At 62.8% G+C, this 57,671-nt stretch carries 43 protein-coding genes (2 of these 43 running past the window's edge); 25 read left to right on the top strand and 18 right to left on the bottom strand.

From position 1 onward, the window contains the following. On the bottom strand, positions 1-12 hold the 5' portion of the coding sequence (locus tag BXE_RS02805; protein WP_011486921.1) for a 2-hydroxyacid dehydrogenase. Its footprint begins 987 nt before the window's first position; only the first 12 of its 999 coding nucleotides appear in the window; it begins with the start codon at positions 10-12; the stop codon falls past the left edge of the window. A 437-nt stretch (positions 13-449) separates the two neighbouring features. On the opposite strand from BXE_RS02805, the gene aspT (BXE_RS02810) reads away from it, so the two are divergent. The 3 genes from aspT (BXE_RS02810) to BXE_RS02820 all read left to right on the top strand — a co-directional run bounded on the left by aspT (BXE_RS02810) (position 450) and on the right by BXE_RS02820 (position 5,722). After that, complete coding sequence (gene aspT / locus BXE_RS02810; RefSeq protein ID WP_011486922.1) at positions 450-2,132, top strand: aspartate-alanine antiporter; 1,683 nt, start codon at positions 450-452, stop codon at positions 2,130-2,132. A 153-nt stretch (positions 2,133-2,285) separates the two neighbouring features. After that, positions 2,286-3,968, top strand: coding sequence for an aspartate-alanine antiporter (aspT, locus tag BXE_RS02815; protein WP_011486923.1), 1,683 nt, complete (start codon positions 2,286-2,288; stop codon positions 3,966-3,968). A gap of 89 nt (positions 3,969-4,057) precedes the next feature. Then, positions 4,058-5,722: a bifunctional aspartate transaminase/aspartate 4-decarboxylase gene (locus BXE_RS02820; protein ID WP_011486924.1), complete on the top strand. Its 1,665-nt coding sequence runs from the start codon at positions 4,058-4,060 to the stop codon at positions 5,720-5,722. A 500-nt stretch (positions 5,723-6,222) separates the two neighbouring features. Here BXE_RS02820 and BXE_RS43190 read toward each other — a convergent pair whose 3' ends face one another. Continuing rightward, entirely contained in the window at positions 6,223-6,672 is a 450-nt protein-coding gene (locus tag BXE_RS43190; RefSeq protein WP_011486925.1) for a hypothetical protein, read from the bottom strand. An 848-nt stretch (positions 6,673-7,520) separates the two neighbouring features. Here BXE_RS43190 and BXE_RS02835 point away from each other — a divergent pair. After that, positions 7,521-7,973 carry a hypothetical protein gene (locus BXE_RS02835; RefSeq protein ID WP_038456940.1) on the top strand — a complete coding sequence of 151 codons (453 nt, stop codon included), beginning with the start codon at positions 7,521-7,523 and terminating at the stop codon, positions 7,971-7,973. A gap of 615 nt (positions 7,974-8,588) precedes the next feature. Here BXE_RS02835 and BXE_RS02840 read toward each other — a convergent pair. Then, a complete protein-coding gene (locus BXE_RS02840) occupies positions 8,589-9,800 on the bottom strand; it encodes an MFS transporter (RefSeq protein WP_011486928.1) in 1,212 nt (403 codons plus the stop codon). 390 nt (positions 9,801-10,190) lie between these two features. Here BXE_RS02840 and xdhA point away from each other — a divergent pair, with 390 nt between their 5' ends. The 3 genes from xdhA to xdhC are packed head-to-tail and all read left to right on the top strand — an operon-like array spanning position 10,191 to position 14,756. Then, on the top strand, positions 10,191-11,714 hold the full coding sequence (gene xdhA / locus BXE_RS02845) for a xanthine dehydrogenase small subunit (protein ID WP_011486930.1): 1,524 nt from the start codon (positions 10,191-10,193) through the stop codon (positions 11,712-11,714). Positions 11,715-11,743: 29 nt separating this feature from the next. Then, entirely contained in the window at positions 11,744-14,110 is a 2,367-nt protein-coding gene (gene xdhB / locus BXE_RS02850) for a xanthine dehydrogenase molybdopterin binding subunit (protein ID WP_011486931.1), read from the top strand. Between the two features lie 43 nt (positions 14,111-14,153). Continuing rightward, complete coding sequence (xdhC, locus tag BXE_RS02855) at positions 14,154-14,756, top strand: xanthine dehydrogenase accessory protein XdhC (protein WP_011486932.1); 603 nt, start codon at positions 14,154-14,156, stop codon at positions 14,754-14,756. A gap of 81 nt (positions 14,757-14,837) precedes the next feature. On the opposite strand, the gene BXE_RS02860 is transcribed toward xdhC, so the two are convergent. The 3 genes from BXE_RS02860 to BXE_RS02870 form a co-directional block, all read right to left on the bottom strand. Next, positions 14,838-15,818: a LysR substrate-binding domain-containing protein gene (locus BXE_RS02860; protein WP_011486933.1), complete on the bottom strand. Its 981-nt coding sequence runs from the start codon at positions 15,816-15,818 to the stop codon at positions 14,838-14,840. Between the two features lie 245 nt (positions 15,819-16,063). Then, positions 16,064-16,714, bottom strand: coding sequence for a 2-hydroxychromene-2-carboxylate isomerase (locus BXE_RS02865; RefSeq protein WP_011486934.1), 651 nt, complete (start codon positions 16,712-16,714; stop codon positions 16,064-16,066). Positions 16,715-16,817: 103 nt separating this feature from the next. Further along, positions 16,818-18,302, bottom strand: a complete 1,485-nt coding sequence (locus tag BXE_RS02870; RefSeq protein WP_011486935.1) for a TAXI family TRAP transporter solute-binding subunit — start codon at positions 18,300-18,302, stop codon at positions 16,818-16,820. Between the two features lie 543 nt (positions 18,303-18,845). On the opposite strand from BXE_RS02870, the gene BXE_RS02875 reads away from it, so the two are divergent. Both BXE_RS02875 and BXE_RS02880 read left to right on the top strand, forming a co-directional pair. Continuing rightward, entirely contained in the window at positions 18,846-19,199 is a 354-nt protein-coding gene (locus BXE_RS02875; protein ID WP_011486936.1) for a BON domain-containing protein, read from the top strand. Between the two features lie 250 nt (positions 19,200-19,449). Next, entirely contained in the window at positions 19,450-19,698 is a 249-nt protein-coding gene (locus tag BXE_RS02880; protein WP_007179077.1) for a hypothetical protein, read from the top strand. A gap of 65 nt (positions 19,699-19,763) precedes the next feature. Here BXE_RS02880 and BXE_RS02885 read toward each other — a convergent pair whose 3' ends face one another. After that, complete coding sequence (locus BXE_RS02885; RefSeq protein WP_011486937.1) at positions 19,764-20,552, bottom strand: sulfite exporter TauE/SafE family protein; 789 nt, start codon at positions 20,550-20,552, stop codon at positions 19,764-19,766. 205 nt (positions 20,553-20,757) lie between these two features. Beyond that, positions 20,758-21,423, bottom strand: a complete 666-nt coding sequence (locus tag BXE_RS02890; RefSeq protein WP_011486938.1) for a LysE family translocator — start codon at positions 21,421-21,423, stop codon at positions 20,758-20,760. Between the two features lie 114 nt (positions 21,424-21,537). Between BXE_RS02890 and BXE_RS02895 the strand changes: the two genes are divergently transcribed. After that, positions 21,538-21,924 (top strand): hypothetical protein, encoded by a 387-nt coding sequence (locus BXE_RS02895; RefSeq protein ID WP_011486939.1) that lies wholly within the window; start codon positions 21,538-21,540, stop codon positions 21,922-21,924. Here the strand turns inward: BXE_RS02895 and BXE_RS46360 are convergent. Both BXE_RS46360 and BXE_RS02900 read right to left on the bottom strand, forming a co-directional pair. Beyond that, positions 21,921-22,061: a hypothetical protein gene (locus BXE_RS46360; protein WP_167540869.1), complete on the bottom strand. Its 141-nt coding sequence runs from the start codon at positions 22,059-22,061 to the stop codon at positions 21,921-21,923. The genes BXE_RS02895 and BXE_RS46360 overlap by 4 nt on opposite strands. 175 nt (positions 22,062-22,236) lie before the next feature. Then, positions 22,237-24,216, bottom strand: a complete 1,980-nt coding sequence (locus tag BXE_RS02900) for a hypothetical protein (RefSeq protein ID WP_011486940.1) — start codon at positions 24,214-24,216, stop codon at positions 22,237-22,239. A gap of 816 nt (positions 24,217-25,032) precedes the next feature. Here BXE_RS02900 and BXE_RS02905 point away from each other — a divergent pair. Next, positions 25,033-26,118 carry a glycosyltransferase family 4 protein gene (locus tag BXE_RS02905; RefSeq protein WP_011486941.1) on the top strand — a complete coding sequence of 362 codons (1,086 nt, stop codon included), beginning with the start codon at positions 25,033-25,035 and terminating at the stop codon, positions 26,116-26,118. Positions 26,119-26,145: 27 nt separating this feature from the next. Here BXE_RS02905 and BXE_RS02910 read toward each other — a convergent pair whose 3' ends face one another. The 4 genes from BXE_RS02910 to BXE_RS02920 form a co-directional block, all read right to left on the bottom strand. After that, entirely contained in the window at positions 26,146-28,536 is a 2,391-nt protein-coding gene (locus BXE_RS02910; RefSeq protein ID WP_011486942.1) for a PIG-L family deacetylase, read from the bottom strand. 131 nt (positions 28,537-28,667) lie between these two features. Next, a complete protein-coding gene (locus BXE_RS02915; RefSeq protein WP_011486943.1) occupies positions 28,668-29,120 on the bottom strand; it encodes a GDP-mannose mannosyl hydrolase in 453 nt (150 codons plus the stop codon). 82 nt (positions 29,121-29,202) lie between these two features. Then, positions 29,203-29,352, bottom strand: coding sequence for a hypothetical protein (locus tag BXE_RS46365; protein ID WP_011486944.1), 150 nt, complete (start codon positions 29,350-29,352; stop codon positions 29,203-29,205). A 114-nt stretch (positions 29,353-29,466) separates the two neighbouring features. Then, positions 29,467-31,755 carry a hypothetical protein gene (locus BXE_RS02920; RefSeq protein WP_049782215.1) on the bottom strand — a complete coding sequence of 763 codons (2,289 nt, stop codon included), beginning with the start codon at positions 31,753-31,755 and terminating at the stop codon, positions 29,467-29,469. An 804-nt stretch (positions 31,756-32,559) separates the two neighbouring features. Between BXE_RS02920 and BXE_RS02925 the strand changes: the two genes are divergently transcribed. The 9 genes from BXE_RS02925 to BXE_RS02965 all read left to right on the top strand — a co-directional run bounded on the left by BXE_RS02925 (position 32,560) and on the right by BXE_RS02965 (position 44,960). Then, complete coding sequence (locus BXE_RS02925; protein ID WP_038456935.1) at positions 32,560-33,546, top strand: helix-turn-helix domain-containing protein; 987 nt, start codon at positions 32,560-32,562, stop codon at positions 33,544-33,546. Between the two features lie 88 nt (positions 33,547-33,634). Then, entirely contained in the window at positions 33,635-35,194 is a 1,560-nt protein-coding gene (locus BXE_RS02930) for a mannose-1-phosphate guanylyltransferase/mannose-6-phosphate isomerase (RefSeq protein WP_011486948.1), read from the top strand. 53 nt (positions 35,195-35,247) lie between these two features. Continuing rightward, entirely contained in the window at positions 35,248-36,633 is a 1,386-nt protein-coding gene (locus BXE_RS02935) for an undecaprenyl-phosphate glucose phosphotransferase (RefSeq protein ID WP_007179062.1), read from the top strand. 67 nt (positions 36,634-36,700) lie between these two features. Beyond that, the gene (locus tag BXE_RS02940) at positions 36,701-37,840 is read left to right on the top strand and encodes a polysaccharide biosynthesis/export family protein (RefSeq protein WP_007179061.1); all 1,140 of its coding nucleotides are present in this window, start codon (positions 36,701-36,703) and stop codon (positions 37,838-37,840) included. A 50-nt stretch (positions 37,841-37,890) separates the two neighbouring features. Next, positions 37,891-40,125, top strand: coding sequence for a polysaccharide biosynthesis tyrosine autokinase (locus BXE_RS02945; protein ID WP_011486949.1), 2,235 nt, complete (start codon positions 37,891-37,893; stop codon positions 40,123-40,125). An 84-nt stretch (positions 40,126-40,209) separates the two neighbouring features. Continuing rightward, entirely contained in the window at positions 40,210-41,328 is a 1,119-nt protein-coding gene (gene gmd / locus BXE_RS02950; protein ID WP_007179059.1) for a GDP-mannose 4,6-dehydratase, read from the top strand. Positions 41,329-41,334: 6 nt separating this feature from the next. Beyond that, entirely contained in the window at positions 41,335-42,294 is a 960-nt protein-coding gene (locus tag BXE_RS02955) for a GDP-L-fucose synthase family protein (protein WP_007179058.1), read from the top strand. A gap of 113 nt (positions 42,295-42,407) precedes the next feature. Beyond that, positions 42,408-43,550, top strand: coding sequence for a glycosyltransferase family 4 protein (locus BXE_RS02960; protein WP_007179057.1), 1,143 nt, complete (start codon positions 42,408-42,410; stop codon positions 43,548-43,550). A 57-nt stretch (positions 43,551-43,607) separates the two neighbouring features. Next, entirely contained in the window at positions 43,608-44,960 is a 1,353-nt protein-coding gene (locus BXE_RS02965; RefSeq protein ID WP_011486951.1) for a glycosyltransferase WbuB, read from the top strand. 31 nt (positions 44,961-44,991) lie between these two features. On the opposite strand, the gene BXE_RS02970 is transcribed toward BXE_RS02965, so the two are convergent. Then, positions 44,992-45,486, bottom strand: coding sequence for a hypothetical protein (locus tag BXE_RS02970; protein ID WP_007179055.1), 495 nt, complete (start codon positions 45,484-45,486; stop codon positions 44,992-44,994). A gap of 185 nt (positions 45,487-45,671) precedes the next feature. Here BXE_RS02970 and BXE_RS02975 point away from each other — a divergent pair, with 185 nt between their 5' ends. Both BXE_RS02975 and BXE_RS02980 read left to right on the top strand, forming a co-directional pair. Then, positions 45,672-46,292 (top strand): DapH/DapD/GlmU-related protein, encoded by a 621-nt coding sequence (locus tag BXE_RS02975; protein ID WP_011486952.1) that lies wholly within the window; start codon positions 45,672-45,674, stop codon positions 46,290-46,292. Between the two features lie 221 nt (positions 46,293-46,513). Then, positions 46,514-48,253 (top strand): FAD-dependent oxidoreductase, encoded by a 1,740-nt coding sequence (locus BXE_RS02980; protein ID WP_011486953.1) that lies wholly within the window; start codon positions 46,514-46,516, stop codon positions 48,251-48,253. A gap of 140 nt (positions 48,254-48,393) precedes the next feature. On the opposite strand, the gene BXE_RS02985 is transcribed toward BXE_RS02980, so the two are convergent. Beyond that, positions 48,394-49,608: a glycosyltransferase gene (locus tag BXE_RS02985; RefSeq protein WP_011486954.1), complete on the bottom strand. Its 1,215-nt coding sequence runs from the start codon at positions 49,606-49,608 to the stop codon at positions 48,394-48,396. Continuing rightward, on the bottom strand, positions 49,605-51,098 hold the full coding sequence (locus tag BXE_RS02990) for a hypothetical protein (protein WP_011486955.1): 1,494 nt from the start codon (positions 51,096-51,098) through the stop codon (positions 49,605-49,607). Before BXE_RS02990 ends, BXE_RS02985 begins: the two co-directional genes overlap by 4 nt. A 387-nt stretch (positions 51,099-51,485) precedes the next feature. Between BXE_RS02990 and BXE_RS02995 the strand changes: the two genes are divergently transcribed. Then, on the top strand, positions 51,486-52,637 hold the full coding sequence (locus BXE_RS02995) for an acyltransferase family protein (protein WP_007179050.1): 1,152 nt from the start codon (positions 51,486-51,488) through the stop codon (positions 52,635-52,637). 96 nt (positions 52,638-52,733) lie between these two features. On the opposite strand, the gene BXE_RS03000 is transcribed toward BXE_RS02995, so the two are convergent. Next, entirely contained in the window at positions 52,734-54,560 is a 1,827-nt protein-coding gene (locus tag BXE_RS03000; RefSeq protein WP_233518835.1) for a beta-glucosidase, read from the bottom strand. Between the two features lie 859 nt (positions 54,561-55,419). On the opposite strand from BXE_RS03000, the gene BXE_RS03005 reads away from it, so the two are divergent. Beyond that, a complete protein-coding gene (locus BXE_RS03005; RefSeq protein ID WP_011486958.1) occupies positions 55,420-56,871 on the top strand; it encodes a glycosyl hydrolase in 1,452 nt (483 codons plus the stop codon). A 329-nt stretch (positions 56,872-57,200) separates the two neighbouring features. Further along, positions 57,201-57,671: the start of a polysaccharide biosynthesis tyrosine autokinase gene (locus BXE_RS03010; RefSeq protein WP_011486959.1), read on the top strand. Its footprint extends 1,884 nt past the window's final position; 471 of the gene's 2,355 nt are visible here — the first part of the coding sequence; the start codon lies at positions 57,201-57,203; its stop codon lies off the right edge, out of view.

Genomic DNA, 57,671 nt, shown 5'->3' on the forward strand with positions numbered 1-57,671 from the left:
AATGATGCGCATGTGAGCTCCGGAGGTAATACATACGGGGCGCTAAAAGATCATTTTTCGCGAAGACGAATCGGCCGGGATTTGAAAATAATATTGACAGTCTGACCGAACTACCATATTTATTAAAAAAGCAGTCTCAACAAAGCATGTTTACGCATGCTGTAATAATTGGCCATCAGCAGACTATGTCTTTTTCAAGGCGTTAGGCAACTTCGCGAGGAAAAAGTGACTGTCGAGCTAGCGGAATACCGTTCCAGCATTGTCGCTGCAATGCGGCATACCACCTTGGACGCGACTCGCGTCATCCCATTGCCATTAATTATGTTTTCACTCAATTGCTATGCCGGTTGAGTAATCTGGGGCGTCATACTGGGTGAAAATGAATTGGCTGGAATTCCTTGAATGATTTTTCAGCCTCCTGCTAAAAACCCGTCAATCGGCGAGCCAACATGATCGGTGAATTGCTGAGATCTCAACCTGAGATCGCGCTGTTCGCAAGCCTTGCAATCGGATATTTCATTGGTTCGTTCCGCATTGGGCCCATCCAGCTGGGCGGCGTGTGCGGCACGCTGATCGTGGCGTTGCTGCTGGGTCAGACCGGCGCGCGTCTTGCCCCCGACCTGAAGAACATCGCCTTTGCGTTGTTCATCTTTGCGCTGGGCTTCACCGGCGGACCGCAATTCTTCGCCAACATCGGGCGCGGCTGGCGTTACGGTCTGCTGTCGGTGGTCGAGATCGTATCGGTGCTGGCGCTGATCATGATCGCGGTGGCCGCCATGCGGCTCGACGCCGGCACGGCCGCCGGCCTGCTGGCCGGCGCCGCGACCGAGTCGGCCGTGATCGGCACGGCTTCCGAAGCGATTTCGAAGCTCGGCTTCAGCGAGGCGGAAACGGCGCGCCTGCAGGCCAACATCGTGACCGCATACAGCGTGAGCTACCTGTTCGGCCTGATCACCATCGTGCTCTTCACGAGCCAGTTCGCGCCGCTGCTGCTGCGCATCAATCTGCGCGACGAAGCCGAGCGCGTGTGGCGCAAGCTCGGCGGCGACGGCGCATACGGCGAGGGTCAGCTCGCCGCCGCACCGGCGCTGGTGGGCCGCGCGTTCCACGTCGGCGCGGCGGCCGGCGCAACGATCCGCGCGTTCGAGCAGCAGTACGGCTTCAATCTGACGGTCGAGCGCGTGCGGCGCAACGGCGCGAACGTGCCGGCCGAGCCGCAACTCACGCTCGCATCCGGCGACGTCATTCTGGTGGGCGGGCGGCGTGAAGCGATCGTGGCGGCCGCGGCCGCTCTCGGCGAAGAAGTGGACGGTTCGGACTTCGGGCCGGTAATAGCCGAGAAGCTCGACGTGGTGCTGACGCGCCGCGACCTGCACGGTCTGACGGTCGCGCAGGTGCGCGAACAGGCGACGCCCGAAAACGGGCGCGGCGTCTACATTGCGGCGGTCACGCGGCTCGAGACCACGGTGCCGGCACTGCCCGGCACCGAACTCAATCGCGGCGACGTGCTGACGCTGGTGGGCGGCAAGGCCGACGTCGAGCGCGGCGCGAAGCGTCTGGGCTACGTGGTCGTGGCCACGCAGAAGACCGACTTCGTCTATCTCGGGCTCGGCGTGCTGGTCGGCATGGCGATCGGCCATCTCGGCGGGCGGATCGGCGGCGTCTCGGTCGCGCTCGGCACGGGCGGCGGCTGTCTGCTGTCGGGGCTGCTGTTCGGCTGGATCCGTTCGCGTTACCCGGTGGTCGGGTCGCTGCCTTCGGCGGCGGCGCAAATCCTCAAGGACTTCGGCCTTGCCACGTTCATCGCCGCGGTGGGTTTGTCGGCCGGACCGGACGCTATCAAGCTGGTGCGCGAGTACGGTCTGGCATTGCCGGTGGCCGGGATTCTGATGGTGCTCGTGCCGGGCCTGCTGTCGCTATGGATCGGCCGCATGTTTCTCAAGCTCGAGGCGCCCATGCTGCTCGGCGCGATTGCCGGCCAGCAATGCAGCACGCCCGCGATCAGCGCACTGGTGGGCGTGACCGGCAACTCGACTCCCGTGATCGGCTACACGATCACGTATGCACTCTCGAACATTCTGTTGCCGCTGATGGGGCCAGTGGTAGTCGGTCTCGCCGGGAAATTCCACTAGGCGGGCAGATGTGCTGGCCGTGGCGCGCCATGCCACGTCCGGCCGATGCGGCAAACGGCAAACGGCAAACGGTATGCGGCGCGACACGATTGCGCCGCGCATGCACAGGCAGCAACCCGTACTCAGTATCGCAAACTATCCAGCGAGGGCACGATGGACTGGCTACATCATATCTTTCAGAAATCACCCGAGATTGCGCTGTTTCTGTCGCTCGCGGCCGGCTACTTCATCGGCCAGATCAACTTCGGCAAATTCCAGCTGGGCGGTGTGGGCGGGTCGTTGCTGGCCGCGGTCGTGATCAGTCAGGCGGGCGTGACGATCGACAACGGTGTGAAGTCGGTCATGTTCGCCGTCTTCATCTACGCGGTCGGCTACGACTCCGGTCCGGGCTTCTTCAACTCACTGAACCGCAAGACGCTGCGTGAGATCGCGATGGCCGTCTTTCTGGCCGTCACCGCGCTGATCACCGTGGTCGTATGCGCGAAGCTGTTCCACCTGAACAAGGGGCTTGCCGCCGGACTCGCGGGCGGCGCGCTCACGCAGTCGGCGATCATCGGCACGGCGGGCGACGCGATCGCGCGTCTCGGCCTGCCCGCCGATCAGGTCAAGTCGCTGCAATCGGACGTGGCGATTGCCTACGCGGTGACTTACGTATTCGGCTCGTTGGGCGCGATCATCGTGTGCGTGAATATTCTGCCCAAGTTCATGGGGCAGGGTTTGCGCGAAGCCTCGGTCGAAGTGGAGCGCGAACTGACGGCGGGCGCGGCGGCCGCTGGCCCGGGGCAACTCTCCGCGTTGCCCGAGATGGTGGGCCGCGCGTACAAGATCGATGTCAGCGCCGGAAAAACGGTGAAGGCTGTGGAGACGCTGCATCAAGACCTGTTGACGATCGAGCGGATCAAGCGGGACGGCCAGCCGCTCGACCCGGCGCCCGGTCTGATCCTGAAACCCGGCGACGTGGTCCTCGTGGTCGGCCGCCGCGAGGCAGTGGTCGAATTCGGCGCGGCCGGAGGCGAGGTTGCCACCGTGGAGGACGTCGGCGCCGTCATGCAGACCCGCGAAGCCGTGTTCACGCGCAAGGGCATGAACCACACCACGATCGCCGCCGCGCGGGCCGTGGTGGATCGCGATATGCGGCACGGCGTCTATATCCAGAGTATCTCGCGCGCAGGCCAGCCGCTGCCGGTCCTGCCGGAAACCAAACTGGAGCACGGCGACGTCATCACCTTTTACGGCTCGCCGAAAGACACCAAGCGAGCCGCCGAGGCAGCCGGCTACGAACTGCCGTACAGCAACAAGACCGACTTCATTTACATGGGCGTCGGCATTGTGCTCGGCTTGTTGATCGGGCTGATCGTCGTCAACGTGGCCGGCATTCCGCTCACCCTTGGTTCGGGTGGCGGCTGCCTGCTGGCCGGGTTGCTGTTCGGCTGGATGCGCGGCAAGCATCCAATGTACGGCGCGATGCCGTCCGCGGCCTCGCAGTTGCTGAAGGACTTCGGCCTTGCGGCCTTCGTCGCGGTGGTCGGTTTGAACTCCGGCTTGCAGGCCGTGGTCACCGTCAAACAGAGCGGCATGACGATCTTCCTGCTCGGTGTGTTCGTCACGCTGTTTCCGCTATTGCTCACCATGCTGTTCGGCCGCTACGTGCTGAAGTACAACAACTCGGCCATTCTGGCCGGCGCGCTGTCCGGCTCGCGCAGTGCGAATCCGGCATTCGGCGGCGTGCTCGACAAGGCCGAAAGCGCTGTGCCGACCGTGCCGTTCGCGATCACGTATGCCATCGCGAACGTTGCGTTGACGCTGCTCGGTCCGCTCGTGGTCGGGCTGGTCTAGCGCACGTCTATCGATCTCTCTTACGCCGGCGTTAATCGGGCGATCATTCGCCGCGCCGGCGTCTTTCACTTGGCTCAGGAGAACGCATCATGGCAAAAGAGAAGGGCGACAAGAAACACGCGGATACGGCAGAGCAGGATTTCTCCGCGCTCAGCCCGTTCGAGTTGAAGGACGAACTGATCAAGGCCGCTGGCGGCAGCGCCGTGGAGCGGCCCGCCAATGCATCCATGCTCAACGCCGGGCGCGGCAATCCGAATTTTCTCGCGACGATTCCGCGTCACGGCTTCTGGCAACTCGGCCTCTTTGCGATGCGCGAATCGGAGCGCTCGTTCGCCTACATGCCGGAAGGCGTCGGCGGCTTTCCGAAGCGCGAAGGCCTGACCGAGCGTTTCGAGCTGTTCCTGCGCGAAAACCGGGGCGTGCCCGGGATCGATTTTCTGCGCGGTGCGGTGTCGTATGTGCGCGATCAGTTGGGACTGTCTGCGGGCGACTTTCTGTATGAGATGTGCGAGGGCATTCTCGCGTCGAACTATCCGGTGCCGGACCGGATGCTGAAGCTATCCGAGGTGATTGTCGGGCAGTACTTGCGGCGCGAGATGATCGGCAAGCATCCGTTCATCGGCGAGTTCGACATCTTTGCGGTGGAAGGTGGCACGGCCGCGATGACCTACATCTTCAACACGCTGCGCGAGAACCGGCTCATCAAGGCGGGCGATACGATCGCGCTCGGCATGCCGATTTTCACGCCGTACATCGAGATTCCGCGGCTGAACGACTATCAGTTGAACGTCGTCAATCTGAACGCTGACGTCGAGAATAACTGGCAGTACTCGAAAGCGGAACTCGACAAGCTGCGCGACCCGAAAGTAAAGGCGTTCTTTCTCGTGAATCCGAGCAACCCGCCCTCGGTGCGGATCAGCGATGAAAGCCTCGAACAGATCGCCGATATCGTGAAAGCGCGGCCCGACCTGATCCTGTTGACGGACGATGTGTATGGCACGTTTGCCGACGATTTCGTGTCGCTGTTTGCGCTTGCGCCGAAAAACACGATTCTCGTGTACTCGTACTCGAAGTATTTCGGTGCGACGGGCTGGCGGCTCGGCACGATCGCGACGCATCGGGACAACGTGCTCGACCGGTTGATTGCCGAATTGCCGAAAGATGTGAAGAAGGAATTGCATACGCGCTATGAGTCGATTACGACGGAGCCGGATAAGCTCAAGTTCATCGATCGTCTGGTGGCGGATAGCCGGACTGTCGCGTTGAACCACACGGCGGGGCTGTCGACGCCGCAGCAGGTGCAGATGGTGTTGTTCTCGCTGTTCTCGCTGATGGATACGCCCGATGCGTACAAGAATGCGTTGAAGCGGTTGATTCGTAGCCGCAAGCGGGCGCTGTATGAGGAGATCGGAATTTCGTTTGAAGACGACGACAAGAATCAGGTGGATTACTACACGATTCTTGATATGGAGTTTCTCGGCGAGCGTGCGTTTGGGCGTGAGTTCGTGGAGTGGCTTTTCAAGAATACGGAGCCTTCGGAGCTTTTGTTCCGGCTGGCCAGGGAGGCGCGGGTGGTGTTGTTGCCGGGGCGTGGGTTTGGTACTAAGCATCCGTCGGGGCGGGTGTCGTTGGCGAATCTTAATGAGTCGGATTATCGGCAGATTGGACGTGCGTTGCGTAAGCTGATCGAGGAGTATGTCGAACGGTTTAATGCGGCTACTGGGAAGACGCTTGATAAGGGGAAAGTGGAGTGAGGGTGGGGCTGGCGGCCGGGTGGTTTTTTTGGGGGGGTGGCCTTTTCTTGAATTGTTTTTTGGTTTATTAGCGTTGCCCCTGTGCGGGGCGGCACCTACTTTCTTTGCATGCCGCAAAGAAAGTAGGCAAAGAAAGCGGCTTTACACCGCCAGCTCATAAGCGGGGCCCTCGCGCAGTTTCGGTAGTGGTGCGTCTGGAATCTGTGTTCTCGTACATTCAGCCCTGGTGACAAGGCTGTCATACCTCCGGCGGCGCTGCGCGCGCCGATGGGCAATTCATAACAGGCCGTCTGCGGGGGGCTCTCGCGTATTGCCGGGCCTTGCCAATGATGCGCGGCAAGTCGGCAAAGGAGTGGATCAACACCGACATCATCCAATCTTCCAATTGGTGACGTTAAGCGGAGAATTGCGCGACCATTGATGTCCCGGCCCGCCTCGCGCGGCCTTTTCCGTTTCCTCACATACCGCTTGCGATGCTGGCTCGAATTTCAGCGCAACACTCACGGCTTGAGTAGCCGGTAAACAATGAGTGACTTGCGCAGCGCAAGCATCGACCACGCATTACCCGCCACCATGACGGAAATCAGCACCACCATGAAGGCCGTGCCTGTATCCGGACGCAGTGCCCTGAGCAGGAAAACGATTCCGAAAAGGATCGTGAACGCACAAATGGCGCCCCGCTGACCGGGCGAATCCACGCCGCAAATTTCGCCGGTTGCGTGATTGAGCCAACCCGCCAGCGTTTGCCAGTTCTCAGGATCACGCAATACCGCAGTCACGACCATGCCATTGTCCAGCCGGGGATTGCCACGCATCACGACGGCATATTGGCGCTTCCCCGCAATCGTGGCATTGAATGTAACGCCCTGCGTTGTGGAGTTGTACTTGTCTTTCACGACAACGATGCCGCCGATATTTTCAAGCGTGACTGTAACAGCGTGATATGTCATATGCGCAACGTGCCGGGGCGGGTGTGGAAACGCTCAAATATATGTGATGCGCCGCACGGAGGCGTGCCAAGGAAGGACTCGCAGCAGGGGGAACCGAGGGACCGCCTGAGCGCGCGATCCATTGCACCGCGTTGCGCGGGATGCAGATATCGGACCAATCTGATTTCCGCGAGACCGGACCACGTCAGCGTCACATCGTTACGGAGCAGAACGCATTGCAAACTGCTCGCCATGAAGCTGTACTCGTCCTGCTCCAGTTCGCACGGCTCCGGCATGCGAGACATGCGCCCATCGTCGTGTGTATTCATTGCAGCGTCTCTCACTGTCGCGTTTTACAACGGCAGCTCATAAGCGGGGCTCTCGCACAGTCGCGGTAGCGGTGCATCTGGAATCTGTGTTCTCGCACATTCGGCGCATGTGACAAGGCCGTCATGCTTCCGTCGCGGTAGTTCGTCTGCACATCAGCGAGGGTTTTTGCAGAAATTTCCTGGGTGGTGTAGTCCTCCGTTCGGGAGGATGTTTGCGAAATATCGGAATTCGTGGCCGCGGACGCGTTTTAGTCCATACGCATAACCACTCGCGGGATGATGTCGCTAAACTCGGTTTGTCGTGCGGTTCACGGCAAACAGGTTTCGCAGCCTGTGTTACGTAGAACCCGCATGCTTGCACAAGCAGGAGTGCGGCTGCCTTCGCACGTCTTTTTCTCATGGGCGGGCCTTGGCGGGGGAGCCTCAAGGCTCACCGGTTGTTGGTTCTACGTGCCGGTCTGCGAATCCCGTCATTGTGCCCGCTCACCAACGTTCAAGTGAGTGTCGGGCGATCCGGGTAAGTTTCAGGGAGATCGCGTCATGAGTAAATCCGCCAAGAATTCACGCACCACGTCGCGCCCGCCGGTTGAGGCGCTTCAATACGAGAAACTCGCTTTGTCTGCATTTGGGCTGGTTGAACGGCAACTGAGCCAACTGGAGAAGCTGATTACGCTTGCGGTCTCAATAGTTAGGAGTCCGGCGGTGACGCGTGAAGAACGGCATCGGCAGAGGAGATTGCTGGAGCTGCTGATCGACACGGGCGAGGATTACCAGAGGGAGGCCGAGATCGACAGTGAGTTGTATCAGGTCATTGCACTGGACGCGAAAGAAGTACCTCAAAGCCGGATCAAGGCGCGTCACGCGGCGAACCTTCTGGCCAAGGCGCTTCGGAAGCCATCAGACAATCGCGAACGAATCGGCGCAACCAGGGTAGTGCCGAGCAGGGCGATTCGCTTCAAAACGATGGCGCGACGTATAGCAACGGCGCACTGACACAGAGACACAGCACTTCAGACCAGCCTCGAAAAGAGATACAGAAGAGCGGTACAAACGGAAGGTACAAACGGAAGACGCAAACAACAGGCGCAAACAACAGGCGCAAACAATAGGCGCACCATATGCGTTGTTCGTATCTGAAGGGTACGGCGTTAAAACTTGGAACGCGGGCCGAATTCCTGTGCGGTGAGTGCCGTATGAAACGCATATGCGTTCAAGCGAAACGGGCCTTGAACAAGTGGAAGCTTATTCCGGCGTCTCGCCGAGGCAAAGCCGACGGCCTAACCGCATTTAAACGAAGTCTCTGGTTTTGAGCAGACCGTTCAGACGAGCGCGTAGCGCGAGGCGGGAAGTATGACGGCCTTGTCACATGCGCCGAATGTGCGAGAGTGCAGATTCCAGATGCACCACTACCGTGGCTGCGCGAGGGCCCCGCTTAAGAACTGGCGGTGTGAGCCGCTTTCTTTGCTTACTTTCTTTGCGGCCGCAAAGAAAGTGAGTGCCGCCCCGCACAGGGGCAACCCTAATAAACCAAAAACAATTCAAAAAAAGGCCAAAACCCGAAGCTCCCCGAAAAAAAGGCCCCACCCCAAACAGCCCCGAAAAAAAACCTCAAAGCGCCGCAGGCAAATTAGTAACCTTAGCATTCCGAAGATAAAGAAAAGTCGAGAGCCCCACAGCCACGGCAGCGGCAACCGCCGCAAAGAGAAACACCGACCCATACCCAAACTCACCTGCAATATACCCAGCCAACGGCCCGGTAATCCCAAGCGAGAGATCAAGAAAAACAGAATAAGCCGACAAAGCCGCCCCCCGACTAGCCGGCGGCACAAGCCCAACAGCCTCGACCCCAAGAGCGGGAAACACCAAAGCAAACCCAAACCCGGTCAAAGCCGCCCCAGCGAGAGCAACATGCGGCTCGGGCGCCAGCCACAACATCAGCAACCCTGCGCATTCAAACGAAAACGAAGCAATCGCGACCCGAAATCCCCCATACGTCTTGATCGTATTGGCGAACAACAACCGCGCCCCGATAAACAGCGTACCGAACACGGTCAACGAAAGCGCCGCATTCGGCCAATGCTTCGCCGCATAAAACAGCGTAATGAAAGTAGCAATCGACCCAAACCCGGCCGAGCCAAGCGCCAACCCGATCCCATGCGGCAACACGCGAGTAAACACACTCCGGTACGACATGCGCTCACCATGCACGACCGGCACTGGTGCAATCGGACGAGCCAGATAAAACCCGAGCGCGGCCAGCAGAATCACCAGAATCCCCAGCGCCGCAAACCCAACCGTATGCGCAATCGCCACGCCGAGCGGCGCACCGACCGCCAACGCGCCATACGTCGCGATGCCGTTCCACGAAATCACCCGCGCGTTGTTGCTTGTGCCCACCCGGCCGATGCCCCACAGAATCGCCCCCGTACCGCACAGGCTCTCGCCGAATCCCAACACGAGCCGGCTGCACACCAGCAACCCGAGGCTCAGCACGGACCAGCGGCCACACAGCACGGCCAGCAACAACAGCACTCCGCTCGCGCCACAACCCAGCAAGCCGATCGTAACGGTCCGTTTCGGCCCCAGCGTATCCGCGGAACGGCCGGCCAGCGGCCGCGATGCCAGCGTAGCCAGGTATTGCACGCTGATCGCCGCACCCGCCAGCACGGCGCTGTACCCCAGGTCGTCGTGGACGTAGCCCGGCAACACCGCCAGCGGAATGCCGATCGTCAGGTAGCAAAGAAAGGTGAAAAAGACGACCGGAATGATCTGGAGAGTGGTCGCAAATTCGCTGTGAGGTGTCGCTGAGTCGGTGGACATGGGGAAAACGAGACTTGAATTCGGCGGGAAGACGTGATTTTCACATGGAACCAATTCTCTTGCAGAACTTGCTTAATAAATCGACCCGCAAAGGGCCATTTCAGGAACCTTATAGTGGGCCGGTTTCGGCCCGTTCAGGCCTGTTTTCCCGGCATGAGCAGCAAAAGCGGTTCGCTACAGATTGTCTGCTGAGCAATATAAAAATCAAAAATAAGGCAAAAATTCAAATGCACCATAAGTCAACCGCCCCTCAAACCCATCTCGATATCTTTTTGCGGATATGTCCCTCATGCGATCGGAGCTATGGGTTGTGTTTATTGACGGTGATAGTTTTCAAACCATCCCTGCTGCACGTCCCCGCGGACACAGAACATTCGAGAGTAACGAGACATGACTGAGCCGATTCGCTTCTATCACCGCAACGCGATCCGCGAGATCAAGGACGCGCCCGTCACCCGCACGGTCCTGCAATATCTGCGCGAAGACGCGCATTGCACGGGCACCAAGGAAGGCTGCGCCGAAGGCGACTGCGGCGCATGCACGGTCGTGATCGGCGAGCGCAACGAGGCGGGCGGCGTCGACTTCAAGGCGGTGAATGCCTGCATCCAGTTCGTGCCGACGCTCGACGGCAAAGCGCTCTTCACCGTCGAAGACCTGCGCCAGCCGGACGGCTCGCTGCATCCGGTACAGGAAGCGATGGTCGAATGTCACGGCTCGCAGTGCGGTTTCTGCACGCCGGGCTTCGTCATGTCGATGTGGTCGCTCTACGAAAAGCACGGCCACGAGCACAGTTGCGCCAACAGGACGGTGCCGTCGCGTGAAGCGATCAGCAACGCGTTGACGGGCAATCTGTGCCGCTGCACGGGCTACCGTCCGATCGTCGACGCGGCGGTACGCATGTTCGAAGCGCCCGCGCCGAAAGCGCCGGTGAACGTCGAAGCGCTCGTCCGCGCGCTCGGCACGCTCGAACGCACGGACACATTCCACTATGAGCACGCGGGCCAGCAGTTCGACGCGCCGCGCACGGTCGAGGCGCTCGCCAGGATCAAGGAAGCCGAACCGGCCACGCGCATTCTTGCCGGCAGCACGGACATTGGCCTGTGGGTCACCAAGCAGATGCGCGAGCTCGGCAACATCGTCTATGTGGGGCAGATCGCCGGGTTGCAGAAGCTCGAAACCAATGGCGAATGGATCGAGATCGGCGCGGGTGTCAGCGTCGAAAAGGCTTATGCGGAGATCGCGAAGCAATATCCCGAACTGAACGAAATGTGGCAACGCTTCGCGTCCCTGCCGATTCGCAATGCCGGCACGCTCGGCGGCAACATCGCCAACGGCTCGCCGATCGGCGATTCGATGCCGGGTCTGATTGCACTCGGCGCGCGCGTGATCGTGCGCGGCGGCGAGATCGAGCGCGAAATGCCGCTCGAAGATCTGTACCTCGCGTATCAGAAGAAGGACATGGCGGAGCACGAGTTCGTCGTCGGGCTGAAAGTGCCGACGCGCAGCGGCGTGCGTCAGAACCTGCAATTCCGCACCTACAAACTTTCGAAGCGTTTCGATTCGGACATCTCGGCGGTGTGCGCCGCTTTCGCTTTTATCGCCGACGGCAACCTGATCCGCGAGCCGCGCATCGCATTCGGCGGCATGGCCGCTACGTCCAAACGGGCGACGCACGCGGAAGCCGTGCTGCGCGACGCCGAATGGCACGAAGCGACGGCGCAGGCGGCGATGCTCGCGCTCGGCAACGACTACGCGCCGTTGTCCGACATGCGCGCGACCAGCAACTATCGCCTCGAATCGGCGAAGAACACGCTGTACCGCTTCTGGCTCGAAACGCGGCCGGACAATCCGCTGCCGAAGAGCGCGCTGGACGTGCGCGCGGTCGCCGCGGCCTGCGCGCCGGCCGGCGTCTGAAAAGCCCAAAGGATACGGAGAACACAACAATGAATCAGCAAGCCGAACCGTTCCTGAAAAACCTTCAGGATCCCGACGACTTCACCCAGGTCCACATCTCGCGTCCGCACGAGTCCGCGCATCTGCACGTGAGCGGCCGCGCCACCTACACCGACGATATTCCGACGCTCGCCGGCACGCTGCACGCGGCGCTCGGCCTTTCGTCGAAAGCGCATGCGAAGATCGTCTCGATCTCGCTCGACAAGGTGCGCGCCACGCCGGGCGTGGTCGCGATCTTCACCGCCGACGATATCCCGGGCGTCAACGACGTCGGCCCGATCATCCACGGCGACGATCCGATTCTCGCCGACGGCCTCGTGCAATACATCGGGCAGCCGATCTTCATCGTGGTCGCGACGTCGCATGAAACCGCGCGTCTGGCTGCGCGCCGCGCGGAAATCGTCTACGAGGAACTGCCCGCGATTCTCACCGCGCAGCAGGCCCGCGCCGCGAACCAGCACGTGCTGCCGCCGATGAAACTCGCGCGCGGAGAAGCCGGCACGAAGATCGCCCGCGCCGCGCATCGCGAAGCCGGCGAGATGCTGCTCGGCGGCCAGGAGCAGTTCTACCTGGAAGGCCAGATTTCGTACGCGGTGCCGAAAGACGACGACGGCATGCACGTCTACTGCTCGACGCAGCATCCGACCGAGATGCAGCACCTGGTCGCGCATGCGTTGGGCGTGGCGTCGCACAACGTGCTGATCGAATGCCGCCGTATGGGCGGCGGCTTCGGCGGCAAGGAATCGCAATCGGGTCTGTTCGCGTGCTGCGCGGCGCTCGCCGCATGGAAGCTGCTGTGCCCGGTGAAACTGCGTCCGGACCGTGACGACGACATGATGGTCACGGGCAAGCGCCACGATTTCCACTACACGTATGAAGTCGGCTACGACGACAAGGGCGTGATCGACGGCGTGACGGTCGACATGACCTCGCGCTGCGGCTTTTCCGCCGACCTGTCCGGTCCGGTGATGACACGCGCGCTGTGCCACTTCGACAACGCGTACTGGCTCCCGGATGTCACGATCGACGGCTTCTGCGGCAAGACCAATACGCAGTCGAACACGGCGTTCCGCGGCTTCGGCGGTCCGCAAGGCGCGTTCGCGATCGAATACATCATGGACAACGTGGCGCGCTCGGTGGGCGAGGATTCGCTCGACGTGCGCCGCCGCAATCTGTACGGCAAGACCGAGCGCAACCAGACGCCGTACGGCCAGATCGTCGAAGACAACGTGATCCACGAGTTGATCGACGAACTCGAAGCGACCAGCGAATACCGCGCGCGGCGCGCGGCGATCAACGAGTTCAACGCGAACAACGCAATCCTGAAGAAGGGCATGGCGCTGACGCCGGTCAAGTTCGGTATCGCGTTCAACGTGACCCACTTCAATCAGGCCGGCGCGCTGGTGCATATCTACACCGACGGTTCGGTGCTGGTGAACCACGGCGGCACCGAAATGGGCCAGGGTTTGAACACCAAGGTCGCGCAGGTCGTCGCGCATGAACTGGGCATTGGCTTTAACCGCATTCGCGTGACGGCAACCGACACCAGCAAGATCGCCAATACGTCGGCGACGGCGGCCTCGACGGGCTCCGATCTGAACGGCAAGGCCGCGCAGGACGCTGCGCGCCAGTTGCGCGAACGTCTGTCCGCGTTTGCCGCTGAGCGCTTCGGCGCGGGACAGGTGAGCGCGTCGGAAGTGCGCTTCGCGCATGACCGGGTGGTGGTGGGCGATTCAGTCGTGCCGTTCGAGGAAGTGATCGCGAAGGCTTATCTGGCGCGTATCCAGCTCTGGTCGGACGGCTTCTATGCGACGCCCAAGCTCTACTGGGATCAATCGAAGCTGCAAGGCCGGCCGTTCTACTACTACTCGTACGGCGCGGCCGTGTCGGAAGTGGTGATCGACACGTTGACCGGCGAAATGCGCGTGCTTCGTGCGGACGCGTTGCACGACGTGGGCGCCTCGTTGAACCCGGCACTCGACGTCGGCCAGGTGGAAGGCGCCTTCATTCAGGGCATGGGCTGGCTCACGACCGAAGAACTGTGGTGGAACGCGGGCGGCAAGCTGATGACGCACGCGCCGTCCACCTACAAGATTCCGACCGTCAACGATACGCCGCCGGACTTCCGCGTGCGCCTCTTCAAGAACCGCAACGCCGAGGACAGCATCCATCGTTCGAAGGCGACCGGCGAGCCGCCGCTGCTGCTGCCGTTCTCGGTGTTCTTCGCCGTGCGCGATGCGGTGTCGGCAGTCGGCGGCCATAAGGTTAATCCGCCGCTGAACGCACCCGCGACCAGCGAGGAAATCCTCAAGGCGGTCGGCGCGGTGCGGGCTGCCACCGCGGCGCCGCGCCGTTAAGTGTGGCCGAAGCGCAGTAACGAACGAGCCGGGAAACCAGCGCATGGACAACACGCTCACTGGAATTGGAACGATCGCCATGAACGATTTTTCGTCCGTTCAGATTGGCCGGCGCGGCGCCGTGCAGATGCCGCGTCCGGCGCCCATGCATATCGTGTTGTTCGGCGCGGGACACGTCGGGCATGCGTTGATCAAGCTGCTTGGCAGCTTGCCGTGCGTCGTCCAGTGGGTGGACGAGCGCGATGAACTGTTCCCCGACGAAACACCCGCCAACGTGCAGATCGAGGCGACCGACACGCCGGATGCGATCGTCGACGCGGTGCCGCCCGGCGCATATTTTCTCGTGATGACGCATCACCACGCGCTCGATTTCTCGCTCGCCGCGCGCATCATGCGGCGGCGCGATTTCACCTACTTCGGCATGATCGGTTCGAAGACGAAGCGCGTGAAATTCGAGCGGCGTTTGCTCGATCGGGGCGTCGATCCGGACCGGCTCGTGGAGATGACGTGTCCGATCGGCGTGGCCGGTATCGTCGACAAGGCGCCTGCGGCGATCGCCGTCGCGGTTTGCGCGGAGTTGCTGCAGATCCGTACGCGGCAGATGGTGGCGCAGGCCGCCACGCAGAAGCTCTACGCGAGCGTTTGAAGAACAACGGCAGAAATTAGCCAGCCGGCACGAGGCGCTCAAGCGGCGCCCGCCGAACTGCAAACCTGAATGTCATCCCGCTCAACCCGTCGCGGCTGACCTTTCCTTTTGCGGCGCCCGCTTCGCGCGCCGCACCTTCTGCGCGACCAGTCCGTCCGACACCCTGGACATCAGTGCGCGCAGCCAGCCGACATCGCTCGGCCTATCCGGTTGCGGATGCCACAGCTGATAGCACTTGATGCGCGGAAACGGAATCGGCACCTCGACCACCGCGAGCGGCAGCATGTCCGCGTAGTGCATCGCGAAACGGCGTGTCGTCGTGAAGATCAGGTCGGATTGCAGCAGCGTCTGCGGCACCAGCCCGAAGTAGGGCAGCGTGGCGACGATACGGCGTTCGGCGCGAGCCCGCGCAAAGCCCATGTCGATGGCGCCGCTGCTCGCGCCGCTATACGGCGTTGGCGCGAGATGCGGCGCGGCGAGATACGCTTCGCGCGTAAGCGGCACGCGCGTCAACGGATGATCGGCGCGCATCATGCACACCACGGTATCGGAGAACAGGTCGCTGCGTTCGAAGCGCGGCTCGGGCTTCGGCCAGTTGCCGATCACCAGATCGAGTTCGCCGGCATCGAGCGCGGCGCAATGATCGAGCATCGGACTCAGCGAATCGATTTCGAGCCGCGCGTGCGGCGCCGCCTCGCGAAACTGCGCGATCACGGTAGGCATGAAGAAGTCGTTCAGATAATCCGGCGCGGCGACGCGAAAGGTGCGGCGCGAGCGGCCGGGATCGAAGTCGCCATGCGGCGTCGCGACGAAATCGACTTCGCGCAGCACGCGTTGCGCGGAGGCGAGCAGCGATTCTCCGTATTCGGTGGGCACCATGCCCGACTTGCCGCGCACGAGAATCGGGTCGTTCAGCGTCTCGCGCAGTTTGCGCAGCGCGGTGCTGATAGCCGGCTGGGTCTGATTCAGGCGCAGCGCGGTCTGCGTGACGCTGCGCTCGACCAGCAGCGTGCGCAGCACGCGCACGAGCCAGATATCGAGGGAGGCGGCGGTGTCGTCCATGATTTGAGCGAGGCGGGCAAACGGATCGGATCCGATGAAGCGCCGTGCGGCGCCGCCCGCGAGACGGCTCGGGAGAGCGGGGCGCCGGCGCGCACGGCGCAAAGGACATAACCTTAGGCCCGATTGCGGTGTAGCGGCATAGCGGGCACGGTATGGCCGGCATCAGCAGGACCATTTCGCCCTGACAAACGCGCCAGGGTGCCGCGCGGGACGCGCCTCACGCCTGCTTCAGGCTTCCGTGTCGCCTACGTCTGCGAATCCACGAGTCCGGACGGCAGCGTGCTGATCCGTTTGACTTCTTTCGATTCGAGCCAGTTCGGCGTGCGGGCGCAGTACAGCACCATAGGCAGCGCGTCTTCGCCCCAGAACAACTGATCGTTCAGACGGAAGGTCGGCACGCCGTAGACACCCAGGCCGATCGCGTCCGCCGTGTTGCGCTGCAGTTGCGCCTTCACTTCCGGATCCTTGATGAGTTCCGGGCCCTCGGGCAGGCCGACGCGCTCGCACAGTTCCGCAAAGGCCTCGTTCGTGGACGGATCGCGGCCTTCGCGCCAGATGAAGCGGAAAATCTCGCGCACGAAATTGACGTCGCCGTTCGCGGCGGTGGCGAGCAACAGGGGCTTCATGGAATCGAACGGATGAGCCGGCGGCATCCTGTACGGAATGCCGAGCTGTTCCGCGCGAAACAGCGCGTGCCGGTACATGAAGGTGCGCTTCGAGGGCACGCCGTAAGCCGGCCGCTGCCCCCAGTGACGATAGAGGTCGTTCAGCACGACCGGCGTGAACACGAAGTCGAAGCCCGGCCATTTGTCATGTTGCTCGAGCAACAGGTACGTGAACGGCGAGACAAAGTCGTAAAACCACAGCGGTTGTCTGGCGTCGATGCCAACGGTCATAAATGTCTCCCGGATTGCTGGTCCGAACGGCGCGTCTGCTAAACCGTCGAAATTGTAATGATCTTACGCGGTGCGGTCGCGGCTTGCACCCGTCAATAACCCGTCAATATGGTTTCGCGGCGCCGCCGTTGGGCGTTTCGCCGATTTCAGCCGCTTCGTTCGCGGCGGACGGCGCGGGCGGAGCGCCGGCTTCGCCGGGCCCGTTGCCCGTGCCTTGCGTTTCATTCCCGGCGCCGTCGCGCTGCGTCTCGCGCGGCTGCGTGAGACGCTGGCGCACGAAGCCGATGTGCTCGCGCAGCACGTAAAACTGATCGGCGTAGGCGAGCGGCATCTTCAGACCGTTGACGGATTCCTCGATAGCGTCGAGCCGTTCGAGCAGCGACGCGCGTTCGGTGGGCGAATGGTCGCTGAGCGCGCTGCGTTCGATCGCGATCAGCGCGCCGTACCAGCGATAGATGCGCGATTTCACCCGCCATGCATACAGCGACGGCACGAGACGCAAGGCCGGCACCAGCAGCACGATCAGCGGCACCACGACCACCAGCAGCCGGTCGGCGAGACTCGCGAGCCAGAACGGCAGGATCCGGTAGAGGAAGCTCTTGCCCGACTTGTAGTAGCGCGCGGCGTCGTCGCTGATCGGGAAATCGTGCGCGAGCGGCGCGGGGAATTCGCCGGCGCGCTGCAGGATGTTCGCCTTGCCGTGCACCTCGCGCGCGGCCTCGATCAACAGATCGGACAGCGCGGGATGCAGCGAGTCGCGCGCCACCAGCTCGGCGGTCGGCGCCACCATATGAATCGGCGCGGCCGGCAGATTCTTGCCGAGGTCGAACGCGCCCATGGGCATCGTGAGCTGGGTCAGATAGGGAAAGCGGCGCGTGTAGGCGTCGGCCTGCGAGAAATCGTAGAACTGCACGTTCGGCGTGCGGTAGAGCTTGCCCATCACAGCCGGTTGCGCCGAATCGCCGGCGAGGAACGCCGCGTCGACCTTGCCGGAGACGAGTGCGCTGGCGGCGTCGTCGCCCGAGAGCGGCAGCAGCCGGGTCGCGCCGCCCGGCACGATGCCGTTGGCCTTGAGGAGCGCGAGCGCCAGCTCGCGCGTGCCACTGCCTTCGGCGCCGACCGCGAGCCGCTCGCCCTTGAATTCGGAGAGCCGCGTGACGGTCGGGCCGTGATAGAAGATCGCGAGCGGCACATAGGCCACGCTGCCGAGCGACATGAGACCTCGGGCTGCCGGGCCGGGCGCGACGCCGTCCTGCACGAAGCCGACATCCACGTTCGACTTCGGATCGGACAGGCGCTTGAGATTCTGCAGCGAGCCTTCCGAGGACAGCACATTCAGCGTGATGCGGTTGCGCGCCAGAATCTCCTTGTACTTCTGCGCCGCGTTCCAGAAGGTGCTGCCTTCCGGGCCGGCGCTGATTGTCAGCGTGTTGGGCGGTGCCGGCTGGATCAGACGCACGGCGACCCAGATCGCAACGGCGGCGATCAGCAGGATCGGCCCGAACGAGACGGCGAGATCGCGCCAGGAGATCGCGACGAAACGGGCGACGAGACGGGGAGGGCTTCTGCGGCCGGTGGCAGGCTTCATCGGATGACGGTGGCGGCTACGGTCGAAAGTGAACAGGGACGGCGCGCTGCGGCGAATGGCGCACGAGCCGCGCGGCAGCGGGCGTCGCGCCGATGGTACCTGAGATTGCCCGCACGGCGGCACGCGCGGCGGCGGCACGCACCGACAAACCCGTAACAAATCGTGAACGCCGTGTGACAGCGGTGCGCCCGAACGCGATTCGTGCGTTCCGTTTGACTAAACCCTTTGCGCTTCTGGCCCGGCTAGATTAAATTGTGCATCGCTGCCGCGAACTGACGTTTCGTGCAGCGCGACCCGGCAAGACACACAAGAACTGGGCGCGCTCGCGGACTTCGCGGCTTGCTGGTCTGCCGGACCGCATTGCATGCCCGTCATCGCATGCGGCAACGGCAGCCGGCTTCTCCGCCTCTCGCACACCGTGTTGCAGCCATAGTCGGCCGTCGCTGGCCGCGCGTCTTGTCGCGCGTGTCCGCGTGGCTGCCGGAAGTCGTACGAAGCCGCTTGTATATGCGGTCCAATGTGAAGCTAAGGAGAAGAAAAGCTATGAAATCGGTCGGTTTTCTGAAAACGCTGGGCTCGGTCGTGGCAATGGTAGTGGCGTGCAATGTGTACGCTCAGGCAAGCGACGCAACGGCAACCGGCACGACCGCCGCGCCGGCTGCCAGCGCCAAAACGGTCAAGAAGGCGAACAGCCAGCTCGGTCGCAAGGTGCGTAGCGCGCTGGCCAAGGCGCAAGGTATCGACGTGTCCAGCATTGCCGTGCGCGCTCGCGGCGGCGCAGTGACGCTCACGGGTTCGGTGCCTGACCAAGGCCAGATCGACGCTGCCGGCCAGGTCGCCAAGGGCGTCGCGGGCGTGACGTCGGTGTCGAACAAGCTGACCGTCATGCAGCAGTAAGCCGGCTGCGGCATCTGGCGCGGGCGGCTGCACGCCGCCATGCGCCATCGTGATGCAGGTGTGCACCAGGGTTCCGGCAAAAAAACCGGAGCCTTTTTTATTTTAATTTGCCGATTTTTGAAGCGGCGATGATGAGTCCTGGCAGTCGCCGGCAGCACGGCGGCGGCGCCGCGGCGCGACCGTGCGCTGTGACACATTACTGACGCGTTGGGAAGCGTACTGTGATGCGTAGGGAACCGGAGTCAACGTCATGGAAACCTCGCTTTTGCGCTATACCGATCTGCCTATCAGCGATCGGGCGGCTTTCGAACTGGTGTGCGCGCGACACGGTTTTGCCCCGGCGCATTTCGATATCAGTGCCTGCGCGGATCCGGACGATGCCGCGCACGAGCGCCTCGTCACCGTGCGGCGCGGCGGCTGGGCGCAGTCTTATCACGACCGTCACGGACAATGGGTACGGCAGTTCGAGGCCGACCTCACCTGCCGGTTTTTCAAATAGCCGCCGCTATTCGCCGCTATTTGCCGGCCGGTTGCGCCGGCGCGCCGATATCCGTTCGCGGCGATTCAGGCCAGCACGAGGCGCACGCCGACCAGCGTGAGCGTGGCGGCGAGCAGGTTGCGCAGCAGCGCATCCGGCGCGCGTGAGGACAGATAGCTGCCGATCGCGATGCCCGGCAGCGACCCCACCAGCAGCGACAACAGCATCGACCAGTCGATCGAGCCCAGCAGCCAATGACCGGCGCCCGCCAGCAGCGTGAGCGGCACTGCGTGCGCGATGTCGGAACCCACGATGCGCGTGGTCGGCAGAAGCGGATAGAGCAACAGCAACACCGTCACGCCGATGGCGCCCGCACCGACCGACGTCAGCGACACCAGCACGCCGAGCACCGCGCCGGTCAGCATGGTCAGCGCGAGCGTGCGGCCCTGGCGCGGCGTGCGTTGCTTGCGGGCGCCGAGCGCCGCGAGCTGCGGGCGAAACACCAGCGCCACCGCCGTGATCAACAACGCCGCACCGAGCACGATCTGGATCAGGCGGCCGGCGCCCGGCGTGTCCATGCCGTAACGATGCAGCAGAATCAGCGTGAGGGTGGCGGCCGGCACGCTGCCGGCGGCGAGGCGCAGGGTGATCTGCCAGTCGACGGAGCCTTTCAGGCCGTGCACGAGCGTGCCGGTTGCCTTGGTGGCCGCCGCGTACAGCAGGTCGGTGCCGACGGCGGTGGCCGGATGCACGTTGAATAGCAGAACCAGGATCGGCGTCATCAGCGAGCCGCCGCCGACGCCCGTCAGTCCCACCAGAAAGCCGACGAACAGGCCGGAGACGGAGTACAGCAGATCGATGTGGGGAAGAGCCATTGAGCGGACCGCTGACGGTCGGGTGGGTTGGACGGAGCGGGCGGCAGGGCCCGTGCGCCTGCCTTCGACAGTCGATGGAGGGCGGCGGGCGGGCCGCCGCGGCGCGGCGAAAGCCGCTATTGTCGCAAAACTGCTGCGTTTGCGTGCGAAGCGCTGTGCCGCGCCGCCTGCGCGCGTGGCGCCCGAACCGCCTGGCGGCGCCCGCTCACAGCGCCCGGCGAATTTCCACGACGCCGAATGCCGCCAGCGTGAAGCCCACGATCCGGTCGATGGCGACGCGCAGTCTGCTGCCGATCGCATGGCGCGCGAGCGAGACCACGGTGACGAGGAAGCACCACCACGCGATCGAGCCGCAAAATACGCCGCCTACCGTGGTCAGCGCAATGCTCGATGAAAACGCGCCGCGCGGGGCGAGCGTCGTGAACAGCGCGGCGAACATGATGACCGTTTGCGGATTGGTCAGCGTGAGCAGCAAAGAACTCACATAGGCGCGCAGCGCGCCGGCGCGGCCCACCTGCGCGAGCTTGCCGTTGCCGTTCGTTGTGTCGCCTGTCGGGCTCGGGCCATTTGCCGCCTCGGCGGGCGCTTTCTGAAGCAGCGTGCGCACGCCCAGATACAACAGGAACAACCCGGCGAGCAGATGCAACGGCCGGTCATACGCGAGCATGAACTGCGAGATGCCGACGAGGCCGAGCGCCGCGATCAGACCATAAGCCGCGTCGCCGGTCGCAATGCCGAAGCCGATCGCGAGTCCGGCGCGCGGACCGCCGGTCAGCGTGCGGCGGATGCACAGCATGCCCATCGGACCGACCGGCGCGGCAATGGCGAGCCCGACGCCCGCAGCGGTGAAGAAGAGACTGGTGGTGGACATGGCTATCCCGGCTCGATTGTTCTGGTTCGTCCTGCGTTTCGTGTTTTGCCGGCATGCCTGTAGCCGGCGAGCCGTTCAGCATAGCGAGACCTTCGACAGCGAGCAAGTCCGCGCATGAGCATTGGCTCGATCGATTCGATCGGATCCGCGCGCGCCGTGTTGCCGGCGAGTCCCGGAGTATGTCTCGTGCTAAAGGGAAATACTATTTCGCGTAACTATTACGCGAATCAGGCGCAGCCGTATTTAAAGTCGGGCAATGGGATTCGTTTATTTGCGGAGCCGGATTTCAGCGATATTCTCCGTGAACGCATTCGCGGTCGCGAGATGTTTTCAGCCGCTTCGCAATGGACGGAGTGCGGGTTTATCTCCGCTGCAATGGCGATCATGATGCCGGCCACTGGAACGCTCTGGCCGAAGATACGGGATGTGGTGCTGCGGGATATGCCGTTCTGGATGAATACCCGCCGTGCCGCGGCGGGCCTGCTCATGCGGTCTTGCTAGTGCTTCTTTGCGGTTGCCGAGGTGCTCGGTGCGACGCGGATCGGCGGCGCGCCGGATGGCGAAGTGGCAGGAGCCGGCTTCTTCGCCTGCTTCGGTTTCTTCGCTTCGCGGTTACTGCGCATTTGACCTTTTGCCATGATGGACTCCCCAATTGGCGGTTATTGCTCCGCATAGGAGCAGTTCGCTAGTGTGCGCCTCTTTTGTCCGCGCGGGCAAACAATCTGGATGTTCGCGTTTGCTCGCAACGGTGGCCGCCCGCGTCGAAATGGCGGCGTAAATTGAACGCCGCGCATCGTACGTCGGGCGCGTGGCTTACATGCCGACGTATCCCACCGGCGTCGTCGCGTTGGCTCGCGTCACCGACGCGTTGTTCGACACCACATACACCGGCGATTCGGTCAGGTTGAGCTTCAGCACACCGTTGCTGTAATTCGCATTGGTCGCGTTGCCCATCATGTCGATCACCTTGACGGTGCCGTTCGTGCCGGGCCCGTCGACGTTAAGGCTGTACGCGACGCCATAGCTCGAACTGAAGCCCGCGCTCGCGCTCCACACGTCGTTGTTGTGCGCCCACAGAGCGGTAATCACCGCACCGTTGCCCACCTGCTGGAACGCATAGGCATAGATGCCGGTCGGCGTGCCGTTCACCGGGCCGAGCGTCGTGGTGCCGTCGAGCGTGTGCGTCATCGCGCTGATCGCCATCGCCACCGGCTTCGGACTGAGGTTGGTCGCGCCGAATGCGCCTTGCGGATCGCTCAGGTCGAAGAAGGTGCCGTAGCCGACTTCATCCGGATAGTCCGCACCGTAGAACACGTAGGTCTGATCCGCGCCTTCGCCGAGCGTGATGATGTGCATGCGCGCCGCAACCGCCGCTTGTGCGTACAGCACGTTGGCGCTCGGATAGTTCGGACCGTACGACGTGCCGAGGTCGTAGCTGATGCCCGCTTCCGTCGAGAACAGATGCATGCCGCTGCGGTAGTCGGCGGCCATTTCCGCGCGCAGGTTGCGCATCTGGCCGCGCAGCGAACCCGAGGCGGTGGACGGGTCGCTGTCATAGCGCTCGGGCGGATGCGACGGCGACGTGCCCGCGTCGTAGTAGCCGTGCGTGGCCACCGCGTCGATGTACTGGCCGAAGCCGAGCGACGCGAGGCGTTGCAGGTGCGAAGTGGTCAGGCTCGGGAAGGCGTCGGCCGGGCCCATCACCATCGCGTGCGGATCGGTCGAATGAATGCCCTGATAGACGGACTTGTACAACGCGACGAAGTTCGCGTCGGTGTCCGTCCACATCTGGTTCGGTTCCCACGTCACCTGATAGTAGTTCGCCGACTGGGTCGGGAAGTACGCGGCGCGAATCGCGTTCGATTCCGTGCCGACGCGGCTCATGTAGCTCTGGTAGTACGAAATATCGGAGGGCAGCGTGGTGTCGTCCTGGAAGGCGCCGGTGCTGCTCGCCCAGGCCGGAATGCCGTCGAGACGGATCAGCCGCATCACGTTGCCGCTCTTGTAGAACGGATCGAGATTGTCGGCCGACGGGTTGAACGTGTTCGGTCCGTTCGGTTCCATCGTGGAGAGCTGACGGTCGTCGATAGTCGACGAAATGCCGAGCGCGGCAAGCAGCGGACCGTTGTCGTTCGCGCCCTGCATGCCGAAGCGATGCTGCTCCTCGCGCGCATACGTGACGGCCGGCACGGCGCCGGACAGATTCGGCGTTACGCCGAAAGTCGCGATACCCACCGGACGCGTGCCGGCCTGCGGCAACTGTCCGCCGCTTTTGGCCAGCGTGCCCGTTGCCGCGAAATAGCCGGCGAGCGTCGAGGTGCAGTTGAACGTAATGGTGTGCGCGCCGCCCGGCACGGCGGCGGTGCCGCTCGCGGCAACGCGGCCGAGCGTGTCAGTGACGGCCCAGTTGAGCGTATCCGCAGCCGGCGCGTTGGTGTTGAAGGCGAGCTGGAAAGTGCTGCCGGACGCGAAGATGCGTGTGCCGTCCGCGCTGGGCGTATCCGCGGAGATCGTCGCGCTGCCCGAGCCTGCCGATGTGGTGGGCGAGGCGCAACTCATGGCCGCGGTGCCGCCCGTGGCGTTCAGCGCAACGGTGCCGGTGCTGGCGTTCCCTGCGGCGGACGTGCTGGCTGAACTGCTGGTGCCGCCCGTGCCGTTGGCCTGGTTGGCCGAGGCGCCGCCGGCGCTGTCACCACCGCCGCCGCCGCCGCATGCGGCGAGTGCGAGGGATAGTGTCGAAAGTAGGAGTAGTTGCGTTTTCATCAATCCGTAAGCAATGCGTTGGCTGATCATTCGTCCGGGTCCTCGCGCAAAGCGCGTCGGGAGGCGGAGCGAACATCGAGGTTCATTTGCAAGCCAGCCGATGACCAAGGCTTCGACACTGGCGTCCTGGGTGCGCCGCGTTGCAGCTGCGCGAAGGTGATGCCTTCCCGGGTTGTCGGCCCCGAACGCGTTTCTCCGCAGAGCAACGCTTGCCGTACGAAACCGGGCCGCTGACGCGAGCGGCTTTGGCGGAATCGGACGACCGGGGAAGGTACGACGAAAACGGCTAGCGTGTGAGGAACAGCGCGATTCAGATCGCAATGCTTGAGTTCATGGCGCTAGCCGATGAACTTTTTACTGTCCTGTAAGCTAGAAACGCTCAGTTTGGGAAGAATCGACCGCAACGATACGCATTAGTAGGCTTAAAAGAAGTAACGAGTCGTTACATATGAACATTAATGCAGTACTAATTGCTTTTATCTTATGAAAAGATCTGTCAGGTGAAACCTGTCTTTTTCCGCCACCATGAATTGGGGCCGTAATGAGTTGAAACGGATACCTAACTATCGGCCGACGCCAATCCACTGAGAAATGGGCGCTAGCGCTCATTGGCCAGCCGAAAAAGTCTTGGGCTTGGCGCAAAAGTGCTGGATGTTGGGTGTAAGGTTTCCTCGCGACATGGATATCGCGGCGGAACTGTCGCTGTTTTATGGAGACAATGACGCGTTCCGCAAAAAAGGAGCGCGCCGTACACGACGATGGATACCGACGTTATTGGGTCTGGAATAACGGGGGCGGCATCCCATCCGCTGCGCAAAAAAGACGCTTAAGGCTGAGAGATCAATCGTGAGGATTCTTCAACTGGTTCATGCACCGCGATTGTCCGGCGCAGAAGTACTCGTAAAAGGGTTGGCCATTCATCATCAGCGCGGCGGCCATGAGGTCTGCATGACGTCGCTGCTGCCACAGCAGGACGATTTCGCCGACATTCGCGCCGAACTTCAGGCTGCGGGCGTCACCTGTCTGTTCCCCGATGTTCGCTACGGCAGGGTAGGCAAGCTGCTGCATCTGTATCGCGTGGTGCGGCGTTTCCGGCCCGACTTCATCGTGGCGCATGCAACGCTTGCGGCGCTGTATGTACGTCTTCTGCCGGTCCATACGCCGATTGCCTGGGTCATGCATTCCGGCGTCAACGACTTCGAGAACGGCGCGCTCAAGCGGGCCGAGCGCCTGCTTTCGCGACGCGCGAGAGCGATCATCGGCGTGTCGCAGCAGAATATCGACGACTATCTGCGCGAGATCGGCCGGCATCCGTCCATGGTCGTGATTCCGAATGGCGTGGACGCACAGTTGTTCTCCGAAGCCAACGACGCCTGCGCGCCGGATGTCGAGGTGTACCCGAAGCAGATCGTTCAGCTCGGCCGGTATATCGAAGGCAAGAGCCAGCTCGACACGATCCGTGCGTTCGAGCGCGTGCTGCAGGCGGAGCCGGAGGCGCGCCTTCTCTTGTGCGGTGTCGTGGAAGATCTGGACTATCACAGGGCGGTGCTGTCGCTCGTCCGCGAACTCGGGTTGGAAAGCCGTGTGACCGTGGGCGGGCCGCGCTCCGATGTCGCCGCGATTCTGCGCGCCTCACGGGTCTTTGCCATGCCGTCGCGGTTCGAAGCGCAGAGCATCGGTTTTCTGGAGGCGCTTGCTTCGGGCATTCCTGTCGTGGCGAGCCGGATTCCTTCTTTCGGCTTTGCGAGCGCTTTTGCCGGCGTCAATCTCGTCGACACGACCGACCCGGAAGCCTACGGCGGCGCGCTGCTGAGCGCGCTCGGCACGCCGCGCGCGAACCGGCAACTGGCCGGCTATACGCTGCACGACACGGCGGATCGCTACATGACGATCGCGCGGAAGTTCGTTCAACCGCTGCGGGTTTCCGCCTGACGCGGGCTGGATCGGCCGGCCCGCGCGCTACTGCGTGAGCCGGTCGATGCGCACTGTCTCCGAGAACAGCCCCGGCAGCTTGCCGAGTTCCTGAGCTTCGCCCAGCGCGAGTCCGTTTCCTGACGGATAACGCGACAACGCCGGCGCGCCGCCGGTGAAATAGAAATCGCCGAGGGTGGCGTCGGTGCGTCGAAACAGCACGAGTGCCGCGCCTTGCTTGTCGCGCACGAATGCCGGAAAGACATCCGACCACGACAAGCCATGCAATGTCGCCGCCTGGGCCGGTGTATTGCCCGCGCCGCTCGTGTCGAGCGTGGCGACGTCGATCATCGCTTCTTCGCTCGATTCGCCGAGATGCGGCGTCAGCAGAATCAACGTGTTGCTGTCGCGGCCATGCACGGCGCCCATCGTTACTTTCACGAAGTCCGGGTCGAAACTCGCCGGCAAGACGTTGCGCTCGCCGACGCTCATGCGTGCCCCCTCGTTGGCGATGGGCGTGAGCGCGAGGCGTCCATTCGTGCTGCTCACCGCGACCAGCGCGGCGCGCGCGCCCACCGTTTCACGCACCAGCAGGTTGACGTTCTGCGGCAGGCTTCTGGCCTGTGCCCAAAGCGTCGGCGCTGATCCCGCCGGGCCTCCTGATCGTTGCGGCGACGCCATCCACAGATCGAGTCCGCTGTCGGCCCGTTTCTGCGCGATCAGCACGCTGGCCCGTCCCGTAGCGGTGAAGTCCGCGGCCACATACTGCTGCGTCAGCTCCGGCCTGAACGCATTGCTGGTTTGCAGCCACAGGCGCGGCGCCTCGAAGTGGTCGCCGGCACTGCGAAGCAGCCAGAACGCGGTGCCGCCCTCGCGTGCCGCGACGATCATCAGGTCAGCCTTGCCGTCGCCGTCGAAATCGCCGAGCAGGAAGCGCACGCTGTCGAAGCACAGTCTGTCGCCGGCGCAGCTCGGCGCGGTGGCCTGCGGATCGAACGGCACGACGTTGGCATACCACAGCGCGGGCGGCGACGCATTGGCGAGCGACGCGGCATACACGTTGAAGCCCGGGCCGTCGTGTTGCCGCTGAACGTACACCACCGATTGCTCGCCCGAGCCGGCGATGTCACCTGTCATCGCCGTGGCGAGCCTCAGATCGTTCGCCTGGGTGCGTTGCGTGGTGGCCCAACGGTAGCGCGTGGTGAGCGCGGTGCAGCCGCGCATGGTCAGCTTGCCGTCGTTTTCGCCGAGGCAATGGCGCATCGGCGTATAGACGAGGCCGAAGTCCCACGGCGTCCAGCGCTGCGCCATGTCCCATTGATCGCAGGTCTCGGCGACCAGATAGCCGTCGCGCTCGGCAATACATTGCGAAGTCGCGACGCTCACGAGCGCCGCGTTGCGTGCGTTGCCGGGATAGACGGTGAGCGGGTCCCACCGCCATTGCTGAGCCGGCGAACCCGTGCACGCGGCAAGTGCCGGCGCGCGTCCAGGACCCGCGGAGCTCAGGCAGCGGCTCGCCGCCGCGTTGAAGAGCTGAATTGGATGAGACACGAAATCCGGTACGCGGCGATCGGTGCGATCGGCAAACGCATAGCGGCGCGAAATCCAGTTACCGTCCCATTGAAACTCACCGAACACATGCGACGATTCGCTGCCGTCGATCGAAAAATAACTGGCGACGATGTCGCGCTTGCGCTGCACTTCGGCTGCGGGAAGATTGCCTGGCCAGCCGCCGGTCGGATAGGTGACGTGGTAGACGATCGGCACGCTCTTGCCGAGCGTCTGGGCGACGTGGCGGGTGATACGCGCGGCGTAGATATGATCGGGATGCTCGATAAACGGCACGGTGTCCGGATTGAGCGTATAGATCAGCGTGGCCTGCGCGAGTATCGCTTTCAAGGTGGCCGACAAGGCATCGCGATCGTACTTCACGCGCACGGAGCCGTCCGCGTTCATCGGATAAGTGGAGAGCGTTGCGTGTTGTTCCCACAGCAGGCCAAGCGGTTCGCGGCCGCCGCGCACGGCGCCGCCGGGCAGGCGCAGTTCGAGCAGGCGCACTTGCGGCCTCGCCTTGAGCACCATCTGGTGCACGAGCTTGCCGGCAATCGTCACATTGGATTCGAGCCACTCGTCAGGCACACCCGCCATGCGTGCGTAGGCGAGACGCGAAGCCCGCTCGCGGGTTTGAACATACGCGAAGTCCGCGCCGTTGGCGCCGCCGATCAGATGCACGGTGGTGATGCACCATCTCGCGTCGAGACGCTCGCTGATGGCGGGGTCCACGAAAAGCAGATCGTCGTCGAGATGCGCGACCACGGTGACCAGCGTGCCGGCGCCGCAGTCCGCCGCGTGTGCGGATGCTGGCAGGAAGGCGAAGACGAACAACGCGAAGCACGCAATGAATGAATCGCGAACGAGCCTGATTGCCGATGGTCGCATAGTGATTCGAGCCCTGACGGTGAGCTCGAATCATACTGTAGCGGCCCTGGCCGTCACGTTACCGAACTCACAGTCGGCGCCACATTGCAGTCCGGCATGAACGCAGGCACGCGCGCCTGCCTGCTCGCGCTTTAGCGGAAATAGGCTTTGGTGTTGTCGTGGACGTCCGCGCGCGCCAGCAGTTCCGCGGGCGCGAGCCACGCATATTCGCTGTGCTGCTCGGGGCGTCCGGGCGGCGCCGTGCCCGCGAGCGTGAGCGCATAGGCGAGCACGATGTAGTGAGTCGACACGTCCGGCTCGCCCGCGAAGTTGTCGCTGTAGTGATGTTCGAACACGCCTTCGAAGCGGGCCGCCGAGCGCGCCAGATTCGCGATGCCCAACTCCGCATCGGCAATGCGCGCGAAAGCGGCGTCGAGCGTTTCGCCTTTGTGAATGCGGCCGCCGGGAACGAACCAGGTGCCGCGAGCGGGGCGGTTACGGCGGCGGCCGATCAGCACGCGCCCGCGCGCATCGCTGACGATCAGATCGAACGCGACCAGAGGCGTGAGACGGACCACGTCCAGGAAATCGATCTCGGTCAGCATGTTTTCTCCCGCGTTTGCCGCGCCGCCGGGCGTGCCTGTTTCGGGCGGCCTCGAAGCGGCATTGGGCGTTCGTCACGATTCGCTAGTAGTCGCGATGGTGATCATCGTTTCGTGTGAGCCGGCTCGACACGCTCGCCAGAAAGAGCGCGAGCAGAACCGCGCCGATCGTCGCGAAGAGAAACGCGCCGAACATCGCGGCCAGTACCAGCATCATCCATGCAAGGCCGTTCATGTATTCGGCTCCGGCGTGTTGATAGCCATGCTATCGTGGCCCCGCCTGCATACTATGTGCGCCAGTAGCCGCAGAGCCTGTCACATCACGCCGAAGTATCGTCACATCGCGCCGCTAGCGGGCTACATAGCCCTCGGGTGTCATGACAGCGTTGCTGAAAACGTCGGCGTTGCCGGAGACCACGTAGACCGGCGCCGGGGAAAGCTTCACGTTCGCCACGCCGTCGCGGTACGGCAAGGTCGTCGCGTTGCCCATCATGTCGAACACTGTCACCTCTCCCGTGCTGCCGGGCGCGTCGACGCGCAGCCGATAATCCACGCCGCGGCTCGCGTCGAAACCGGTCCGGGCGCTCCATGCGTCGTTGTCATGTGTCCAGAGCGCGGTGACGATCCTGCCGCCGCCGAGCCGGCGGAACGCGTACGCGTAGACCCCTTTGGGCACGCCCTTGAGCGGGCCGAGCGTCACGGTGCCGTCGATGATGCGCGTCATCGCCGCCACCGCGAGCGCCGCGGGCTTCGGGCTGATGCGGGTCGGGCCGTAAGCGCCCGTTGGGTGGTCGAGTTCGAAGAAAATGCCGTAGCCCGGCGCGGCGTCCGGCATATCCGCAAGATAGAACACGTAGGTCATGTCGGCGCCTTCGCCGAGCAGGATCAGATGCGTGCGCGCCGTGACCGCCGCCTGGGCGTACAACACATCCGCGCCGGGATAGTTCTTGCCATACGATTCGCCGATGTCGTAGCTGATGCCCGTCTCGGTCACGAATAGCGGCGCGCCGGGCTTCAGGTACAGACGCATCTCGTGGCGCAACGCCCGCATCGCGGCCGGCAGCGCGCCCGGCACCGTGCCCTGGTTGCCGGTGTCCGTCACGCGCTCGGGCGGATGCGAGGGCGTCGTGCCGATGTCGTAATAGCCGTGAATCGTCATGCCGTCCATATAGCGGCCGATGCCAAGCGGACCGAGCTTGCGCATCCACGTCACGTTGCCTTGCACCGACGAATACGTGAGGCCCATCACCACCGCGTGAGGATCCGTCTGATGGATGCCCTCCCAGACCGCCTTGTACATGGCGATGAAATTCGCGTCGGTGTCGCGCCAGGGCAGACCGCCGTCGGCGTCCGGTTCCCACGTCACCTGATAGTAGTTGTCGCGCTGTTTGGGAAAGTAGGTCATGCGAACCCGATTCGACTCGGCGCCGACTCTGGCCATGTAATCTTTCATCTGCGCGAGCGAAGTCGGCGCATAGCTGTGCGTTTCCTTGCCGGTTGGACTCGCCCACTGCGGGATACCGTCGAGCTGGATCAGCCGCATGAGGTCGCCGCGCCGGAAAAACGGCGTGAGCTGCTTTGTCGCGGGGTCGAATGTGCCCGGTTTCTTCGGCTCTTCCATATACCAGTTGCGATTGTCGTTGACCCACGACAGGCCGAGCGCGGTGTAGACCGGCCGGTAACCGTCGCCGTCGCAGCATTGTTGGCCGGGTGCAAGATAGGCCGCGCCCTGGCCGCCGAAGCGGTGCAGATCTTCATACGGAAAACGTACCGCGGGCAACGCGGCGGAGGTGTCCGGCAGCACGCCGAACGTCACGATGCCGGCAGGACGTGTGCCGCGCGATTCGAGCTGGCCGTGTGCGCGTTCCAGCGAGGCGGACACGGCAAAGTAACCCGCCACGCTGGATGCGCAACTCAACGTGGACAGGGTTGCGCCGGCCGCGACGGGGAAACGCCCACTGGCGCGCACGACATTCCACGTGTCGCGTATTTGCCAGGTGAGCGTGTCGCTTTGCGCGGGGCGTGTCGTGAAAACCAGCGCGAAGGGTCTGGCCACGGCGAACAGGCGGGTGCCGTCGCTGGGCGTGTCAGCTTCGAGCAGATCACCGTTCTGCGCCGTGGGCACCTGCAACGAAGGTGCCGAGCAACGCAAGCCTTGTCCGGGCGGCGCCTTCAGTTCCGCAAGCGCGGCGGATCGCACTGCCGTGTCCGATGCCGTGTCCTTGTTCGCGACAGGCGCCGCCGCCTGCGCCGCTTGCGTCATCGCGCAGCGCTTCTCCACGCCGGGCGCCGGATCGCCGAAGACAGCGTTGTTGCACTCCGCGCTATCCGTAAACGTCTTGACGACGTGCTGCTGCACCGTGCCATACAGCACGTCACGTGTGCCGCTGAAACGGCAGGTGCCGTATTCCGCTGCACACAGTGTCCACTTCCTGCCGTCCGCCGTGAATTCGCCATTGCCCGCGCTCGCGCCATTCGCTTGCGGTGCAGCATCCGCGGCCGCGCATCGAACGGCTGGAAGACCGAGCAGGATGACGGCTGCCGCCGAGGCGACAAGACTGATTCGCAGTCCTCGACTCACGGCGCAAAAGCCGCCGGTGCGCTTTCGCAGCGCGTGCTGTTCGCGTACATTCGACATGTGTTCCCCGTGTCGTTCGCCGTGCTTTCCCCAGACGACAAACGCGTCGCCCATCTGCTAGTTCACCAGGTCAGAGCCGCCGCGCCGCGCCTCTTCAGGCAATGTGTTGCGCAAACCGCATAGTGTATTTCCGCAACCTGCTGGCGGAAATAGCCCGTTTCTCACCCGACACATTCCGCCACTGGCCCGCCTATTGCCGCGCGGTCTAAAGTTGTCTTATTCCGGTGTTTCACGTTTGAAACATTAATCGCCATGTTTATATTCGCGCGATCCAATAACAACCAATTAAATAATTTTGTCGCGCTCTTAAGTGCTTATATTGGATGTTCGTTTTACTTATTGCCACTCCGCAGATTTATCGTCAGAAGAAATGCAGGCTGGCGTTAGCGCGGAGCAGATGCCGGTATAGCGAAGGTGGCTGCGCTCATTCTGACGTTGCGGCGGGAAAAAGTCACTTCAAATCCGTTTGGCGGCGGATGGTTCGAATTGTAACTCGGCCGTTTTCGAGTAGTCGCTGTGTGTGCGGTGGCGTACGAAATGCCAGTTTTATTTGCATTAACATTCGCAGAATGCCAATTCATTCATATGTGGAATCGGCAATTAATCCGTTGAAAAGACAGCGGTAGCGGGGTTGTTCCGAAAATCCCTGGCGGGTCACCCTGTCCAAACGCCAACATGTACGCGCTTTCGGTCATGGCGGCTAAATACTTGATTGGCGGTGACTATGATGCGCTGCACAGAGCCGGCCTCTCTGCGGCCGTCCCGGGTGAAGAGTTAGATCCGTTTTCTGGTGAGAGGATGACTATGACCTGCGCGAGTCTCGAGTCTGCAATGCTGCGCTGGGTGCACGCTCCGAACAAGGGTATGCGTCGCATCGCGATACTGATGTTCAACGACTGCTCGCTGCAGGGCGCCGGAGTCGTTGCCGAGGTGTTTCAGGCCGCGAACGAAATGGCTTCGTCCGGCGCGGGCGGCTGGTTATATGACGTTTCCTTCCTGTCGGCCGACGGCGGCATGGTGACTTCGTCGTCCGCGCTGCGGGTCTGGACAGACGGACTCGACGCGCGGCATTACGGCGGTTTCGATGCGTTGTATGTCGCGGGCGGTAAAGGTGCACTCGCCGCCGCAAGCGACGAGCGGCTGATTGCGTGGCTGCGCCGCGTACGCCGCAATACCGGCATGATCCGGCCGATCGCGGAAGGCCGCGCGCTGCTCGATGCGGCCTATGTGCCGGATAGCAGCAGGGAAGCCGGCGATGCACAGGCGCAGCCGATACCGGCGCGCCAACCGGAACAGACCGCCGACGCGGGCGATCGCCTCGAATCGATGAGAAGCGCGCTCGCCATGATCAAGCGCGATCTCGGCAGCGCCACGGCACGCACGGTGGCCGAGCGCCTGCTGGCCGATTCGTGCTCGAATCTCGCGCCGCTGCTCGGCGAAGACGGCGGCCTGAGCCCCGGCGACAAGGTGCGCGCGGCCGCCCGCTGGCTGCAAGAGAATTGTCAGCAGGCGATATCGATTGCCGACGCGGCGCAGTTCGCCGCCATGAGCGAACGCAACTTTCTGCGCCGCTTCAAGATGGAAATGGGCATCACGCCCTCGAGTTTTCTGTTGCACGAGCGCCTTGCGGTGACCTGCAGCCTGTTGACCGAATCCGAATTGCCGGTCGACAAGATCGCGCGGCGTACCGGCATGGGCAATGGCGACCGCCTGGCCAAGGTGTTTCGCAAGCGGATGAGAATTTCGCCGACCGAATTTCGGATTCAAAGCCGCCGACTGGTCGGCGAATAGCGCGACGGGGCCAGCCGGAGGGCCGTGCGGCAACGCGGCATCCGGTCCGTTATTCCGCCGATCTTTGCGAATTATAAGGAATGCGAATATGTTGACTCAGGCAGCTATGAGTGCTCTGTCGATCGACCCGAACAGTGCGGGTGCCGCGACGGCGCACGGGCGTTGCGCGCGCATCGTTCCGGTGATTCTGGCGGGCGGTTCGGGCACCCGGCTGTGGCCGGTGTCGCGCGAGAACTACCCGAAGCAACTGATCGACGTAGTCGGTTCCGATTCGCTGCTGCAGGCTACCGCGCGGCGCATGGACGGGTTTCCCGCGGGCTGGAAAGTGGATGCGTCGCCGGTCATCGTGTGCGGCGAGGAACACCGCTTCGTGATCGCCGAACAGCTTCATGAAAACGGCGTCGACGCTCGTCTTATTGTCGAGCCGGCGCGCCGCGATACGGCGCCGGCGCTGACGCTGGCGGCGTCGCTCGCATGCGCGGACGGCGGCGACGCGATTCTCGTCGTCATGCCCGCGGATCATTCGATTGCCGACGTGCCCGCCTTGCAGGCCGCGCTCGAACGCGCGGCGCAGTACGCGGAGCAGGGTTCGATCGCGACGCTGGGCGTGCCGCCCACGCGCCCCGATACGGGCTTCGGTTATATCCGCATCGGCGCGGAACTGGCGGGCGGCGGCCATGCGATCGACGGTTTCGTCGAAAAGCCCGCGGAAGAACTCGCGGCGAAGTATGTCGCGGCGGGCATGTACTGGTGGAACAGCGGCATCTTCATTGTCCGGGCGAGCGTGTGGCTCGATACGTTGAAGCGTCTGCAGCCGGAAATGCACTCGGCCTGCGAGCGCGCGTTCAGCGGTGGCCGCCAGGACGGCGCGTATTTCCGGCCGCTGGTCGAAGCGTTCCTCAGTGCGCCCGCGAATTCGATCGACTACGCGGTGATGGAGCGCCTGACCGAAACGGCCGAACCGGATGCGACCGACGGCGCGGCCGCAAGCGCGCCGGCGCAACCGGCCGGCGTCGTGATCGGCCTGGATGCGGGCTGGTCGGACCTGGGTTCGTGGGACGCCGTCTGGGCCGCGATGGAGAAGGACGCCAACGGCAACGCGGGGCGCGGCCGGGTGACGTTCGAAGGCGCGGTATCGAGCTATGCGCATTCGGAAGGGCGGCTGGTCGCCTGTGTCGGCACCACCAATGTCGTGGTGGTCGAAACCGCCGACGCGGTGCTGGTGGTCGACCGCTCGCACGTGCAGGACGTGAAGGGTCTGGTATCGCGCATCAAGGCGCAGCACGCGCCGGAGGCCGACGCGCATCGCAAGGTGCGCCGCCCGTGGGGTTTCTACGATTCGATCGACCACGGCGAGCGTTTCCAGGTCAAGCGCATTGTCGTGACGCCGGGCGCGCAACTGTCGCTGCAATTGCATCACCACCGCGCGGAACACTGGGTTGTCGTGCGCGGTACGGCGCTCGTCACGCGCGGCGACGAGCAGTTCCTGCTGAGCGAAAACGAATCGACCTACATTCCACTCGGCACCCGCCACCGGCTCGAAAACCCGGGCAAGGTGCCGCTCGAAATCATTGAAATCCAGTCAGGCACCTATCTCGGTGAAGACGACATTGTGAGGTTCAACGACAACTACGGCCGCTGCTCCTAAACAGCACGCCGGATTCAACTGCAGACAAGAACGGCAAGAACGAGGTGACCAGAATGCGCAAGTTTCAGGATTTGCTCGCGCGAGTTTTCGATGTTGCATTGGTGTTGGCGGGGGCGGCGGTGGCGTCGCAGATCCGTTTTGATTACCTCGCTCAATCCGGGTTCTATTGGGCGCTCGTGATGTTTTCCGCCGCGTTCGCGCTGGCCATCTTTCCGGCGTTCGGCGTGTACGAATCATGGCGCGGCCGCTCCAAGCTGGTACTGGCCGGCCAGGTGTCGCTCGCATGGCTGATGGTGCAGGGCAGCGCCCTCGTGCTGATGTATTCGCTGCATCGCATCGACTTCGTGTCGCGCCTATGGTTCTCGTACTGGACGGCGGTGACCGGCGGCCTGCTGATCGCGTACCGGCTGATGACGCACGCGGTATTGGCGAGCGCGCGCAGCGCCGGGATGAATCTGCACCAGGTCGCCATTGTCGGCAGCGGCTCGCAGTGCGACGCGATCATCCGCCGGATCAATGCGGCGCCGACCACCGGTTTTCGCGCCACGGCCGTGTACAACGCGCGTCCTGACGTGTCGCAGGTCATCAGCCAGGGCGTGCCGGTGTTCGAGTCGGTCGAAGCGCTCGCCGGCTACATGCGGACCAACGACGTGCACGAACTGTGGCTGATGCTGTCGCTTTCCGAGGAGCCGCTGATCTGCTCGCTGGTCAGCGAATTCCGTGACGACCTCGTGAACATCCGCTTCATGCCGGACGTGCGCAGCCTCGCGCTGTTCGAGGGCAGCGGGGTGATCGATCTGCTCGGCGTGCCGGCGATCAACCTGGTGGCCTCGCCGCTGTCCGCGAGCTCGATGCTGAAGAAGGAAATCTTCGACCGCCTGTTCGCGTTGACCGCGCTGATCGCCCTTGCACCGCTCATGCTCGCCATTGCGATCGCGGTGAAGCTGTCCTCGCGCGGTCCGGTTCTGTTCAGGCAGAAACGCAAAGGCGCGGACGGCCACGTATTCACCATCTACAAATTCCGCTCGATGCGTCTGCACACCGAGCAGAAAGGCACCGTCAGGCAGGCCACGCGCAACGATCCGCGCGTCACCAGGGTGGGCGCGTTCCTGCGCCGCACGAGCCTCGACGAACTGCCGCAATTCTTCAACGTGTTGCGTGGCGACATGTCGGTCGTTGGACCGCGTCCCCATGCACTCGAGCACGACGACCTCTATCAGAAAGTAGTCGCGGGCTATATCAATCGCTACCGGATCAAACCGGGGATCACGGGGTGGGCACAGATCAACGGCTTTCGTGGCGAGACCGACCGCATCGAGAAGATGGAACGTCGGGTGGAACATGACTTGTATTACCTGGGACATTGGTCGTTCGCACTCGACATGCGGATTATCGGCGCGACGATAGTCGCCGGACTGGTGCATCGAAACGCTTACTAAGTAGTTAACAAAACGCCAGACGCTACCTCTCCCGAGGAACAACGCCGTGGCACAAGGAGGAAACATCATGAGCTCGCTTGGTTTACGCACGGGAAGTCTCCTGGTTTTCGCTACTGCCGCACTGCTTTCCGGATGCGGAATCGCACCGGGCCAGCGGATGGTCACGCCCGCCGCAATTCAGGACACGGGTGGTGATTACAGTACTGAAGCGAATTCGCAGCAGCAGATTCCGATTACCGATATCAACCTCGCGTTGCTGCGCAAGATGAATCAGGCGCAGACCACCGCGCCGCTGTCGCCGCAGATGCTGGCGCTGTTCGGCAAGCCGACCCCTTACAAGGTCGGCCCCGGCGACGTGCTGCAGATCGTCGTGTGGGATCACCCGGAACTTGCCGCCGCGCTCGGTCAGCCGGCACAGAACTCGAAGACGACGGATGCCGCACCCGGCTTCCTGATCGATGAAAACGGCGATGTGCAGTTTCCGTACGCAGGCACGGTGCACGTGGCCGGCAAGGACGTCGCGGCGATCCAGAAGGAACTGCACCGGCGCCTGAGCACCGTGTATCAGAAGCCGGAAGTAACGGTACGGGTGGCCTCGTTCCGCGCGGCGCAGGTCTACGTGGACGGTGAAGTGCGTACGCCCGGCGCCCAGTCGGTCAACGACATTCCAATGTCGCTGACGACCGCGATCAGCCTGAGCGGTGGCCTCAGCCCGAATGCGGACCGCAGCCGCGTGGTGTTGATCCGCAACGGCGTGCCTTATCAGCTGAACATGGACGATCTGATCAGGCGCGGCCGCAATCCGTCGGACATCTATCTGCAGGCGGGCGACATGCTGCGGGTGGCGTCGCGCGAAGACAGCGGTGTCTACGTGATGGGCGAGGTCAACAAGCCGGCAACCATCCTGCCGATGCGCAACGGCTCGCTGACGCTTTCGCAGGCCATTTCCGATAGCGGCAGCTTCGATTCGAACACCGCCGCGGCACGGCAACTGTTCGTGATCCGCAATTCGACGAGCGAAGCGCCCGAGGTGTACCACCTCGATGCGACGTCGCCGGTTTCGATGGTGCTCGCCAATCAGTTCGAACTGCAGCCGAAGGACGTGGTGTACGTCGGTCAAGGCGGACTGGTCCGCTTCAACCGTGTGTTGAACCTGCTGCTGCCGGCGATCAATGCGGCTGTAACGGGCGCCGTCCTCGCGAAATAACAACCGTGCAAACGTGATCTTGAACCGCCGGGCTTTGTTGGGTGAAGAAAATGGCAATCAACTTCGAAAACCGCTACACCGACGTGTCCGGACCGGACGAGCTTCACCTGTCGGACTATCTGCGTACGATCGTGCGGGGTTGGCGCACGATCGCGATGGTGACGCTGATCGCGCTCGCGCTGGGGTGCGCGTACGCCTTCCTCGCGCCGCCGACTTACCGCGCGGATGTTCTGTTTCACGTCGAGGACAAGACGGCGAATGCCAATGCGAACGGCAAGGATTCCTTGCCGCCGCTCACCGGCATGTTCGACACCAAGCCTTCCACGGCAGCCGAGATCGAGTTGCTGAAGTCGCGGCTCGTCACGGAAGAAACCGTCAAGAAGCTGCACCTCGATATCTCGGCGGCGCCGCGTTATTTTCCGGTCATTGGCGGAATGATCGCGGGGTTGGTGAACGGGCAATGGGGCTTCAGGTTGCCGCAGTTCATCAACCTGTCCGGCTATGCATGGGGTGACGAGGCCATTACGGTGTCGCAGTTCGACACGTCGAAAGACATGTACGACACCACCTTCACGCTGATTGCCGGCAATGACGGTTCATACGTGTTGCGCGACAGGAATGGTATCGCGATCCTGTCGGGCAAAGTGGGCGAGACCGTGGAAACGGATACCGCCGACGGACCGATCACGTTGCACGTCGACAAGCTGGTCGGCCCGGCCGGCTCGCGCTTCGAATTGTCGCGCGCGTCGACGCTGAGCACCGTGGACCGGCTGCAAAAGGCCCTGGTGGTGCAGGAAACCACGCTGCAATCCGGCGTGATCCGCGCGAGTCTGGAAGGCGGCGACAGCGCGCTGACCGCGGCGATCGTCAACAGCATGGCGCGCGAGTTCGTGCGCCAGGATGTCGAGAGCCGTTCGACCGAAGCCGAGCATATGCTGGCCTTTCTCGATCAGCAACTGCCGGGCTTGCGCAAGGAACTCGACGACGCCGAGCAACGCTACAACAAGTTCCGCAACACGCACGGCACCGTCGACCTCGGTGAAGAAAGCCGCTTGCTGCTGCAACAGATCGTCGATAACAAGACCAAGCTGATGGATCTGCAGCAGCAGCGCGCGGAGATGTCGCAACGCTTCACCGCGAATCACCCGGCGGTGGCCGCGCTCGACGCGCAGATCGCCGCGTTGCAAGGCGCGGCGGCCAATATGAACCGCAGCGTGGCGGTCATGCCGGATACGGAGCAGACCGCACTGCGCTTGCTGCGCGACGTGCATGTCGACACCGAGCTGTACACCAATCTGCTGAACAGCGCGCAGCAACTGCGCGTGGCGAAGGCGGGGCAGGTGGGCAGCGTGCGCGTGGTCGACTTCGCGGAAGCGCCGGACGACCCCGTGCGTCCGAAGCGCGTGATCGCGATCCTGATCGCGCTCGGCGGCGGACTCGTGCTCGGCATTCTGCTGACCTTCTTCAAGCGCGCCATGTACGGCGGCGTGGAACGTCCGGACGAACTCGAAGGCATGCTCGGCGTGCCGGTGTTCGCGGTGGTGCCGCGCAGCCAGACCCAGCTGAAGCTGCAGGAAAACGTCATGCTGCGCCGTCGCGGGCTGCATGTGCTGGCGCAGCAGGCGCCGGAAGACATCGCCGTGGAAGGCGTGCGCAATCTGCGCACCTCGCTGCAGCTCTCGCTCGATCACGCCGAGAACAACGTGGTGATGATCACCGGCTCGCGGCCCGATTCCGGCAAGTCGTTCCTCTCGGTGAATCTGGCGGCGCTGGTGGCGTCGGCCAATAAGCGGGTGCTGATCATCGACGGTGATATGCGGCGCGGCGACGTGCACTCGCATTTCGGTATCGGTCATCAGCCGGGCCTGTCCGACGTGCTGAGCGGCGGCGACCTGAACGCGATGATCCAGCGCGACGTGCTGCCGGGTCTCGATGTGCTCGCCAAGGGCACGCTGCCTTCGCATCCGGCCGAACTGCTGATGAGCAAGCGCTTCGAAACGATGCTCGAAGAATTGAAGTCGCACTACGACCTCGTGATCGTCGATACGCCGCCGGTTCTGGCGGTGACCGATTCGACGCTGATCGGCAAATACGCGGGCACGACGCTGCTGGTGGTGCGCCACGGCCGCCATCCGCTCAACGAGGTGATGGAAACGGCCAAGCGGCTGCGCAACGGCGGCGTGGCGCTGCGGGGCGTGCTGCTGACCGACGTGCCGCAGGAAGGCGCGTTCCTCGGCTCGGGTTATCAAGGCGGTTACTACGGCTACGACAGCATCGCCGGTTGACATGGCGGCGGATAGCTGATGGTCAGACGAGGTTCAACGAGGTTGCGGCATCAGGCTTGCAAAGGTTAACGAGGAGAATGCTCCATGAAACGTAAGGTCGCGCTGATCACCGGCATCACAGGACAGGACGGGTCGTATCTGGCGGAGTTGCTGCTCGCCAAGGATTACGACGTACACGGCATCAAACGCAGGTCATCCCTGTTCAATACAGACCGGATCGATCACCTGTACCGCGATCCTCACGATCCGGACCAGCGGCTCTTTCTGCATCACGCGGATCTGACCGACTCGACCAGCATTCTGCGCGTGATCCAGCGTGTCGAGCCCGACGAGATCTACAACCTCGCCGCGCAGAGCCACGTCGCGGTGTCGTTCGAGGAGCCGGAATACACCGCGAACGCCGACGGCCTCGGCGCGTTGCGGATTCTCGAAGCGATCCGGATTCTCGGGCTGCAGGAAAAGACGCGCTTCTATCAGGCGTCCACCTCGGAGCTTTACGGCCTCGTGCAGCAGGTGCCGCAGTCGGAGACCACGCCGTTCTATCCGCGCAGCCCGTATGCCGTCGCCAAGCTGTTCGCGTACTGGACCACGGTCAATTATCGCGAGGCTTACGGTCTCTATGCGTGCAACGGGATTCTGTTCAATCACGAATCGCCGGTGCGCGGCGAGACGTTCGTGACGCGCAAGATTACGCGCGCAGTCGCGCGTATCGCGGTGGGCATGCAGAAGACCCTGTATCTCGGCAATCTGTCGGCCTTGCGCGACTGGGGCCACGCGCGCGATTACGTGGAGATGCAATGGCGCATGCTCCAGCAGGAGCAGCCGGAGGATTACGTGATCGCCACCGGCGTGCAGTACAGCGTGCGCCAGTTCGTGCAGCACGCGGCCGCCGAGCTCGGCGTCACCGTGCGCTTCGAAGGCACCGGCGTGGATGAAATCGGCATTGTCGAGAAAGTGGAAGGGCGCGAGATCAAGATGTCGCCGGGCGACGTGATCGTGCGTGTCGATCCGCGCTACTTCCGGCCCGCCGAAGTCGAGACGCTGCTCGGCGATCCGTCCAAGGCGCATGCGAAGCTCGGCTGGCAGCCGACCACGTCGTTCGCTTCACTGGTCAAGGAAATGGTGCGCGCGGACTATCAGATTGCCCGACGTGACGCGCTCGTCACGCTGGCCGGCTTCACGGCGCTGGAACATCACGAGTAACCTGCGATGAACAAACAAGCACGCATTTTCGTCGCGGGCCACCGGGGCATGGTCGGCTCCGCGCTCGTCAGGCGCCTTGCCGCCGACGGGTATCAGAACGTGATCACCCGTTCGCGCCAGGAGCTCGACCTGACGGATCAGGGCGCAGTGAACCGCTTCTTCGAAAGCGAGAGGATCGACGTGGTGCTGCTCGCGGCCGCGCGGGTGGGCGGCATTCTCGCGAACGCCACGCGGCCGGGTGAGTTCATCTATGAAAATCTGGTGATCGAAACCAACGTGATTCACGCGGCGTACCGTGCCAGGGTCGAGCGGCTGGTGTTCTTCGGTTCCTCGTGCATTTATCCGAAGCAATGTCCGCAGCCGATCCGCGAGGAGTATCTGCTGACCTCGCCGCTCGAACCGACCAACGACGCCTACGCGATCGCGAAGATCGCCGGCGTCAAGCTGTGCGAAGCCTACAACCGCGAGTACAACACCCAGTACGTCGCGCTGATGCCGACCAATCTGTATGGCCCGAACGACAACTACGACCTGAACAGCAGCCACGTGTTGCCGGCGCTGCTGCGCAAGGCGCACGAAGCGAAGCTGAACGGCGACGCCACGTTGTCGGTGTGGGGTTCGGGCACGCCGCGCCGCGAGTTCCTGCATGTCGACGATCTCGCCGCGGCCACGCTGTTCGTGCTCGAACACAACGTGACAGAGGGGCTCTTCAACGTCGGCGTGGGCAAGGACCTGTCGATTCGCGAACTGGCCGAATGCATCTGCAAGGTGGCCGGCTTCGACGGTGAGCTCATGTTCGACGCCTCGAAACCCGACGGCACGCCGCGCAAGCTGCTCGACGTCTCGCGGCTCGCGCAAATGGGCTGGCAGGCGAGCATTGCGCTGGAGGACGGTATCGCATCCACGTACCGGGATTTCGTCGAATCACACGCCGGTTCGACGCCCGCTGCCGCCGTCGAGGTTTAGCCGCACGAATTGCCGCTTCAGCGCGGGTTGGCAGTCAAGGACCAGCTGGGACGCCGTGCATGCGCACCCACGCGCGATGCACGCAGGACGATTTTTCGAGGAGTGGCATAAAAATGACAGCGTCAGTCACGATCTTCCACAACGTGGTGTGGTCGCGCCACAAGGGTGTCGTGTTTTCCGCCTTGCATAACATTTCGGCTTCCGGAGCGATTCGCTATTCGATGGTGCAGATCGCGGATACGGAGCACGACCGCGTCGGCTTTTCCGACGTCGATTATTCGTTTCACCGCTATCCGATGCAAAAGCTCTTCGACGGCTGCTACGAAGACGTGCCGACCATGAAGCTGATCGCGCGGCTCACGTGGGAAGTCTTGCGCACCAAGTCAGATCTGATCGTTCTGCCCGGCTATCACCGGCCGGAATACTGGGCGATGCTCGCGGCCTGCATCGTGACCGGCAAACGGCGCGCGGTGTTCTGCGACTCGACCGCGCGCGACCGGCCCAAGAAGCTGCTGACGTCGATTCCCAAGCGCGTGTTTTTCTCGCTGTGCGACGGCTATTTCGGTTTCGGCGAGCGCAGCCGCGAGTATCTGTTGTCGCTCGGCGCGAAGCGCGACAAGATTTTCGTGCCGTGCCAGGCGGCCGCGCTGCCGGGATCGTTTTCGCCGGAACGTGCGCTGGTCGAGCGGGTTGCCGCTCGCGCGGGTAATCCGCCGGTGTTTCTGTTCGTGGGACGTCTGTCCGAAGAGAAAGGCATTGGCACGCTGATCGAGGCGCTCGCCGGATTGCGGCGGCGGATTCCGGCGGCGAAGCTGCGCATTGTCGGCACCGGCCCGATGGCCGACGCGTTGCATGCGAAGGTGGCCGAGCTCGAACTCGGCGACGCGGTGACGTTCGTCGGCAGTCTGCAGGACGAGCCGCTGACGCAGGAGTATTACGGCGCAACCTGCATGGTGCTGCCGAGCTACAGCGAACCGTGGGGACTAGTGGTCAACGAAGCGCTCGCCCACGGTTGCCCGGCGGTGGTCAGCGAGAGCTGCGGCTGCGTGCCGGAACTGGTGATCGACGGGGTGAGCGGCTATGCGTTTACAGCGGGCGATGTCGCCGGGCTGCAGCGCACCATGCTCAAGGCAATGGAAGCATTCGCCGATGCGGGCGGCACCGCGCGCCGGTGCATGGATGTGATTCGCCGTTTCGACCCGCCTTCCGCGGCTGCCAATATCGCTCGCGGCTGTGCGTTGATGTTGAGCGACTGAGTCGCTTCGCACCACCGCGTTGCGCGCACGAAGCCCTAACCCGTTCTGGCAGTCACGATGAAGATACTGATCTACGGCATCAACTATGCGCCTGAACTGACGGGAGTGGGCAAGTACACGGCGGAAATGGCCGTGCTGCTGGCTGACCGCGGGCATGAAGTGCGCGTGGTGTGCGCGCCGCCGTATTACCCCGAGTGGCGCGTTTCAGAGGGCTACGCGTCGTGGCGGTATCAGCACGAGACACGCGACGGCGTGGCGGTCTGGCGCGCGCCGCTGTGGGTGCCGTCGCGCCCGAGCGGCCTGAAGCGCATGCTGCATCTGGCCACTTTCGCGGCAACCTCGCTGCCGCTGCTCGCATGGCAGGCGCTGTGGCGTCCGCACGCGGTGATGCTGATCGCACCGACCCTGATGTGCGCGCCGGCTTCGCTGATGCTCGCGCGTATCACACGCGCGAGCGCATGGCTGCATATTCAGGACTACGAGGTCGATGCGGCCTTCGATCTGGGTCTGCTGAAAAGCTCGCGCGCGGCCCGCACGGCGCGCTGGATCGAAAGCGCGTTGCTGAAGCGCTTCGATGCGGTGTCGTCGATTACGCGGCAGATGAGCGCGCGCGCGACGACCAAGGGTGTCGATGCATCGAAGGTGGTCTGCCTGCCGAACTGGGTCGATGTGTCGACTATTTTCCCGCTTGCACGGCCGAGCGAATTCCGCCGTCTCCTCGGCATTCCCGCGGAGCAGAAAGTGGTGCTGTACTCCGGCAACATGGGCGCGAAGCAGGGCATTGAAACACTCGCCGACGCGGCGGTCGCGCTCGCCGCGCGTCCTGACCTCACCTTCGTGTTCTGCGGCAGCGGCGCCGCAAGAGAGAATCTGCTCGAACGCTGCTCCGGTTTGACGAATTGCGTGTTCATGCCGCTGCAACCGGTGGAACGTCTGAACGAACTGCTCAATCTCGCCGATATTCACGTGCTCCCGCAACGCGGCGACGCGGCGGATCTCGTCATGCCGTCCAAGCTCACCGGCATGTTCGCGAGCGGCCGCGCAACCATCGCGATGGCGCGCCGTGGCACGGCACTCTACGAAGCCGTGGCGCCGCGCGGCGTGGTCGTGCCGCCGGACAACGTGAAAGCGCTGGCGGCGGCGATCACGGTGCTGGCGGGCGACGCGGAACGGCGCACGGCGCTCGGCAAGGCGGCACGCAATTACGCGGAGCGCGCGCTCTCGCCGGAGTCGACGATTCGCACCTTCGAGGAGCGGCTCGCGGTGCTGTTGCGTGAGTCGGGGCTAGAAGATGCGGAAGATGCGAAACGTGCGAAAGGCGCGCCACCTTCTTTCGGTCCGCGGCCTTCAGGAGCCGCGGGCCGGCGGCGACGCAAACCGGCCACGGCGGAGGAAGCCGCGCCGGATTGATCCGGCACGCGGCCTGATCATGAAGCTGATATCACCACGGAGAGCGATAGACGCCGCGCTTGCTCGCATAGGGATCGGCGTACGTGGTGGTCGCCGCGGCTTCGGGCGTCAGCGCGTTAGCGGGGTTCGGACGGCCTGGCTGGCCGGCCACGCGCACCTGGCCGTTGGCCGCGGCCGGCGCTTTGCGCTGGCCTTTGCCGAGCGCGGGTTGTGCGCCCTGGCCGCCGCCCAGCACCGTCATGCGTTGCGTATCGAGCAGCGCGGTGCGCTGGGCGTCGTCGGTATTGTCCTGCGCGTTGTCCGTGCCGTATGGGTTGGGAGCGCCGAGCAGCGCCTGCTCGCTGTTGCGATGCGCGGTGCGCCGGTTGGCGGGAAGCTGGGCATTGACGCCATAGTCGTTGGCGGCCGTCGCGGCGGGTGCGGCCGCCGCGGGATTGGGCGCGGCGTTTTGCGCGAACGCCGGCAACGCGCACGATGCGATCGCGAAAAACATCCAGCTAGCGGTGTGTCGAAGCGAGGTGGTCATCTTGTTCCCCAGGGAGATGCTGTCGGGATAAAGCTATCGTGCGCCAACCAGTACGCGTGTAGCCGCCAAAACGCTTGCCGGCACGGCCACAGTGCAAAGTCCCGCAAGGCGCCGCAACATAATGTAATGAGTTTGCCTGGCAGGCCTGCGTATGTTTACCACTGTTCGTGGTTCGGAGAAAGCTGATGGGTAACGTTGCCGACGATCCGCAGATCGGGCGCCTGCCGCAAGCCGGAGACGCGCGTAAAGACGGCCGCGTGATTAATCTGCGGCAGGCCGGGAAAGGAAACTATCAGGCAAGGCGCGGCGCGCTGGTCGAGCTCATCTGGTTCGTGCTCGAGGCCTGCGTGATCAACAACAAGCTGCTGCCGCTTTCATCCGTGCGCGTTGCGTTGTTGCGCCTGTTCGGCGCGAAGATCGGCACAGGCTGCCGCTTCGTGCATCCGGTGCGCGTGAAGGCGCCGTGGAATCTGGAAGTGGGCGACAACTGCTGGTTCGGTGTGGATGTCTGGATCTATAACCAGACGTTGATCCGCATCGGCTCGAATGTGTGCATTTCTCAAGGCACGTTTCTCACCGCCGGCTCCCACGATATGAGCACCACGATGGATCTGCACGTTGCGCCGATCGTCATCGAGGACGGCGTCTGGATTACTTCGAAGTGCGTAGTGCAAATGGGCGTGACGATTGGCCGCTCGGCGGTCGTGACGCCGTTGTCGGTCGTGCATCGTTCGCTGGAAGCCGAGGGCGTGTACGGCGGAAATCCTTGCCGTTTTATCAGGAAACGGTTCGACTCCGTGACCTGAACCACAGACATAGAACCACAGCGTTCGTACGCTGGGGAGGCCGAGGTCGTATTGCCGGAATGTGGGCTGCCGCAAGGGGATTGTCGCGCGATCTGGCGGGCGGCTCCCGGTAGCGGTGGCAAGGCAGGGTCCGGTTGCGACGTTTGCGTGGCCCGGTTGCCAGCTCCGACTGGCGAACCGTGACGCGCTCAGGAAATGCGTGAAGAAGATGGGAGTAGGGGATGTTCATCGATACGCGTACTGTTGAACAAAACACGGTCATTGAAACGACGGTCTGCATCATCGGCGCAGGCGTCGCGGGAATTACGCTTGCGCTCGAAATGTCGCGGGCCGGTATCGATGCCTGCGTGCTCGAAAGCGGTGGCTTTGGACCCGACGACGCGACCCGCGATCTGTATCGCGGCGAGAACATCGGGCTTCCCTACACGTTTGCGGACGGCTCGCGCAGCCGGTATTTCGGCGGCAGCAGCAACTGCTGGGGCGGCTGGTGCCGCCCGCTCGATCCCTGGGACTTCGAAAAGCGCGACTGGATCGCGCACAGCGGCTGGCCGTTCGGGCTCGATGAACTGGCGCCCTACTATGCGCGCACGCACGAACTGCTGAAGCTCGGCCCGCAGAATTTCGACCCCGCATACTGGGAGCGCGAGATCGGTCGCCAGGACGTGCGCCGCCTGCCGCTCGCCACCGGCGATATGCGCGATACCGTTGCGCAGTTCAGCCCGCCGGTGCGCTTCGGCAAGGCGTATCGCGAGGAACTCTCGCGCTCCACGCGGGTGCGTGTGTTTCTCCATGCGAACGTGCTCAATATCGACGCCGACGCACAGGGCACGGCAATTTCCAGGGTGAAGATCGGCACGATCAGCGGCCGCCGGCTCACGATGACCGCGAGGATTTTCGTGCTGGCCACGGGCGGCATCGAAAACGCGCGCCTGCTGCTCGCGTCGAACAACGTGCAGGCCGCCGGCCTCGGCAATGCCAACGACCTGGTCGGCCGCTATTTCATGGATCATCCGCGCATGATGTCGGGCAAGGTGCGCTTCCGTCCGGGCATTGCGCGCAACAAGCTGTACGACATCAAGTATCACTACCAGAATGCGGCGGTGTCGGCGCACGGCACGAAGATCTCGTCACAGTTCGCGCCGAAACAGGAATGGATGGAGCGCGAGAAGCTGCTCAATTCACGCGTCTGGCTCTATTCGAAATGGTATGGCGAAGGCAGCGCGGGTTCCGAGGCGTTGATCCGCCTCAAGGAAGCGCTGATGGGCAAGGACCAGCCGGGTCGCAGCCTGAAGCGCGACATCGAGACCATGATTGCGCACCCGCTGCACACCGTCGGTTTTGGTTTGACCCGGCTGTTGCAATGGCCCGCGCTGATTACCGACGTGACGCTGCAGGCTATCGTCGAAGCGGTGCCCAATCCGGATAGCCGCGTCACATTGTCGGCGGACAGGCGCGACCACTTCGGCATGCCGCGCGTGCGGGTGGAGTGGCGCCTCGGCGAACAGGTGCAGCGCACTTTCGACAAGACGTTCCAGTTGCTCGCGCAGGAATTGCAGATGGCGAACGTCGCGGACGTCACGCTCGACGAGTCGCTCGAAGGCCGGACGTGGCCGGCGAAACTGGAAGGCACGTGGCACCACATGGGCACCACGCGCATGCACGACTCGCCGCGCGAGGGCGTGGTCGATCGCGATTGCAAGGTGCACGGGATCAGCAACCTGTACATTGGCGGCAGTTCGGTGTTTCCGACTGTCGGCGCCAACTTCCCGACCATCACGATTGCCGCGCTGGCGCTGCGCCTCGCCGGTCATCTGAAACGGCAGCTCGATTTGCCGGAACTCGTCGGCATTACACGGGGCGACGCCGCGAACAGCGCCGCCATGTCGCTTCAGGCGCCGCCTCAGGTCGACACGTTGCCGATCGCCGCCTCGACCCTGACGCCGTTGATGAAGGAACAGTGAACGCGCAATGAAGACGGCCGAAGCGGGCGCACGTGGAGTGCGTCGGCTTCGCTTTGGTGAGTGGCAGAGCCGCGAGCCCGTCGTGAGCCTGCTGCGCTTTCGCGCCGTGTGCTGAGCGCGTGATCGGCCTCCCCCGCGCGTCAGCGGCTTTGCTGGGTCGCTTCGCGCAGCGTGGTGAGCGTGGTTTCGCGCACTTCTTCGTGGCTACCCTTCGATTCCAGCAGCGCGGTCAATGAACTCACCATCGTCTCGACCCGGAAGCGCGCATTGAACGTGCGGGCCGCCTGCGCGCGCATTGCGTCGCGAGCCGTGTCGTCCAGTTCGAGCCAGCGTATGAGATTCTTTTCCGTCCCGTCGACGGTATCCGCGGCCACCATCCCCGCGCCGTCGGCTTCGATCTCGCGCCACACGTTGACCTTGTCGGAAATCAGCGCCGGCAGACCGCAGCCGAGCGCCTCGGCCACCGCCACGCCGAAATTCTCCTGATGCGACGGCAGAATGAACACGTCGCTCGCATGAAACGCGCCCCACTTCAGCTCGCCCTGCAGCATGCCCGGCAGACTCACGCGATGCGCGACGCCGGCCGCCTGCGCCCGGGTGCGCAGCGTGGCGCCCCAGCCGGTTTCGTCCGGACCGGCGATCACGAGGTGCAACGTCTGATCGCGGCTGGCAATGCGTGCGAACGCATCGATCAGCAGATCGCAGCCTTTCTTGGCGTGCACACGGCCGAGAAACAGCACGATGCGCTTGCCGCGCAAGCTCGGTATGGCGTGCAGGAACGCTTCGCGCAGCGGTGCGCCTTCGCGTTGCGGCACGCTCGTGCCGAACGGCACGATGCGTTCATGCGCCTTGTACAGCCAGAACGACTGGCGTGCTCGCGTGCGCTCTTCTTCGGTCGTGAAGATGACGGCGCGCGCGTCGCGCAATACCCGATATTCGGCCCACGGCCAGTACAGCCACTTCTTCAGATGCTTGAGCGGATAAGCCTCCTTGAACCACGGGTCCAGCATGCCGTGCACGTACACGTAGTACGGCACGTCGCTGCCGTGCAGTGCTTTCCATGCCGCGAAGCCGTGGTATTGCCACAAGCCGTGCACGATCACCGCGTCGAAGCGTTTCGCGTTGGCGGCAAGCCAGAGCGCGAGGCGCTCGCTGAAGCTGTAGCGGCCCCGGGTCGGGCCGAATGCGTGGACCGGAAACGGGTAAGCCGCAAGGTAGGCCTCGCTGGGCGCGTCGCAGGTGGCCACTTCGATTTCGTGTCCGGCTTGCTGCATGGCCGCGCCACTGCGGCGAACGCCTTCAACCGGACCGCCGGCGCGTGGGTCGACGCTTGCAAGCAGGTGGAGAATTTTCATCGGACGATATCGGGTCGGTTGGAGCGGTGCCTGGGCGGCGTGTGCGGAACGAGGGCGCCGAACTGGCCGGAGTCGCGCGCGGTGTGCGCCGTGCGCGACATGCCGAGCGTGGACGGCAGGTCGGCGCGGCCCATGCCCGGCTGGACCCTGCCCGGCAATTCGGGCATCGCGTCCGGGCGCACGTATGGCGGGCGGCGCAAGCGTCTCGCGCGCGCCGGCAGTGCGCGCTGCAAACGCGCGTGCGTGGCGATCATCAAGCCGAGCGCGACGCCGAATATCAGGCCGGAAAAACGCGGCCCGAGCGGATTGCCGCCGATCGAGGTGGCCGGTAAAGCGGCAAACAGCATGATGGCGCGCCCCAGCACCGGCAGCATCGGCGCGTCCGGCACGACCGAGCGCCAGTATCGATACGAGAAGAAGCAGATCGCCAGCGCCGCGAGCGTGACCAGCGGCATGGCGAGGCCGAACAGCAGGCCGCCCGCGAAGAACTGATAGACCCAGAAGTTGTGTCCCGCGGCCCATTCATTGATCGCATAGAAGTCTTTCTCGCTGATCTGGCCGGCGAGATCCGGCAGATAGACCGGCGAGTAGCGATAGTAATGGCCGTAGCCTTCGCCGAACCATAACGCCGCCGGGTCCGCCGTCACCTGATCGTACTGGTCGCGCATTTCCGCGAGACGCGTGATGGTGGTCGGATCCTTGCCGGAGCGCGTTTCCTCGGAAGCGAAAATGCGCTGCGTCCAGTGCTCGGCGACGGTCGGAAAACTCAAGGCGGCGACGCCCGCGATGCCGGCGAGCACGGCACCGATGATGATGCTGCGGCTCATGGCGCGCCAGATATGCTGGATCGACGGCGCGCTGAGCGCCACGGCGATCAGGAACAGCAGCACGGTGCCGACCAGCACGCTGCGGGTGACGCTCAGCAATTCGATCAGGATACTGAGCGCGAACACGCCCACGGTAAAAAAGGAAAAACGCTTCGCCACGACGAATTCATGCAGCAACACGCCTTGCAAACCCAGCAGCGTCACGGAGAGGATGCGGAAACGCACGTCCTCGAGATCGCCGCCGGTCGCGAGGCCGTAGACCATCGTGAACACGAGGCTGATGACGTTGGCAATGAACAGGGCTTTTTCGAACTGGGCGATGCGAAACTCGCTCCACGGGCGGCACGCCACGAGATAGCCGAGCATGAAGAGGATGAACGGCAGCAGCACCCGCAGATAGTTGCCGGAATCGTTGTCCTGAACCAGTTGCGCGACGATGCTGCCGAACACGCACAGCATCATGCTCCACGTGACGGCCGAGCGTAGCCGCGAACGCTCGTGAAAACGCGGTGCGATGAGAAGCAGGGCAATCCCCGCGGCGATCGCCGGAAGGACGAAGATGAACTGCGCGAAGTGACCTGTATTCGCGTCGGTCGCCTTATAGTCGAACGCAAGCGGTATCAGGAAAATCCATATCCAGGGCGTTGCATACTGATGACGCATTACCGATTCCTCCCCGTCGCGTTCGGTCCGCCGTCGGTCTTTAGCGGACGGTCTCGCATCGGGTTATTTTGAAGGAATCTCCACGCCCGTTAGTTGGCTGGGCCGCATTCGTCGAACATTGCCTGGGTTCTGGCGGCAGTGGAAAGCGCATGCTCTGCAAGACGCGCGCAAACTTGCGCATGTTGTCGGCCAATGCCTTGAAGTTGGCGCGCACGCACGCTTGCCGACACCGAATATGCAAAAAGGGCCGTGCCCTGCGAGAGAGAGACTGCAACCAGCTTGCATGAGACCGGAGCAATGCGCAACGCGCGACTCTGGTCGACAGCATTTGCATAGGACGCGGGTAATGCGCTGACGCGCCGACTCGGGTCGATAGGGGAGAACAACATGAAATTATTCGGCGGGGCGGGACCCGCAACAGCCGGGCGGGCGGTCGAACTGGACTTCGTGCGCGGCATTGCCATCATCATGGTGATGGGTTTTCACTTTCATGCTGTTCATACCGGCAATTACCTCATCCAGATTATTGAGTACCCGCTGAAGAACTTCGGCCGCGAAGGCGTGAATCTGTTCTTTACGCTCAGTGGTTTTCTGGTGGGCGGGCTGCTGCTTCGGCAGTACGCCGAAACGGGCCATGTGGATGCGCGCCGTTTTATCATCCGGCGGATTTTCCGTATCTGGCCCGCGTATTACGTGCTGATCATCTTTCATGTTCTGGCCGGCCGGCACCCGTGGAATACCTTCCTGATCCAGAACCTGACTCACCTGCAGAATTATCTGGGTACGTCGATTACGCAGACCTGGAGTCTTGCGGTTGAAGAACACTTTTATCTGGTGCTGCCCGCGCTTCTGCTTCTGTTCGCGCGCTGGCGTCTCGGCGCGTGGACGATTGTGGGCGTGCTCACGGGGATCTGCGCCGTGGTGCTCACCGCGCGCTGTTTCGCCGTCGCGGGCGGCAATCTCGAGGCGGCATTCGCGTACACGCAATACCGTATCGACAGTTTGCTGGTCGGCGTGATTCTTTCCGCGATCTACTGGATGAAGCCCGGTGTCTACCATCAGTTGGCGAGGCGCAAGTGGTTGCTGGTCTTCAGCGTCGTTCTGCTCTGCGCGTGGCTTGCGTTTGCCACGAAGAATCTCGCGCTGGATGAAAGCATCGGCTATACGATCCAGGCAATCGGCTTCGCTGCGCTGATCGTGCTGGTGCTGGAGTACTCCGGATCGTTGCGTACCTTGTGGATCTATCGCGGCGTGGCCTGGATCGGCCTCTATTCGTACGGTATTTACTTGTGGCATTCGCTCGCGCTCGCGCCCGGCGACATGCTGATCCGCAAAGCGACCGCGATGGGCCTCGCGCCGAGCCTTATCTGGGTTGTCGCGCTCACGGCGCAATTTGCGATTGCGATTACGATCGGCTACGTGACCACGCGTGCGATCGAATACCCGTTCCTGCTGATGCGCAACGCGCTGTTCCCGGAAAAGCGCAGCAGTTCGGTGCGCGAGGAAGTGCCCGTGGCTGCCGGTGGCCAGTTGTCCTGAATGCAGGAGGATGCGCCGGTGGCGCGCAAGGAACTCGCGCGCCCGCCTGCGCGGCCGGTGACAGCCAATCGGCGCTGCGGCCGGCGCGGGGTTCCGCTACCGTCGTGCCGGCATGAGGTAACGGGGAACCGGACCCACTCGCCAGCGGAAATTCTGGGCGGTAATCGTGACAGGCGTGTCGACACCTTGCCAGTCACGCTGAATATATTCTCCAGGCGGCAGGCTTATCGATGCAACACGTTGGCTGCCGTCGACGGTCCAGCCAACGAAAACCGGATCATCGGTGCCGTATTGATAGGCCTTGACGCTCTCATCATCGACCAGCGCCTTTGCCCAGGCACGTTTGCCCACCGTGCTGCTCAATACCGACGCCGCAACGAATGCAGGTTTGGGTGTCAGGTCGTGATGCAGCAAGCCGAAATTATGTTCGATGTTATCGAGGTCGGTGCCGTCGTCGACGAAGTCATACCAGAACAGAACGCGAACCGTGCCGTAGCGCCGTGATAACAGATAGCTGCGCACCAGATTGGCCGCTTGAGTGGCCTCGTCTTGCCCCGGCTCTTTGGGATTCACAGGCCAGCCCATTTCCGTCACCCAGACCTGCAGGGGTCGGCCGTCCGTTTTCATGTGATCGGCCGTGAAGTCGCGCAGATAAGGCCACACCGTCGGAATGTTCACGAAGTCGATGGGTGCGCCTTCGGTTTTGTACCCCTTTTCCGGCGTATGAGGCGACATGTAGGGGTGTATGCTAAATCCGCTCTGGTCGTTCAACGCCCCTTCCTTGATCAGTCCGACAACGCAGTCGCCGCCGGGGCCGCCGCCCGCGCCACCACCGCCGCAGGCGATGACCGATGCAGCGGGATTGACATCCTTGATGGCGCCGAACGTTTCCCATAACAGTGCGGCATAGTCGGCGTAGCTGATTTTGCTGAAGTCCGGCTCATTCCACACTTCCCAATATTGAACCGCGCCGCCGTAGGGAGCAGTGACAGCGTTGTCTCCATAGCGGGCTACAACGGCATCGACGTAATCAGCGAATCGCGCACGGGCCTCGGGGGACAGTGGGAAATTCGACTTTGAAAAAAGTTTCGGGTAGGCGCGCGGATTACCCTCGTCGAGAACGACTAAAGGCGAAATGCCGAGCTGTTTGGACAAGGCAAGATAGGCGTCATACCTCTTGGGAAAGACAAAAACACCCGCTTTTTTCTCGACGGTATCCCAGTAGATGTCGTCCCGAATCCACGAGAATCCAGCCTGCTTTACGAGCGGCAACAATACCGAGGGCGGTGGTGTGCCGTCCTGACCGAAATGGGTGCCGACACCGAAATCGGGAGGCCCGAGCTCCGTACGTTTCGTCACGATAGCCAGCGTGCTCGTCGTTTTATCGAGCGTTTCCCCGTCCGGTGATTTCAAGGTTGCTTCGATGCGGAACAATCCCATACGGGGAATGGTTACGGCAACGTTGAACGCCTTGTCGTCCTGCATGCGGCCGATGGTGTTTTCATACGAGGCGAGTCGCGTCGGCAACACCTTTCCGTCGCTGTCATAGGGATAGACGCCGACCGTTATTTTCGTTGCGCGTGGGATGTCCGGTGGCAGGACCTCAAACCGCAGTACCTTCTTTCCGCTCGCTGGTGTGACTTGCGAGCCCGGCGCATTGACCAATTGCAGTTTGACCTGTGCGTACGATCCGCTCGAGAACGCCAGAAGCACAACCAGTGCAGACCGCGCAGCCCGTCCAGATAGGCGTGATTGGAATAAGCAGCTTCGGCCGCGATGAATCATGAGCATCGTACCAATCCTCGTTGAATCGATTATGAATGGCTCAGGGAGTTCGGTGAGCAGAGAGAAGCGGGTGGCTGCAAGCGCCGGAGGCGGGAAGCGGCGCAGAACCCGGCATTCCCTGGCGGCAAGCAGAGCCACGATAGGGGCCACGCGGCTGCTTGTCAGTACGAAATCGAACTTTCGACAACTTTCGCTGCAGCGCTTCAGTTCAACAGAGCTAACAACGCGATAGCTGTTTACCGCGCAGTCGCGCGGGCCTAGCTAGCACATGTCACCTTCGAAAAACTTGCGGGATGCGATGCCTGCCGCTCAGCGTCGGACGCGGACACCTCAATGAAGCGTGCCTTGCTGGTCTCGCGTCTTCGGTACGTTTGAGTACATATGTCCGTTCTCGGTGCTGGGGCGCACTTCGAAATCCGCACGGGTTCGCGCGGTTTCCTACGACCAGAAGAGATTGCGCGGCGGCTTATGGGCAGCGAATTACGCGGCTGAAGAAAATCCAATTGTTTTCAGGTGAAGCCGTAGTCGCGTCGATTAGATCAGTCGGAATGATTTTTCATAGAGTAAGGCCGGTAGTTGTCGCTTTAAGGGTCGGAATTCTTATATTGGCGGATTACCAAATCATTATTCATACGAATAAAAACGCGCTGACTATTCGTATGAATAAATGACCTTGGCAATCGGGGTTTTATAAGGGGCGGGTTGCTGGACAAAAGGCACAACAGGGACTTCCGTCCTGCTAAAGCATAAAAAAGAGGCCGTGAAAACTAATAATTAATGAACAAATAAAATTTCTCGCTGTTGAAACGCAACATTTGTATGTACGGTGCCGAACACATGCTCCTCTTTTATGCTCCGCGTAATGCGGATATTTGCTCGTTCGGATAAGTATGGAGAAAGTTCGCCTTATCGTTCCAGTTTTACATCCGGTTACAACATACGAAAAAGGTCGGCACATATACTGCGATCCCTTTCCCGTCCTGCGTAACTTATACTCATGACCTTCGCTAACCGACCAAAAAAACAGCAAGTTCTTCCGCATTCCCTCTACTCGTCAGACCCTGCCGCATCTGTCCCTCGAAGGAAATTCCTCGCCGGTCTCGTCGCGGGCGCCGGAACGATCGCACTTTCCGCATGCGGCGGTGGAGGCGGCGACTCCCCGGCGGCCGTGGCCAATGATGCTACTGTGGCCAATAAGGCCGGGTCGAGCGGATTCACCGTAACGGCCCCCGCGGCCAATGCGACTGTATCCGGGACCATCACAGTGAGCGGCACCGCCGGCAGCAACTGGCGCAATGTGGCCGTCTACGACCACGCAACCGTTGCCAAGATTGGCGCCGACACGACGCCGAGCGGCGGCAAATTTGCAATCCAGCTTGATACGACTAAATTGGCTGCGGGCTCGCGCCAGATCGATGTCGTCGCATTTTCAGTTCCGGCGGGACAAGCCGGCGGCACCAAGACCACGCAGACCATCACGGTCAACGTCACCCGGGCGGCTTCCGGGTCGACTTCGGGCGCACTGTTCTACGGTATGAATGGGCACCTTGCATGGCCCGACGGCATTTATCACACCATGTCGGCGGCTGCCCAACTGGCGTTGCTCAAGGATCTCGGTGTCACGAACTATCGTGTCGACGTGGCAGATGCAGGCATGGCTCAGACCGTCGCTAACGCGTTGACCGGGGCGTTCGCCGGCAGCGGCGTGGCCATCATGCCGTGTATCAACGCCTGGTCGACCAGCTATAACCAGTATGGTTCGGAATCGGCCGCATACACGTTGGGCTACAACCTGGGGGCCTCGATCGCCAAGCCGCTGAAGGGCCTCGTCAAGTACATCGAGTGCGGTAACGAACTCGACTCGGATGGCCTGATTACGAACGGCGACGGCAGCAACACGAACAACTACAGCCCCGCGATCTGGCCGGCATTCCGCGGAGTCATTCGGGGCATGATCGACGGCGTGAAGGCCATCGACCCGACTATCCAGTGCGGCGTCAACGTTGGTGTCCCGCTCGCCTATCGCGCCTTGCAGATGCTATGGAGCGGCATCACGCCCGATGGCTCGGTCAACGGTGTCTCCGGTGCAGCGCCGATCCGCTGGGATTACACGACTTTCCACTGGTACCAGAGCTCGGGCGATATCATTTGCGGATGGCGAAACAACGCCTGTGTGAATGTGCTGCAAATTCTGAAGGACTCCTTTAACGTACCGATCTGGTTGACTGAGTGGGGCTGGCAAGGCAGCCAGGTTACGCCGGCGCAACAGGCGAGCTACGTAACCACTGCATTGACGGAGTATCGATCCCTAAAGGATCAATACAACATTCAGTCTGTTCAGATGTACTGTCTGATCGATCCGGACTTCGGTCTCCTGCAGGCAGACGGCGTCACGAAAAATCCGTCCTATTCCGCCTTCAAGAAATTCGTGGCCGCCAATCCCGTCTAACCCGATCCATCGCGCCGGTATTTGGCGCGGCAGCCTTTCCCCTACGTAGCCCGCGCGCTTTCTACAGGCCGCGGGCTGTCTCTTTTGGCCGCAAGCGTGCGCGGCCCGATCTTGGAGTCTTGTGCGGTATAGCACAGACGATGTCGCTGCGGCGCCGCAATCTGTAAGGCGAGACCGGACCGCCCCGCCGGGCCACTAGCGAGCCCACGATCCTCACGCAAGCATGACGGATGCCTCATGCAATCCGATGCGCCAAGCGAGGCGCGCCGGGCGGAGAGGATTTGCCGCCAGTGGTTCGCTCTGGTTCTAATAGACAAGGAGTCCGTCGTATGAATTCGAGTGTTTCCCGTACTCCGCCGGTTATGCTACGGAACAACGTAGATGCGTTTTCCATCGGCGAACTGGCGCGGCATGTTGTGGACAATGTATGGCTGGTGATTGGCATTGTCGCCGTGGTAACAGGAGCGGCCGCGCTGTACGCATTCGTGGCCACTCCCATTTATTCCGCGGATGCGTTGGTGAAAGTTGATTTTCCTCAGCCTAATGCGCTTGGTGAAGCGTCGAAGGCGCAGGAGCAGGTCGTGCCGCCCACGCTGCCCACCGAAGCGGAGATTCAGATCATTCAGAGCCGGAGCGTGATTGCGCCGGTGATCAGTAAATTCAGGCAGGACATCTCGATTACGCCGAATCGCATCCCGGTTATCGGCGCGCTCATCAGCCAATTCGCCGCGCCGGGAACGCCGATGGCGGCACCCTTCGGTCTGGGCTCTTTCGCTTGGGGCGGAGAGGAAGCGTCCGTC

Source organism: Paraburkholderia xenovorans LB400 (assembly GCF_000013645.1).
Taxonomy (GTDB): Bacteria; Pseudomonadota; Gammaproteobacteria; order Burkholderiales; family Burkholderiaceae; genus Paraburkholderia; species Paraburkholderia xenovorans.

Excerpts from the sequence above, each read along its gene's own strand:
- aspT (WP_011486922.1), top strand. The coding sequence starts at position 450 with ATGATCGGTGAATTGCTGAGATCTCAACCTGAGATCGCGCTGTTCGCA.
- aspT (WP_011486923.1), top strand. The coding sequence starts at position 2,286 with ATGGACTGGCTACATCATATCTTTCAGAAATCACCCGAGATTGCGCTG.
- BXE_RS02820 (WP_011486924.1), top strand. The coding sequence starts at position 4,058 with ATGGCAAAAGAGAAGGGCGACAAGAAACACGCGGATACGGCAGAGCAG.
- BXE_RS43190 (WP_011486925.1), bottom strand. The coding sequence starts at position 6,672 with ATGACATATCACGCTGTTACAGTCACGCTTGAAAATATCGGCGGCATC.
- BXE_RS02835 (WP_038456940.1), top strand. The coding sequence starts at position 7,521 with ATGAGTAAATCCGCCAAGAATTCACGCACCACGTCGCGCCCGCCGGTT.
- BXE_RS02840 (WP_011486928.1), bottom strand. The coding sequence starts at position 9,800 with ATGTCCACCGACTCAGCGACACCTCACAGCGAATTTGCGACCACTCTC.
- xdhA (WP_011486930.1), top strand. The coding sequence starts at position 10,191 with ATGACTGAGCCGATTCGCTTCTATCACCGCAACGCGATCCGCGAGATC.
- xdhB (WP_011486931.1), top strand. The coding sequence starts at position 11,744 with ATGAATCAGCAAGCCGAACCGTTCCTGAAAAACCTTCAGGATCCCGAC.
- xdhC (WP_011486932.1), top strand. The coding sequence starts at position 14,154 with ATGGACAACACGCTCACTGGAATTGGAACGATCGCCATGAACGATTTT.
- BXE_RS02860 (WP_011486933.1), bottom strand. The coding sequence starts at position 15,818 with ATGGACGACACCGCCGCCTCCCTCGATATCTGGCTCGTGCGCGTGCTG.
- BXE_RS02865 (WP_011486934.1), bottom strand. The coding sequence starts at position 16,714 with ATGACCGTTGGCATCGACGCCAGACAACCGCTGTGGTTTTACGACTTT.
- BXE_RS02870 (WP_011486935.1), bottom strand. The coding sequence starts at position 18,302 with ATGAAGCCTGCCACCGGCCGCAGAAGCCCTCCCCGTCTCGTCGCCCGT.
- BXE_RS02875 (WP_011486936.1), top strand. The coding sequence starts at position 18,846 with ATGAAATCGGTCGGTTTTCTGAAAACGCTGGGCTCGGTCGTGGCAATG.
- BXE_RS02880 (WP_007179077.1), top strand. The coding sequence starts at position 19,450 with ATGGAAACCTCGCTTTTGCGCTATACCGATCTGCCTATCAGCGATCGG.
- BXE_RS02885 (WP_011486937.1), bottom strand. The coding sequence starts at position 20,552 with ATGGCTCTTCCCCACATCGATCTGCTGTACTCCGTCTCCGGCCTGTTC.
- BXE_RS02890 (WP_011486938.1), bottom strand. The coding sequence starts at position 21,423 with ATGTCCACCACCAGTCTCTTCTTCACCGCTGCGGGCGTCGGGCTCGCC.
- BXE_RS02895 (WP_011486939.1), top strand. The coding sequence starts at position 21,538 with ATGAGCATTGGCTCGATCGATTCGATCGGATCCGCGCGCGCCGTGTTG.
- BXE_RS46360 (WP_167540869.1), bottom strand. The coding sequence starts at position 22,061 with ATGGCAAAAGGTCAAATGCGCAGTAACCGCGAAGCGAAGAAACCGAAG.
- BXE_RS02900 (WP_011486940.1), bottom strand. The coding sequence starts at position 24,216 with ATGATCAGCCAACGCATTGCTTACGGATTGATGAAAACGCAACTACTC.
- BXE_RS02910 (WP_011486942.1), bottom strand. The coding sequence starts at position 28,536 with ATGCGACCATCGGCAATCAGGCTCGTTCGCGATTCATTCATTGCGTGC.
- BXE_RS02915 (WP_011486943.1), bottom strand. The coding sequence starts at position 29,120 with ATGCTGACCGAGATCGATTTCCTGGACGTGGTCCGTCTCACGCCTCTG.
- BXE_RS46365 (WP_011486944.1), bottom strand. The coding sequence starts at position 29,352 with ATGAACGGCCTTGCATGGATGATGCTGGTACTGGCCGCGATGTTCGGC.
- BXE_RS02920 (WP_049782215.1), bottom strand. The coding sequence starts at position 31,755 with ATGTCGAATGTACGCGAACAGCACGCGCTGCGAAAGCGCACCGGCGGC.
- BXE_RS02925 (WP_038456935.1), top strand. The coding sequence starts at position 32,560 with ATGACCTGCGCGAGTCTCGAGTCTGCAATGCTGCGCTGGGTGCACGCT.
- BXE_RS02930 (WP_011486948.1), top strand. The coding sequence starts at position 33,635 with ATGTTGACTCAGGCAGCTATGAGTGCTCTGTCGATCGACCCGAACAGT.
- BXE_RS02935 (WP_007179062.1), top strand. The coding sequence starts at position 35,248 with ATGCGCAAGTTTCAGGATTTGCTCGCGCGAGTTTTCGATGTTGCATTG.
- BXE_RS02940 (WP_007179061.1), top strand. The coding sequence starts at position 36,701 with ATGAGCTCGCTTGGTTTACGCACGGGAAGTCTCCTGGTTTTCGCTACT.
- BXE_RS02945 (WP_011486949.1), top strand. The coding sequence starts at position 37,891 with ATGGCAATCAACTTCGAAAACCGCTACACCGACGTGTCCGGACCGGAC.
- gmd (WP_007179059.1), top strand. The coding sequence starts at position 40,210 with ATGAAACGTAAGGTCGCGCTGATCACCGGCATCACAGGACAGGACGGG.
- BXE_RS02955 (WP_007179058.1), top strand. The coding sequence starts at position 41,335 with ATGAACAAACAAGCACGCATTTTCGTCGCGGGCCACCGGGGCATGGTC.
- BXE_RS02960 (WP_007179057.1), top strand. The coding sequence starts at position 42,408 with ATGACAGCGTCAGTCACGATCTTCCACAACGTGGTGTGGTCGCGCCAC.
- BXE_RS02965 (WP_011486951.1), top strand. The coding sequence starts at position 43,608 with ATGAAGATACTGATCTACGGCATCAACTATGCGCCTGAACTGACGGGA.
- BXE_RS02970 (WP_007179055.1), bottom strand. The coding sequence starts at position 45,486 with ATGACCACCTCGCTTCGACACACCGCTAGCTGGATGTTTTTCGCGATC.
- BXE_RS02975 (WP_011486952.1), top strand. The coding sequence starts at position 45,672 with ATGGGTAACGTTGCCGACGATCCGCAGATCGGGCGCCTGCCGCAAGCC.
- BXE_RS02980 (WP_011486953.1), top strand. The coding sequence starts at position 46,514 with ATGTTCATCGATACGCGTACTGTTGAACAAAACACGGTCATTGAAACG.
- BXE_RS02985 (WP_011486954.1), bottom strand. The coding sequence starts at position 49,608 with ATGAAAATTCTCCACCTGCTTGCAAGCGTCGACCCACGCGCCGGCGGT.
- BXE_RS02990 (WP_011486955.1), bottom strand. The coding sequence starts at position 51,098 with ATGCGTCATCAGTATGCAACGCCCTGGATATGGATTTTCCTGATACCG.
- BXE_RS02995 (WP_007179050.1), top strand. The coding sequence starts at position 51,486 with ATGAAATTATTCGGCGGGGCGGGACCCGCAACAGCCGGGCGGGCGGTC.
- BXE_RS03005 (WP_011486958.1), top strand. The coding sequence starts at position 55,420 with ATGACCTTCGCTAACCGACCAAAAAAACAGCAAGTTCTTCCGCATTCC.